This window comes from Halomonas gemina, from assembly GCF_023554995.1.
Classification (GTDB): Bacteria; Pseudomonadota; Gammaproteobacteria; order Pseudomonadales; family Halomonadaceae; genus Halomonas; species Halomonas gemina.
The window spans coordinates 1-55,587 of the sequence record NZ_JAMJPK010000008.1 but is presented as its reverse complement, the minus strand read 5'-3'; the positions used below and the strand labels follow the sequence as shown (position 1 = coordinate 55,587).

General features: G+C 66.7%; 52 protein-coding genes and 1 pseudogene (1 of these 53 only partly in view). 27 read left to right on the top strand and 26 right to left on the bottom strand.

Going from position 1 to position 55,587, the window contains the following annotated elements:
- A protein-coding gene (locus M8009_RS16440; protein WP_250063200.1) for an acyl-CoA dehydrogenase family protein crosses the window boundary here: on the bottom strand, positions 1 to 1,055 show its 5' portion. It extends 598 nt beyond the left edge of the window; only the first 1,055 of its 1,653 coding nucleotides appear in the window; the start codon lies at positions 1,053 to 1,055; its stop codon lies beyond the left edge, outside the window.
- A gap of 121 nt (positions 1,056 to 1,176) precedes the next feature.
- Between M8009_RS16440 and M8009_RS16435 the strand changes: the two genes are divergently transcribed.
- The 5 genes from M8009_RS16435 to M8009_RS16415 are packed head-to-tail and all read left to right on the top strand — an operon-like array spanning position 1,177 to position 6,258.
- Positions 1,177 to 1,710, top strand: a complete 534-nt coding sequence (locus M8009_RS16435; protein ID WP_250063198.1) for an NUDIX hydrolase — start codon at positions 1,177 to 1,179, stop codon at positions 1,708 to 1,710.
- The gene (locus M8009_RS16430; protein ID WP_250063197.1) at positions 1,710 to 2,636 is read left to right on the top strand and encodes an AAA family ATPase; all 927 of its coding nucleotides are present in this window, start codon (positions 1,710 to 1,712) and stop codon (positions 2,634 to 2,636) included. The genes M8009_RS16435 and M8009_RS16430 overlap by 1 nt, the downstream gene beginning before the upstream one ends.
- Complete coding sequence (locus M8009_RS16425; RefSeq protein WP_250063195.1) at positions 2,633 to 3,595, top strand: DUF58 domain-containing protein; 963 nt, start codon at positions 2,633 to 2,635, stop codon at positions 3,593 to 3,595. The genes M8009_RS16430 and M8009_RS16425 overlap by 4 nt, the downstream gene beginning before the upstream one ends.
- Entirely contained in the window at positions 3,592 to 5,724 is a 2,133-nt protein-coding gene (locus M8009_RS16420) for a transglutaminase TgpA family protein (RefSeq protein ID WP_250063193.1), read from the top strand. Before M8009_RS16425 ends, M8009_RS16420 begins: the two co-directional genes overlap by 4 nt.
- A gap of 48 nt (positions 5,725 to 5,772) precedes the next feature.
- Entirely contained in the window at positions 5,773 to 6,258 is a 486-nt protein-coding gene (locus M8009_RS16415; RefSeq protein WP_250063192.1) for a glutathione peroxidase, read from the top strand.
- Positions 6,259 to 6,316: 58 nt separating this feature from the next.
- On the opposite strand, the gene M8009_RS16410 is transcribed toward M8009_RS16415, so the two are convergent.
- A complete protein-coding gene (locus M8009_RS16410; RefSeq protein ID WP_250063190.1) occupies positions 6,317 to 6,703 on the bottom strand; it encodes a DUF7079 family protein in 387 nt (128 codons plus the stop codon).
- A 195-nt stretch (positions 6,704 to 6,898) separates the two neighbouring features.
- On the opposite strand from M8009_RS16410, the gene fabV reads away from it, so the two are divergent.
- From fabV to M8009_RS16390, 4 genes are all read left to right on the top strand, one after another.
- Entirely contained in the window at positions 6,899 to 8,125 is a 1,227-nt protein-coding gene (fabV, locus tag M8009_RS16405) for an enoyl-ACP reductase FabV (protein ID WP_250063188.1), read from the top strand.
- Between the two features lie 64 nt (positions 8,126 to 8,189).
- A complete protein-coding gene (locus M8009_RS16400) occupies positions 8,190 to 8,402 on the top strand; it encodes a hypothetical protein (RefSeq protein WP_250063186.1) in 213 nt (70 codons plus the stop codon).
- Positions 8,403 to 8,512: 110 nt separating this feature from the next.
- Positions 8,513 to 9,490 carry a GlxA family transcriptional regulator gene (locus M8009_RS16395; RefSeq protein ID WP_250063185.1) on the top strand — a complete coding sequence of 326 codons (978 nt, stop codon included), beginning with the start codon at positions 8,513 to 8,515 and terminating at the stop codon, positions 9,488 to 9,490.
- A 23-nt stretch (positions 9,491 to 9,513) separates the two neighbouring features.
- A complete protein-coding gene (locus tag M8009_RS16390) occupies positions 9,514 to 10,416 on the top strand; it encodes a DMT family transporter (RefSeq protein ID WP_250063183.1) in 903 nt (300 codons plus the stop codon).
- Here the strand turns inward: M8009_RS16390 and M8009_RS16385 are convergent, their stop codons facing one another.
- The gene (locus M8009_RS16385; protein ID WP_250063182.1) at positions 10,417 to 11,034 is read right to left on the bottom strand and encodes a class I SAM-dependent methyltransferase; all 618 of its coding nucleotides are present in this window, start codon (positions 11,032 to 11,034) and stop codon (positions 10,417 to 10,419) included.
- Between the two features lie 187 nt (positions 11,035 to 11,221).
- Between M8009_RS16385 and M8009_RS16380 the strand changes: the two genes are divergently transcribed.
- The 8 genes from M8009_RS16380 to M8009_RS16345 all read left to right on the top strand — a co-directional run bounded on the left by M8009_RS16380 (position 11,222) and on the right by M8009_RS16345 (position 19,919).
- Positions 11,222 to 12,436, top strand: a complete 1,215-nt coding sequence (locus M8009_RS16380) for an aspartate aminotransferase family protein (RefSeq protein ID WP_250063180.1) — start codon at positions 11,222 to 11,224, stop codon at positions 12,434 to 12,436.
- A gap of 50 nt (positions 12,437 to 12,486) precedes the next feature.
- On the top strand, positions 12,487 to 13,575 hold the full coding sequence (locus tag M8009_RS16375; RefSeq protein WP_250063178.1) for an arginine N-succinyltransferase: 1,089 nt from the start codon (positions 12,487 to 12,489) through the stop codon (positions 13,573 to 13,575).
- On the top strand, positions 13,575 to 14,621 hold the full coding sequence (gene astA / locus M8009_RS16370; RefSeq protein WP_250063176.1) for an arginine N-succinyltransferase: 1,047 nt from the start codon (positions 13,575 to 13,577) through the stop codon (positions 14,619 to 14,621). Before M8009_RS16375 ends, astA begins: the two co-directional genes overlap by 1 nt.
- Entirely contained in the window at positions 14,621 to 16,090 is a 1,470-nt protein-coding gene (gene astD / locus M8009_RS16365) for a succinylglutamate-semialdehyde dehydrogenase (RefSeq protein ID WP_250063174.1), read from the top strand. Before astA ends, astD begins: the two co-directional genes overlap by 1 nt.
- Entirely contained in the window at positions 16,087 to 17,451 is a 1,365-nt protein-coding gene (gene astB / locus M8009_RS16360; protein WP_250063172.1) for an N-succinylarginine dihydrolase, read from the top strand. Before astD ends, astB begins: the two co-directional genes overlap by 4 nt.
- Complete coding sequence (locus M8009_RS16355; protein WP_250063170.1) at positions 17,448 to 17,930, top strand: GNAT family N-acetyltransferase; 483 nt, start codon at positions 17,448 to 17,450, stop codon at positions 17,928 to 17,930. Before astB ends, M8009_RS16355 begins: the two co-directional genes overlap by 4 nt.
- A 73-nt stretch (positions 17,931 to 18,003) precedes the next feature.
- Complete coding sequence (locus M8009_RS16350; protein WP_250063169.1) at positions 18,004 to 18,750, top strand: trimeric intracellular cation channel family protein; 747 nt, start codon at positions 18,004 to 18,006, stop codon at positions 18,748 to 18,750.
- Positions 18,747 to 19,919: a DUF3541 domain-containing protein gene (locus M8009_RS16345; RefSeq protein ID WP_250063167.1), complete on the top strand. Its 1,173-nt coding sequence runs from the start codon at positions 18,747 to 18,749 to the stop codon at positions 19,917 to 19,919. The genes M8009_RS16350 and M8009_RS16345 overlap by 4 nt, the downstream gene beginning before the upstream one ends.
- On the opposite strand, the gene M8009_RS16340 is transcribed toward M8009_RS16345, so the two are convergent.
- The 6 genes from M8009_RS16340 to M8009_RS16315 form a co-directional block, all read right to left on the bottom strand.
- Positions 19,841 to 20,653 (bottom strand): PEP-CTERM/exosortase system-associated acyltransferase, encoded by an 813-nt coding sequence (locus M8009_RS16340; RefSeq protein ID WP_250063165.1) that lies wholly within the window; start codon positions 20,651 to 20,653, stop codon positions 19,841 to 19,843. The two genes, M8009_RS16345 and M8009_RS16340, sit on opposite strands and share 79 nt — an antisense overlap.
- Before the next feature lie 86 nt (positions 20,654 to 20,739).
- A complete protein-coding gene (locus M8009_RS16335) occupies positions 20,740 to 23,565 on the bottom strand; it encodes a bifunctional diguanylate cyclase/phosphodiesterase (protein ID WP_250063163.1) in 2,826 nt (941 codons plus the stop codon).
- A 33-nt stretch (positions 23,566 to 23,598) separates the two neighbouring features.
- A complete protein-coding gene (locus M8009_RS16330) occupies positions 23,599 to 24,822 on the bottom strand; it encodes a hypothetical protein (protein ID WP_250063161.1) in 1,224 nt (407 codons plus the stop codon).
- A complete protein-coding gene (locus M8009_RS16325) occupies positions 24,791 to 25,237 on the bottom strand; it encodes a hypothetical protein (RefSeq protein WP_250063159.1) in 447 nt (148 codons plus the stop codon). Before M8009_RS16325 ends, M8009_RS16330 begins: the two co-directional genes overlap by 32 nt.
- A 370-nt stretch (positions 25,238 to 25,607) precedes the next feature.
- The gene (gene nhaD, locus M8009_RS16320) at positions 25,608 to 27,092 is read right to left on the bottom strand and encodes a sodium:proton antiporter NhaD (protein ID WP_430886922.1); all 1,485 of its coding nucleotides are present in this window, start codon (positions 27,090 to 27,092) and stop codon (positions 25,608 to 25,610) included.
- A gap of 125 nt (positions 27,093 to 27,217) precedes the next feature.
- The gene (locus M8009_RS16315; RefSeq protein ID WP_250063155.1) at positions 27,218 to 30,682 is read right to left on the bottom strand and encodes a translocation/assembly module TamB domain-containing protein; all 3,465 of its coding nucleotides are present in this window, start codon (positions 30,680 to 30,682) and stop codon (positions 27,218 to 27,220) included.
- A 141-nt stretch (positions 30,683 to 30,823) separates the two neighbouring features.
- On the opposite strand from M8009_RS16315, the gene M8009_RS16310 reads away from it, so the two are divergent.
- Positions 30,824 to 31,537 carry a DUF3581 domain-containing protein gene (locus tag M8009_RS16310; protein ID WP_250063153.1) on the top strand — a complete coding sequence of 238 codons (714 nt, stop codon included), beginning with the start codon at positions 30,824 to 30,826 and terminating at the stop codon, positions 31,535 to 31,537.
- Positions 31,538 to 31,558: 21 nt separating this feature from the next.
- On the opposite strand, the gene M8009_RS16305 is transcribed toward M8009_RS16310, so the two are convergent.
- Both M8009_RS16305 and M8009_RS16300 read right to left on the bottom strand, forming a co-directional pair.
- Positions 31,559 to 32,446, bottom strand: coding sequence for a universal stress protein (locus tag M8009_RS16305; RefSeq protein ID WP_250063151.1), 888 nt, complete (start codon positions 32,444 to 32,446; stop codon positions 31,559 to 31,561).
- A 99-nt stretch (positions 32,447 to 32,545) separates the two neighbouring features.
- On the bottom strand, positions 32,546 to 33,562 hold the full coding sequence (locus M8009_RS16300) for an acyltransferase family protein (RefSeq protein WP_250063149.1): 1,017 nt from the start codon (positions 33,560 to 33,562) through the stop codon (positions 32,546 to 32,548).
- A 129-nt stretch (positions 33,563 to 33,691) separates the two neighbouring features.
- Here M8009_RS16300 and M8009_RS16295 point away from each other — a divergent pair, with 129 nt between their 5' ends.
- From M8009_RS16295 to M8009_RS16280, 4 genes are all read left to right on the top strand, one after another.
- Positions 33,692 to 34,615, top strand: coding sequence for an alpha/beta hydrolase (locus tag M8009_RS16295; RefSeq protein WP_250063147.1), 924 nt, complete (start codon positions 33,692 to 33,694; stop codon positions 34,613 to 34,615).
- 109 nt (positions 34,616 to 34,724) lie between these two features.
- Positions 34,725 to 35,693, top strand: coding sequence for a magnesium transporter CorA family protein (locus M8009_RS16290; protein ID WP_250063145.1), 969 nt, complete (start codon positions 34,725 to 34,727; stop codon positions 35,691 to 35,693).
- Positions 35,694 to 35,788: 95 nt separating this feature from the next.
- Positions 35,789 to 37,021: a DUF3422 domain-containing protein gene (locus M8009_RS16285; RefSeq protein ID WP_250063143.1), complete on the top strand. Its 1,233-nt coding sequence runs from the start codon at positions 35,789 to 35,791 to the stop codon at positions 37,019 to 37,021.
- 101 nt (positions 37,022 to 37,122) lie between these two features.
- Positions 37,123 to 37,707 (top strand): GNAT family N-acetyltransferase, encoded by a 585-nt coding sequence (locus M8009_RS16280; protein ID WP_250063141.1) that lies wholly within the window; start codon positions 37,123 to 37,125, stop codon positions 37,705 to 37,707.
- Here the strand turns inward: M8009_RS16280 and M8009_RS16275 are convergent.
- From M8009_RS16275 to M8009_RS16235, 9 genes are all read right to left on the bottom strand, one after another.
- The gene (locus tag M8009_RS16275) at positions 37,704 to 38,054 is read right to left on the bottom strand and encodes an MFS transporter (RefSeq protein WP_250063139.1); all 351 of its coding nucleotides are present in this window, start codon (positions 38,052 to 38,054) and stop codon (positions 37,704 to 37,706) included. The genes M8009_RS16280 and M8009_RS16275 overlap by 4 nt on opposite strands.
- 106 nt (positions 38,055 to 38,160) lie before the next feature.
- Positions 38,161 to 38,346 carry a DUF1289 domain-containing protein gene (locus tag M8009_RS16270; protein ID WP_250063137.1) on the bottom strand — a complete coding sequence of 62 codons (186 nt, stop codon included), beginning with the start codon at positions 38,344 to 38,346 and terminating at the stop codon, positions 38,161 to 38,163.
- Positions 38,339 to 39,328, bottom strand: a complete 990-nt coding sequence (locus M8009_RS16265; RefSeq protein WP_250063135.1) for an ion transporter — start codon at positions 39,326 to 39,328, stop codon at positions 38,339 to 38,341. Before M8009_RS16265 ends, M8009_RS16270 begins: the two co-directional genes overlap by 8 nt.
- On the bottom strand, positions 39,325 to 39,549 hold the full coding sequence (locus tag M8009_RS16260) for a DUF3820 family protein (RefSeq protein ID WP_250063133.1): 225 nt from the start codon (positions 39,547 to 39,549) through the stop codon (positions 39,325 to 39,327). Before M8009_RS16260 ends, M8009_RS16265 begins: the two co-directional genes overlap by 4 nt.
- Positions 39,550 to 39,656: 107 nt before the next feature.
- A complete protein-coding gene (locus M8009_RS16255; protein WP_250063131.1) occupies positions 39,657 to 40,424 on the bottom strand; it encodes a DUF1499 domain-containing protein in 768 nt (255 codons plus the stop codon).
- An 18-nt stretch (positions 40,425 to 40,442) separates the two neighbouring features.
- On the bottom strand, positions 40,443 to 41,060 hold the full coding sequence (locus tag M8009_RS16250; RefSeq protein WP_250063129.1) for a TPM domain-containing protein: 618 nt from the start codon (positions 41,058 to 41,060) through the stop codon (positions 40,443 to 40,445).
- Positions 41,061 to 41,122: 62 nt separating this feature from the next.
- Positions 41,123 to 41,878 (bottom strand): TPM domain-containing protein, encoded by a 756-nt coding sequence (locus tag M8009_RS16245; RefSeq protein WP_250063127.1) that lies wholly within the window; start codon positions 41,876 to 41,878, stop codon positions 41,123 to 41,125.
- Positions 41,875 to 42,495 (bottom strand): LemA family protein, encoded by a 621-nt coding sequence (locus M8009_RS16240; protein WP_250063125.1) that lies wholly within the window; start codon positions 42,493 to 42,495, stop codon positions 41,875 to 41,877. Before M8009_RS16240 ends, M8009_RS16245 begins: the two co-directional genes overlap by 4 nt.
- 308 nt (positions 42,496 to 42,803) lie before the next feature.
- Positions 42,804 to 43,946 carry an endonuclease/exonuclease/phosphatase family protein gene (locus M8009_RS16235; RefSeq protein ID WP_250063123.1) on the bottom strand — a complete coding sequence of 381 codons (1,143 nt, stop codon included), beginning with the start codon at positions 43,944 to 43,946 and terminating at the stop codon, positions 42,804 to 42,806.
- 410 nt (positions 43,947 to 44,356) lie between these two features.
- Here M8009_RS16235 and nfsA point away from each other — a divergent pair, with 410 nt between their 5' ends.
- Positions 44,357 to 45,088 carry an oxygen-insensitive NADPH nitroreductase gene (gene nfsA, locus M8009_RS16230; RefSeq protein ID WP_250063121.1) on the top strand — a complete coding sequence of 244 codons (732 nt, stop codon included), beginning with the start codon at positions 44,357 to 44,359 and terminating at the stop codon, positions 45,086 to 45,088.
- 8 nt (positions 45,089 to 45,096) lie between these two features.
- Here the strand turns inward: nfsA and M8009_RS16225 are convergent, their stop codons facing one another.
- Positions 45,097 to 45,624 carry a YgjV family protein gene (locus M8009_RS16225; RefSeq protein ID WP_250063120.1) on the bottom strand — a complete coding sequence of 176 codons (528 nt, stop codon included), beginning with the start codon at positions 45,622 to 45,624 and terminating at the stop codon, positions 45,097 to 45,099.
- A gap of 408 nt (positions 45,625 to 46,032) precedes the next feature.
- On the opposite strand from M8009_RS16225, the gene M8009_RS16220 reads away from it, so the two are divergent.
- The 3 genes from M8009_RS16220 to M8009_RS16210 all read left to right on the top strand — a co-directional run bounded on the left by M8009_RS16220 (position 46,033) and on the right by M8009_RS16210 (position 49,109).
- Positions 46,033 to 48,102, top strand: a complete 2,070-nt coding sequence (locus M8009_RS16220) for an OmpA family protein (RefSeq protein ID WP_250063118.1) — start codon at positions 46,033 to 46,035, stop codon at positions 48,100 to 48,102.
- 127 nt (positions 48,103 to 48,229) lie between these two features.
- Positions 48,230 to 48,712: a metallophosphoesterase family protein gene (locus M8009_RS16215; protein WP_250063116.1), complete on the top strand. Its 483-nt coding sequence runs from the start codon at positions 48,230 to 48,232 to the stop codon at positions 48,710 to 48,712.
- Between the two features lie 37 nt (positions 48,713 to 48,749).
- Complete coding sequence (locus tag M8009_RS16210; RefSeq protein WP_250063114.1) at positions 48,750 to 49,109, top strand: hypothetical protein; 360 nt, start codon at positions 48,750 to 48,752, stop codon at positions 49,107 to 49,109.
- A gap of 162 nt (positions 49,110 to 49,271) precedes the next feature.
- On the opposite strand, the gene M8009_RS16205 is transcribed toward M8009_RS16210, so the two are convergent.
- The 5 genes from M8009_RS16205 to M8009_RS16185 form a co-directional block, all read right to left on the bottom strand.
- Positions 49,272 to 50,846 carry a BCCT family transporter gene (locus M8009_RS16205; RefSeq protein ID WP_250063112.1) on the bottom strand — a complete coding sequence of 525 codons (1,575 nt, stop codon included), beginning with the start codon at positions 50,844 to 50,846 and terminating at the stop codon, positions 49,272 to 49,274.
- A gap of 79 nt (positions 50,847 to 50,925) precedes the next feature.
- On the bottom strand, positions 50,926 to 51,786 hold the full coding sequence (gene folD / locus M8009_RS16200; protein WP_250063375.1) for a bifunctional methylenetetrahydrofolate dehydrogenase/methenyltetrahydrofolate cyclohydrolase FolD: 861 nt from the start codon (positions 51,784 to 51,786) through the stop codon (positions 50,926 to 50,928).
- 14 nt (positions 51,787 to 51,800) lie between these two features.
- Positions 51,801 to 52,676 (bottom strand): formyltetrahydrofolate deformylase, encoded by an 876-nt coding sequence (gene purU / locus M8009_RS16195; RefSeq protein ID WP_250063110.1) that lies wholly within the window; start codon positions 52,674 to 52,676, stop codon positions 51,801 to 51,803.
- Positions 52,677 to 52,813: 137 nt separating this feature from the next.
- Positions 52,814 to 53,290 (bottom strand): methylenetetrahydrofolate reductase C-terminal domain-containing protein, encoded by a 477-nt coding sequence (locus tag M8009_RS16190; RefSeq protein ID WP_250063108.1) that lies wholly within the window; start codon positions 53,288 to 53,290, stop codon positions 52,814 to 52,816.
- A gap of 299 nt (positions 53,291 to 53,589) precedes the next feature.
- A complete protein-coding gene (locus tag M8009_RS16185; protein ID WP_250063106.1) occupies positions 53,590 to 54,759 on the bottom strand; it encodes a glycine cleavage T C-terminal barrel domain-containing protein in 1,170 nt (389 codons plus the stop codon).
- Positions 54,760 to 55,293: 534 nt separating this feature from the next.
- Here M8009_RS16185 and M8009_RS16180 point away from each other — a divergent pair.
- Positions 55,294 to 55,587 (top strand): annotated as a pseudogene (locus M8009_RS16180) (MFS transporter); the annotation flags it as partial.

Below are 55,587 nucleotides of genomic sequence, written 5' to 3'. Positions count from 1 at the left end.
ACCTCCAGCGCCATGTCGGCCAGCAGCACCCGCATCAGGGGCTGCTCGGCCAGCGCCCGGCCGAAGGCGTGGCGCTCACGGACATGCCGCCAGGCCTCCACCAGGGCCTGGCGCATCATGCCCACCGGGGCGGTGGCGGCATCCAGCCGGGTCTGCTGGACCATCTCGAGGATGGTGGCGATGCCGCGACCGGCCTCGCCCACCGGCTCGGCCCGGGCGCCACGATACTCGATCTCCGCCGAGGCATTGGCGCGGTTGCCGCACTTCTCCTTGAGGCGCTGCAGTTCGATGGCGTTGCGCTCGCCCTCCGCGGTGACGCGCGGCACCAGGAAGCAGGAGAGCCCCTCGTCGCTGCGGGCCAGGGTCAGGAAGGCATCGGACATGGGGGCGCTGCAGAACCACTTGTGGCCGGTCAGCCGCCAGCCGTCCGCCGAGGACTCGGCGCGAGTGGTATTGGCGCGCACGTCGCTGCCGCCCTGCTTCTCGGTCATCGCCATGCCGAAGGTCAGCCCGGTCTTCTCGCCCGCGGGCAGCACCCGCGGGTCGTAGTCCCAGGCCAGCAGCCCCGGGGCCCAGTGGGCCTCGACGGCGGGCGTCTGGCGCAGCACCGGCAGCGCGGCATGGGTCATGGTGACGGGGCAGCAGACGCCGGGCTCGGCCTGGGTCAGCAGGTAGAGGGCGGCGACGTGGGCCTGGTGGCCGCCGCTTCCCTCCTCCTGCCAGGCCACCGCGTGCCAGCCATGGTCGATGGCCAGCTGCATCAGCTCGTGGTAGGCGGGGTGGTAGACCACCTCGTCCAGCCGTCGGCCGTGGCGGTCGAAGAGGCGCAGTTCGGGGGGGTGGCGGTTGGCCGTCTCCCCGAGAGCCTGGACGCGTTCACTGCCCGCCTCGCGCCCCAGCGGGGCGAGGCGCCTGGCGACCCACTCCGGGGCGTCCCGGGCCAGGGCCTCATGCAGCGGGGTATCCTCGCCGAGCAGGTCGCGGTCGGTCGGTGGCGCCGGCTGGTTGGTCACCTCGTGGGTGGCCAGCCGGGTGCGGGGAGCGGTGTCGGGCATGGTCGGGCTCCGCGGGTGAGGCCTCTGTTGAGCATGGCCGTCGCCCCGGGAGCGGTCAACGCGCGGCGTGACGATGCCGCCGTGACTGGGTAGGCTGAAGGCATTTCCCCGGGAGTCCCCCATGAGCGCCGACGCTTCCCTGCCCGAACCGCATATCGCCGATGAGCAGATCCAGCTGGTGGACGCCCGTAATCGCCCCTGCGGCAGCGCCCCCCGGGCCGCCATGCGTCGCTTCCGGTTCTGGCACCGGGCCACCTATGTGGTGGTGCGCAACCGCCGCGGCGAGCTCTGCGTGCAGCGCCGCACCCTGACCAAGGAGGTCTTCCCGGGCGGGCTGGACCTCGCCGCCGGCGGCGTGGTGGGGGCCGGCGAGGCGGTCCACGTGGCGGCCCGCCGCGAGCTCGCCGAGGAGCTCGGTATCCAGGGCGTGCCGCTGCGCCACCTGGGCGAGTTTGTCCATGACGCGGGCGGCAACCACATCTTCGGCAGCCTCTTCCTGGTCGATCACGACGGCCCGCTGACGCTGCAGGCCGAGGAGGTGGCCGAGGCCTTCTGGTTGCCGCCCGCCGAGGCCCTGGCCCTGGAGGGCGTCACCCCGGATACCCGCCAGGCGGTGCAGGCCCTGCTGGCCTGTGGCGAGCTGGAGGCGGGGTGATGAACCGGCCGGAGCGACTCCTCGACCTGGACGCGGTGCTTGCCGCCCTGGAGGGGGTGGTGCTCGGCAAGTCGCGGGAGGTGCGCCTGGCGCTCTGCTGCCTGCTGGCCCGCGGCCACCTGCTGATCGAGGACCTGCCGGGGCTCGGCAAGACCACCCTGGCCCAGGCGCTGGCGCGGGTCGCCGGCCTGGACATGCAGCGCCTGCAGTTCACCAGCGACCTGCTGCCCGCCGACGTGCTGGGGGTCTCGGTCTTCGACCCGCGGGAGGCGCGCTTCAGCTTCCATCCCGGGCCGGTCTTCCATGGGCTGGTGCTGGCCGACGAGATCAACCGGGCCACCCCCAAGACCCAGAGCGCACTGCTCGAGGCGATGGAGGAGGGGCGGGTGACCGTGGAGGGCGAGACCCGGGCGCTGCCTGACCCCTTCTTCGTGATCGCCACCCAGAATCCCCAGGAGCAGGCGGGGACCTTTCCGCTGCCGGAGTCGCAGCTCGACCGCTTCCTGATGCGCCTCTCGCTGGGCTATCCGGACCCCCGGGCCGAGCGCGCGATCCTGCGCGGCCAGGCCGGACGAGTGAAGCTCGATGCGTTGCTGCCGCTGCTGGATGCCGAGCGCCTGCGCGGCTGGCAGGCGCGGCTGGACGGGGTCCATGTGGCCGACGCCCTGCTCGACTACGTCCAGGCCCTGGCCGCGGCCAGCCGCGAGCATCCGGAGCTCGCCTGGGGGCTCTCCACCCGGGGCGTGCTGGCCCTGCTCCAGGCGGCCCGGGGCTGGGCGCTGCTCGAGGGGCGCGACCACGTGCTGCCCGAGGACGTCCAGGCGGTCTGGGTCCCGGTGACGGGCCATCGGCTGAGCAGCGGTCCCCGGGAGGAGGGCGAGGCGCTGGCCCGCCAGCTGCTGACCCGCGTGGCGGTGATGGGGTGAGCGTGGCCGCCGCGGCGAGCTCCGGCTCCGGCCCCCGCCTTCGCGGGCGGTTGCGCCACTGGTGGCTGCGTCGGCTGGCCGCGCCAATGGGGCACTCGCTTCCCCAGCGCCGGCTGTTCCTGATCCCCACCCGCTTCGGCCTGGGCTGGGCGGTGCTGGTGGTAGTGCTGCTGCTGTTCGGAATCAACTACCAGAACAGCCTGGCCTACGGGCTGGCCTTCTGGCTGTTCAGCGTCGGCGTGGTGGTGCTGCTGCGCGGCTGGCTCAACCTGCTTGGCGTCGTCCCGGAGCTGCGCATGCCCCGCGAGGCCTTCGCCGGCGGCGAGGCTCGGCTGAAGGTGCTGCTGAGGGCGCGCCGCGACCGCACGGCACTCGAGCTCCATTGCGCTGGCGTCCGGGGGCGGGGGGACATCCTCGACGGCCGCGGCGAGACCGAGCTGGCCCTGCCGGTGCCCCGGCGTGGTGTGCAGGCGCTGCCCTGGCTGAGGATCGAGAGCCGCTGGCCGCTGGGCCTGGTCCGGGTGGTGGCCTGGGTCCACCATGATGCCGAGCTGCTGGTCTGGCCACATCCGCTGGAGGAGGATGAACCGGCCGTGCACCGCGGCGGGGCGGACCTGGAAGCCAGCGACTTCGAGGGGCTGCGCCGCTTCCAGCCCGGCGACAGCCCCGGGCGGGTGGCCTGGAAGCAGTGGAGCCGCACCGGCGTGCTCGCCACCAAGGCGTTCAGCGTGCCGCCGCATCGGCAGCTGTGGCTGGACTACGCTGCCTGTCGCGGCGACCCGGAGCGGCGCCTCTCGGTGCTCTGCGCCCGGGTGCTGGCCCACCACCGTGCCGGCGACCGCTATGGCCTCAGGCTGCCGGGCCTCACCCTGGCCCAGGGCGAGGGCGAGATCCAGCGTCGCCGGGTGCTGGATGCCCTGGCGCGCTTCCGACCGACCCGCCCGGAGGGCGGAGCATGAGCGTCCGGCGCCCCGTCAGGCTGGCGGCGCCGGCCGTGCTGGCGGATGGCCGGGGGCTGAGCGGGGGCATGCTGCGCCAGCTGTTCATCGGCCAGTGCCTGGTGCTGGCCCTGCACCTGGCCTGGATGCCGGCCTGGCTGGTGGCGCTGGCCCTGGCGGTGGCCGGCTACCGGCTCGTGCAGCTGCGCCGCGGCCTGCCGCGGGCCGGCATCCTGCTGCGGCTGGCCGCGGTAGGCGGCCTGGTGCTGGCGCTCTGGCTGCAGTTCGGCACCCTGGGCAGCATGGACGGGCTGGTCGGCCTGCTGCTCGGCGTCTACCTGCTCAAGCTGCTCGAGACCCATGACCGTCGCGATGCCCGGGTGGTGGTGGTGATCGGCCTGGTCACCACGGCCGTGGCCTTCCTGCATGACCAGGGGATTCCCATGGCCGCGGGCGCCCTGCTGGCGGTGGCCTGGCTGCTGCAGTCGCTGGTCTGGCTCTCCGGTGCCACCGGCCTTCGCCAGGCCTGGCGGGAGACGGCCTGGCTGCTGGTGCTCTCGGCGCCGCTGATGGCGCTGCTGTTCGTCACCTTCCCGCGGCTGGGGCCGCTGTGGAGCATGCCGCAGATGGACCGGGCCTCCACCGGCCTGACCGACGAGATCGCCCCGGGCGACATCGCCCAGCTGTCGCGCAGCGATGCGCGGGCCTTCCGGGCCCGCTTCGAGGGGCGCGAGCCGGCCCCCGACGAGCGCTACTGGCGGGTCTACACCCTGTCGCACTTCGATGGCATCCGCTGGTCGCGGGCCACGCCCGACCAGCTGGCCGTCACCCTGGAGCGCCCGGTCGATGCCTTCGTCCGCGAGGCGGCGCGCTCCCCCTGGCAGTCGCAGGAGGGCGCACGGTTCAGCGCGGAGCTGCTGCTCGAGCCCGACAGCCGCCCCTGGCGCCCCTCTCTGGGCACGCCGCTGGAAAGCGACAGCCGCCAGCGCTTCCTGGCCGACGGCACCCTGGAGGGGCTGGCCCCGCTGAGCTCGCGCAGCCTGCTGAGGCTCTCCAGCAGCGGGGCGCCACCGGCCAATCCGGACCCCGCCGGCGCGCGCTGGCACCGCCTGCTGCCCGACGACGCCAACCCGCGCACCCGGGCCCTGGCCAAGCGGCTGTGGCGCGAGGCGGGCGGTGACCCGGATGCCTATCTCGCGGCGATGATGGCGCGCTTCGGCGAGGCCCCCTATCGCTATACGCTCTCGCCACCGCGTCTCGTCGGCGAGCACCGCGTCGATGACTTCCTGTTCGACAGCCAGGCCGGCTACTGTACCTACTACGCCTCGGCGGCCGCCGTGATGGCGCGCATGGCAGGTATTCCGGCGCGGGTGGTGGCGGGTTTCCTGGGCGGCGAGCGACACCCGGATGGCCACTTCACGGTCCGTGACTACGATGCCCACGCCTGGGTGGAGGTGTGGCGCGACGGTGCCTGGCGGCGCCTGGATCCCACCGCGGTCATCGCCCCGGAGCGCATCGAGCAGGGCGCCCAGGCGGTCGATGAGGGCGGCGAGGCCTTCCTGGCGGATGCCCGCTTCTCCCCGCTGCGCATGCGCGAGGTGGGCTGGGTGAACCGCCTGCGCCTGGAGTGGGAGCGGCTGGAGTACCGCTGGCAGCGCGGGGTGGTCGGCTACCAGCGCGAGTCGCGCCGTTCGCTGATGGCGCAGCTGGTCGGCTGGTGGCGCGAGGCCTGGGCCCGGCTGGATGCGCGGCTCCCCGGCCGGGGAGCCATGGCCACCGCGCTGGGCCTGATGGCAGTGCTGGTCGCGGCGGCGGGCCTGGTGCTGCTGGTTCAGCGGGGCTGGCAGCACCGCCGGCGTCGGCGCGACGAGCGCTGGCTGGTGGGCGACTTGCAGGCCTGGCTGGCCCGGCACGGCCTGGCGGGCCGCGCGGGGGAGTCGCCCGCCGCCCACCTGCGGCGCATCGCCCCCCGGGCCGGGCCGGCAGGGTGGGCGCTCGAGGAGTGTGCCCGAGACCTCGAGCGGCTGGCCTATGCGCCCCTGGAGGAGGCCGAGCGGCGCCAGCGGCGACACCGCCTGGCGAATCGGGTGGCCGAGGTGCGACGCCGGCTGCCGAGGCGGCGGCCTGGCCCGGGCGGGGCTGGCGCGTGAGGGGCCGGCGTGTCATCGTAGAGGGTCAGAGAGCGAGCCCGATGATCCATGTCCATTCATGACCACGAATGCCGCACCCAGAGCGGCGAGCCCTTCAACCTCCGCGCCCTGCGCGGTCAGGTGCTGCTGATCGTCAATGTGGCCAGCCAGTGCGGTTTTACTTCCCAGCTGCGTGACCTCGAGCACCTCTATGTTCGCTATCGCGACCGGGGCTTCACCGTGCTGGGCTTTCCCTGCAACCAGTTCGCCCGCCAGTCGCCGGAGTCGGCGCTGGATTTCTGTCGCTTCGCCGAGCACGAGTACGGGGTCTCCTTCCCGCTGCTGGAGAAGGTCAAGGTCAACGGCCGTGGCGCCCATCCGCTGTTCGTCGAGCTCAAGCGCCAGGCGCCGGGCGTGCTGGGAACCGGCATGATCAAGTGGAACTTCACCAAGTTCCTGGTCGGCCGGGATGGCCGCGTCATTCGCCGCTTCTCGCCCCGCGATGGCGAGGTGGAGCTGCGCGAGGCGCTGGAGAGGGCCCTGGACGAGCCCTGAGGGTCAGGGGAGCGTGTTGGCTCCCAGCCGGGTGGTCGAGCCGGGTCATCCTGCGCGGTCACGGCACCTCGCCGCGTTCGACCAGCACCCGTCCCATCAGCTCGTTCCAGCGATGGCGGGTCATCATGGTAGTCAGCCCCGAGAAAAGCGCCCAGCTCTTGCGCCGCCAGCCTTTGAGTCGCAGGTTGTGGGCCACCAGCTGCTTCATCAGCTTGTAGTCGTCGAACGAGCGCCATTCGCCGGCCACCGACATCTGGTGGCGCGCCAGTACCGGGGCAAGCTCCAGGCGGAAGACCCACTCCAGCTCGCGCACGGTCAGGTCGTGGCGCTGGATGACGGCGACCATGCGCGCGTAATCGGTCTCGCGGGGCTCGCGTTCCAGCCATAGCGGGGCCAGTGCCAGCCACAGCTCGCCGCGTTCGTCGACCAGTGTCTGTGCATCCATCGCTACCCTCCTGCCACACTCGTTGCCCGGGACGAGCATCCTGCACCAGCCATGCGACGGCCTCAAGGGCGGACAGCCGCCGCCGGGGCCGCTAGAATGTCGCCCACTGCCCTTCGATCCAGCCATCCGGCGCATTCATTCCCCCATGCGGACGGGCGCGGTTGTCCCGTCCGCCGGACAACAACGAGGTCTGACGTGATCATCAAGCCCAAGGTACGCGGTTTCATCTGCACCACCACCCACCCCGTCGGGTGCGAGAAGAACGTGCTCGAGCAGATCGAGGCGACCCGCGCCCGCGGCCTGGACCAGGCGCCGGGTGACGAGGCCCAGCGGCCGAAGAAGGTGCTGGTGATCGGCGCTTCGAGCGGCTACGGCCTGGCGGCGCGCATCACCGCCGCCTTCGGCTACGGCGCCGACACCCTGGGCGTGTTCTTCGAGAAACCCGGCAGCGAGAAGAAGCCGGGCACCGCCGGCTGGTACAACAGCGCCGCCTTCGACCGGTTTGCCAAGGCCGAGGGGCTCTACAGCAAGTCGATCAACGGCGACGCCTTCTCCCACGAGGCCCGCGACAAGGCCATCGAGCTGATCCAGCAGGACCTGGGCCAGGTCGACCTAGTGGTCTACTCGCTGGCCTCGCCGGTGCGTAAGCTGCCCGACAGCGGCGAGCTAAAGCGCTCCAGCTTGAAGCCGATCGGTGAGACCTATCGCGCCACCGCCATCGACACCAACAAGGACGCCATCATCGAGGCCGAGGTCGAGCCCGCCACCGAGCAGGAGATCGAGGACACCAAGGCGGTGATGGGCGGCGAGGACTGGGAGCTGTGGATCGAGGCCCTGGACCGCGCCGGCGTGCTGGCCCCCGGCGCCCGCAGCGTGGCCTTCAGCTACATCGGCACCGAGATCACCTGGCCGATCTACTGGCACGGCGCCCTGGGCAAGGCCAAGGAGGACCTGGACCGCGCCGCCGGCGAGATCGACAAGCGCCTCTCGGCCAGCGGCGGCGGCGCCAACGTGGCGGTGCTCAAGTCGGTGGTGACCCAGGCCAGCGCGGCCATCCCGGTCATGCCGCTCTACATCGCCATGGTCTACAAGGTGATGAAGGAGAAGGGCCTCCACGAGGGCACCATCGACCAGCTCAACCGCCTGTTCGGCGAATGTCTCTATACTCGTGAAGGACAGGGCAGCGATTGCAACACCGACGAGGTCGGCCGGCTGCGCCTCGATGACCGGGAGCTGCGCGATGACGTCCAGCAGGCCTGCAAGGCGCTGTGGCCCCAGGTGACCACCGAGAACCTCTTCGAGATCACCGACTATGCCGGCTACAAGCATGACTTCCTCAAGCTGTTCGGCTTCGAGCGTGACGACGTGGACTACGACGCCGATGTGAACCCGGTGGCGGACTTCGATGTCGTGAACCTGTAGGAGCCCGCGTTTCCGGGAGTTGCCCGGGGTGCGGGACGCTGATTCCAGCCAGTGGAGGTGTGCCATGGTTACCCGGGACAGCAAGACGCCGGAAGAGGAACTGCAGCATCTCAAGGAAGTCAGCCAGCCCGAGGACTTCGAGCATCCCGAGCCGGATGAAGACCAGCCCGAGGCAAAAGAGTCTCCGCACGGGCTGCACCGGGTGCTGCCCATCGTCATCGTGGTGCTCGGGATCCTGGCGGCGGCCATGTTGCTGCTGAGCGGCAACGCCCAATAGGCGGGCGGTCGCCGCTGGCCTCTCCTCGCGGTGGGGCTGTGGATCTTTCCGGCCTTGGGTAAGATGGGGGCTTTCCGGCGCCCCCGGCACCCACCCAAGGCCAGATTTGCATGCCCGAGCCCCTCACTCCCCTTCGTCCGACGTCTCCGACGCGGCATGTCGGTGTCGTGGTGCTGCCCGGCTTCTCCCTGCTGGCCCAGGCCTGTGCCACCGAGCCCCTGGCGGTGGCCAACCGCCTCGAGGGGCGACCCCTGTATCGGCTCACCACCTTCGCCTGTGTTGCCGGCCCGGTGGCCAGCGCCTCCCAGCAGGCGCTGATGCCCCAGGCCGGGATCAATGAGGTGGACGAGCCGCTGGACCTGCTGCTGGTGTGCGCGCCGGGCCCGCTCTCCGGCAGCGTCCCCGGGCCCCTGATCGAGTGGCTGCACCGGCTGGCCGGCGCGGGCGTGCTGCTGGGCGGCATCGGCGGTGGCACCGAGGTGCTGGCCCGGGCCGGGGTGCTGGACGGCTACCGGGCGACACTGCCCTGGCAGCGCTTCGATGCCTTCTCCGAGGCCTTCCCCCGCGTGCGCCTCTCCCGCCAGCTCTTCGAGATCGACCGCGACCGCCTGACCTGCGGCGGCGGTACCGCCGCCATGGACATGATGATGACCCTGGTGGGCAGCCAGCACGGCCCCCGGCTGGCGGAGCGCATCTCCGAGCACTTCGTGCTGGAACGCATCCGCATGGGCGACGAGCCCCAGCAGGTCCCGCTGCGCTCGCGGCTCGGCCATGCCCCCGAGAGCCTGGCCGAGGCGGTGGCCCTGATGGAGGCCAACATCGAGGAGCCCCTGACCACCCACGAGCTGGCCGAGCATCTGGGCATCTCCCGTCGCCAGCTCGAGCGCCTGTTCAAGAAGTACCTGCAGGCGGTGCCCAGCCGCTACTACCTGGACCTGCGGCTGCAGCAGGCGCGTCGCCTGCTGCGCGAGAGCGACCGCCCCGCCGGCGAGATCGCCCTGCAGACCGGCTTCTCCTCGGCGGCGCACTTCTCCACCGCCTACCGCAACCACTTCGGCATCACGCCCCGCGAGGAGCGGCTGGCCTGACCCTCTCACGCCCTGGAGTCCCGATGAGCGCGCTGCGGCCCCACCTCTTCCTGCTGCTGGTGGTGACGATCTTTTCCGGCAACATCCTGGTCGGCAAGGCCCTGGCGGGCCTGCCGCCCTTCACCATCTCGCTGGGCCGGGTGGCCATCGCCCTGGTGGTCATGCTGCCGCTCGGCTGGCACCAGGCCCGACACGGCTGGCCGGTCTTCCGGCGCCACTGGCGGCCGCTGCTGGGGCTGGCGCTCTCCGGGGTGGCCTTCTTCAACGCGCTGATCTATGCGGCGCTGAAGTTCACCTCGGCGACCAACGTCGCCATCCTCGAGAGCCTGATCCCGGTGGCGACCCTGCTGCTCAGCGTGCTGCTGTTCGGCGAGCGCTTCCGGCCCCTGCAGTGGGTCGGCGTGGTGGTCTCGCTGGGCGGGGCCGTGGTGGTCATCACCGCCGGGGAGGTCGCCGAGCTGGTACCCGGCGGGATGAACCCGGGCGATCTGATCATGCTGCTGGCGGTGCTGGTCTGGGTGGGCTACTCGCTTCTGGTCAAGGAGCACATGGCGCGCTTCCCGCGCTATGGCGGGCTGCTGGTCATGCTGGTCATCGCCAACCTGGCGTTGGCGCCCATCGCCCTGCTGGAGGGGGCCTGGCGGGTGGTGCCGAACCTCTCCACCGCCGAGCTCGCCGGGCTTGGCTATCTCGGTATCTTCCCCTCGGTGGTGGCGCTGCTGCTCTACAACAGCGCCCTGGCCGACATCGGGCCGACACGGGCGGCGGTCTACCTCAACTTGCTGCCCGTGTTCACCATGCTGGGGGCCTGGTGGTGGCTGGGGGACCGCATCCTCCCGGTGCAGGTGGTCGGCAGCCTGGTGGTGATCACCGGGGTCTGGTGCACCATCTCGCCGCCCCGGCAACGGGCCGCCCGCCCCGGCTGATCAGGCGGGGTGGGCCAGCAGGGCGCGAAACAGCGAGCCCATCATCACCGGCGTGTCCTGCTCGATGACGAAGTCGGCCGCCTCCAGCAGCGGGCGGGCCTGGCGGGTGATGTCGGTGGCGATGGCCGAGGTGAGGGCGTTGAGGCTACGCCGGGCCAGGCCGGCCGGGCGCTCGTCGGCCTGGAACTTGTCCATCACGCAGAGCTGGCCATCCGCCTTCAGCACTCGCCGGGCCTCGGCCAGCCCCCGCGCGGGGGCTGGCATCACCGCCAGGATCAGGTGCATCACCACCACGTCGAAGTGGTCGTCGGGATAGGCGAGGCGTTCGGCGTCCATGACCTCTGCCTGGACGTCGCGGCCCAGTGCATCGGCGCGCTGCCGAAGGCGCTTGACCATGCTCCGGGAGAGGTCGGTGGCGTGCAGTTCGATGTCCCGCGGCAGCCAGGGCAGGTCGAGCCCGGTGCCGGCGCCGACCAGCAGCACCCGCATGCCGGGCTGCCAGGTCACCTGGCCGAGGGCCATGCGGCGGGGCCCGCGGAAGGCGCGATCGGCCACCAGGTCGTAGACCGGGGCATAGAGCCCGTAGCGGATCCGGTTCCAGGCCGTGGTGTTGAACATGGTGGACTCCTCGTCGGCGAGTCTCTTCAGCCTACCCCATCCCGCCTCGACCATCCCGTGGCGCAGGTGGGAGGACACGGCGGCTGCCTTTTACACAACTCGCCGTCCCATTGCTGAAAGCCTCCTGCGGCAGCGCTCCCTATACTCGAGTGACCAATGATCCGTGATGCCAGGAATGGAGAGCGACATGAGCCAGACCCCGACCCGCGCCGACTTCGACCACTACATGGTGCCCAACTACGCCCCCCAGAAGGCGGTCCCGGTGCGCGGCGAGGGGAGTCGCCTGTGGGACCAGCAGGGCCGCGAGTACATCGACTTCGCCGGCGGCATCGCCGTGAACGGCCTGGGGCACTGCCACCCGGTGCTGGTCGAGGCCCTCACCGCCCAGGCGAACAAGCTCTGGCACCTGTCGAACGTCTATACCAACGAGCCGGCGCTGGCCCTGGCGCGCAGCCTGGTCGAGCGTACCTTCGCCGACAAGGTCTACCTCTGCTCCTCCGGTGGCGAGGCCAACGAGGCGGCTCTCAAGCTGGCGCGGCGCTGGGCCCATGACCACCATGGCGAGCACAAGCACCGCATCGTCTCCTTCTCGCAGTCCTTCCATGGCCGCACCTTCTTCACCGTCAGCGTCGGCGGGCAGCCCAAGTACTCCCAGGGCTTCGGCCCGGTGCCGGGGGGCATCGTGCATGGCCAGTACAACGACCTCGACAGCGTGCGCAACCTGATCGACGACGATACCTGCGCGGTGATGGTCGAGCCGATGCAGGGGGAGGGCGGCATCATCCCCGCCGACCCGGCGTTCCTGCAGGGGCTGCGCGACCTGTGCGATGCCTTCGATGCGCTGCTGATCTTCGACGAGGTGCAGACCGGGGCGGGACGCACCGGCTCGCTCTATGCCTACCAGCAGTACGGCGTGACCCCGGACATCCTGACCAGCGCCAAGTCGCTGGGCGGGGGCTTCCCGGTGGGCGCCATGCTGACCACCGACCGGGTGGCCCCGGCCATGGCCATCGGCACCCACGGCTCCACCTACGGCGGCAACCCTCTGGCCTCGGCCGTGGCCCTGGCCGCCGTGGAATATATCGACACCCCGGAGGTGCTCGAGGGCGTCAGGCACCGCCATGACCTCTTCCGCGAGCACCTCGAGGCGATCAACCGCCAGCATGGCGTGTTCCGGGAGATCCGCGGCATGGGCCTGCTGATCGGCGCCGAGATGGCGCCGGAGTACGAGGGGCGGGCCAAGGACATCCTGCCGCTGGCCCTCGAGGAGGGGCTGATGGCGCTGATCGCCGGTCCCAACGTGCTGCGCATGGCGCCCTCGCTGGTGATCCCCGAGGCCGATATCGCCGAGGGCATGGCGCGGCTCGAACGCGCGGTGGCGCGGCTGGTGGCGGAGCAGTGAGCCCCGGTCCCGCGATGCGTGACGACTCATTCCCTTCCGGAGACCCTGCCATGCTGGTCATACGCCCCGTCCGCCCGGCGGACCTGCCGGCCCTGGAACGGCTGGCCGGCAGTGCGACGCCGCGGCTGACCAACCTGCCGGCCCACCGCGACCGCCTGGAGGAGCGCATCGCCCGCTCCCAGCGCGCCTTCGCCGCCGAGGTCGAGGTGCCCGGTGACGAGCACTACACCTTCGTGCTCGAGGACCTGGAGCGCGGCGAGGTGGCGGGTACCGCCACCATCCGTGCCCAGGCCGGTGCCCGCGAGGCCTACTACACCTATCGCCAGGAGACGCTGATCCACGCCTCCCAGCAGCTCGACGTGCGTCGTGAGGTACCGACCCTTTCGCTCTCCCACGAGGTCTCCGAGGCGACCCTGCTCTGCGCCCTGTCGATGGATGCCCGCTACAAGGGCACCAGCGCCGAGAGCCTGCTGCGCCGCGCGCGGCTGATGTTCATCGCCCAGTACCCGGAGCGCTTCGCCGGGATCCTGGCCATGGCCTTTCCCGGCTACCTGGATGAGCAGGGCGAATCGCCGTTCTGGAACAGCGTGGGTCGCCACTTCTTCGTGCGCGACTACCAGGAGATCAACTACCTGGCCGGGGTGCGTTCGAAGAGCTTCATCGCCGAGGTCATGCCGCAGTTCCCGCTCTACCTGGCGCTGCTCACGCCCCAGGCCCGGGCCGCCATCGGCCGCGAGCATCCCGACCACGAGCCGGCCCTGACCGAGATGCTGGCCGAGGGCTTCCTGCGCTCGCGCCACGTGGACATCTTCGATGCCGGCCCGGTGATCAAGGGCGAACGGGAGCGCCTGCAAAGCTTTTGCCGCGCCGCCTGGCATCCGGTGCGCATCCGCCCCGCCCACGCGCTGCCCGATGCCGAGCCGGCCATGGTCGCCAACCAGCGCCTCGGCGACTTCCGCTGTGTGGTGGCGCGCTATGCCCTGTCGCCCACCGGCCAGCTGATGCTCTCCCCGGAGCATGCCGAGCGGCTGGGCGTGGAGGAGGGGCGCGCCGTGCTGGCCGCCCCCCTGGCGCTGCCGGGGATGGGAGACGGGAGTCTCGACGCGCACGATCCGGGCTATGACGAGGGAGAGCTGTGATGCGTATTCGACCGATCGCCGAGGGCGACCTGGACGAGCTGCAGGCCCTGGCCCGGGAGACCGGGGTGGGCTTCACCTCGTTGCCCGACAACCGCGACTTCCTGGCGTCCAGGATCGCCTCGACGGTGGCCGCCTTCGAGGAGCGCACGCCCAAGGAGCAGCGGCTCTACTTCTTCGTGCTGGAGGACGAGGCGAGCGGCCGGCTGGCCGGCTGCTGCGCCATCGAGGGCCAGGTGGGGCGCGAGATCCCCTTCTATCATTACCGCCTGGGGACCCTGGCCCACTCCTCGGTGCAGCTCGACCTGCACCGCACCATCGACACCCTCTTCCTGAGCTCCGACCACACCGGCGACGCCGAGGTGGCCTCGCTGTTCCTGCGTCCCGAGTATCGCGGCGCCGACCATCGTCACGATCGCAACGGCGCGCTGCTGTCGATGATGCGCTGGCTGTTCCTGGCCGAGTTCCGCGACCGCTTCCCCGACAAGGTGCTCGCCGAGATGCGCGGCGTCTTCGACGAGAACGGGCGCAGCCCCTTCTGGGAGTGCCTGGGCAGCCACTTCTTCCCGCTCGCCTTCGACGAGGCCGACAGGCTCACGGGGCTGGGCCAGAAGAGCTTCATCGGCGAGCTGATGCCCAAGTTCCCGATCTACACGCCCTTCCTCAGCGAGGCGGCGCGGGCCTGCATCGGCCAGGTGCACGAGCATACCCGTCCGGCGTTGGCCATGCTCAAGAAGCAGGGCCTGCGCTGGGAGGGTTTCATCGATATCTTCGACGGCGGCCCCACCGTGGAGGCCTATATCGACGACGTGCGCGGCGTGCGGCTGTCGCGGCGCTGCCGGGTCGAGGTCAAGGCCGGCACGCCCGAGCGTTCGCCGCGGCCGCGCTGGCTGGCGGCCACCACCGGGATGGCGGGCTTCCGTGCCGCCTGGCTGGGACGCGGGCCCGACGCCGAGGGCGTGGTGACGCTCGACGAGGACGAGGCGCGTCGGCTGGAGGTCGCTTCCGGCGACACCCTGCGCATTCTGGATACCGAGGAGGAGGCGTGATGAAGGCAAGACAACAGCTGCTGGTCGGCGGCACCTGGCAGGCGGGTGAGGGCGAGGCCTTCACCAAGCACGACCCGGTCTCCGATGAACGCCTCTGGGAGGGTGGCGCCGCCACCGCGGCCCAGGTGGACGCCGCGGTGGCGGCCGCCCGGGGCGCCTTCCCGGCCTGGGCGCGGACTCCTTTTGGCGAGCGCCAGGCGCTGGTGGAGCGCTTCCGCGAGGTGCTGGAGCGTCACCGCGAGGACCTGGCCACGGCCATCGCCCAGGAGACCGGCAAGCCGCTCTGGGAGGCCCGCACCGAGGTGGGGGCGATGATCGGCAAGGTGGCGCTCTCGATCCGCGCCTACCAGGAGCGCACCGGCGAGCGCAGCCGCGACCTGGGGGATGCCACCGCCGTGCTGCGCCATCGCCCGCACGGGGTGATGGCGGTCTATGGCCCCTACAACTTCCCCGGCCACCTGCCCAACGGCCATGTCGTACCGGCGCTGCTGGCCGGCAACACCGTGGTCTTCAAGCCCAGCGAGCAGACCCCGCTGACCGCCGACCTCACCCTGCAGTGCTGGCAGGAGGCGGGGCTGCCCGACGGCGTGATCAACCTGGTGCAGGGCGCCGCCGGGACCGGCCAGGCGCTCTCGGCAAACCCCGGCCTCGATGGCCTGCTGTTCACCGGCAGCGCCCGGGTGGGGGGCCTCCTGCATCGCCAGTTCGCCGACCAGCTCGACAAGATCCTGGCCCTGGAGCTCGGCGGCAACAACCCGCTGGTGGTGAAGGACGTCCCCGACCAGGAGGCGGCCGTGCTGACCATCCTGCAGTCGGCCTTCCTCTCCGGCGGCCAGCGCTGCACCTGCGCCCGGCGGCTGATCGTGCCCGAGGGCCAGGTAGGGGACCACCTGCTGGATGCTCTCAGTGACGCCATCTCGCGGCTGCGGGTGGCCGGCCAGTTCAGCGACCCCGCGCCCTTCTATGCCGGCCTGGTGAGCGTGGCGGCCGCCGATGGCATGCTCCAGGCCCAGGACGACCTGGAGGCGCTGGGGGGGACGGTGCTCGCCCGCATGGCCCGCGTCGAGCCCGGCACCAGCCTGCTCAGCCCGGCGCTGATCGACGTCACCGGCCTGGCGGTGCCTGACGAGGAGCACTTCGGCCCGCTGCTCAAGGTGCATCGCTACCGCGACTGGGACGAGGCGCTGCGCCTGGCCAACGACACCCGCTACGGCCTCTCCGCCGGGCTGCTCGGCGGTGAGCGACACGACTGGGACGATTTCCTGCTGCGCATCCGCGCCGGCATCGTCAACTGGAACCGCCAGACCACCGGCGCTTCCGGCGACGCGCCCTTCGGTGGGGTCGGCGAGAGCGGCAACCATCGCCCGAGTGCCTATTACGCCGCCGACTACTGTGCCTATCCGGTCGCCTCCATGGAGAGCGAGGCGCTGGTCCTGCCCGAGACGCTGCCGCCGGGGGTGACCCTATGAGTCAACCGACCCCGGACGTGCGCGAGGTCAACTTCGATGGCCTGGTCGGCCCGACCCACAACTACGCCGGCCTGGCCCTGGGCAACGTCGCCTCCATGACCCACGGCGGACTGGAGGCCAATCCCCGGGAGGCCGCCCTTCAGGGCCTGGGCAAGATGAAGGCGCTGATGGAGGCCGGCTACGCCCAGGGCGTGCTGCCGCCCCAGCAGCGCCCCGACCTGGGGGCGCTGCGCCAGCTCGGCTTCACCGGCAGCGATGCTAAGGTGCTGGCCCGGGCGGCGGGCGAGGCCCCGCAGATCCTGCGCGCGGTCTGCTCGGCCTCGAGCATGTGGACCGCCAATGCCGCCACGGTGACGCCCTCCATGGATGCGCCGGACGGCCGGGTGCACTTCACCCCGGCCAACCTGCAGTCGAGCTTCCACCGCTTCCTGGAGCCGGCCACCACCGCCCGGGTGCTGGCGGCGATCTTCCGCGAAGAGCAACGCTTCGCCCACCATCCGGTGCTGCCGGCGACCCCGGCCTTCTCCGACGAGGGCGCGGCCAACCATACCCGCCTCGCCGCGGACCATGGCGAGCCCGGGGTGCACCTCTTCGTCTATGGGCGGGCGGCCTTCGGCTGGGGGGCCGAGGAGGGCGTGGCGCCGCGGCGCTTCCCGGCGCGCCAGACCCTGGAGGCGAGCCAGGCGATTGCCCGCCAGCATGGCCTCACGGAGTCCCGGGTGGTGTTTGCCCAGCAGCACCCCGAGGCCATCGATGCCGGGGTCTTCCACAACGACGTGATCAGCGTGGGTAACGGTCCGGTGCTGCTCTACCACGAGCAGGCCTTCCTGGACGAGCAGGCCACCCTGGACGCGCTGAGGGCGAAGATGGCCACGCCGCTGGTCCCGATCCGGGTCCCCGAGGCGGCGGTCAGCCTCGAGGACGCCGTGGCCTCCTACCTCTTCAACTCCCAGCTGCTCTCCAACCTGGATGGCACCATGACGCTGGTGGTGCCCGGGGAGTGCCAGGAGCGCGAGAGCGTCTGGCGCACCATCCAGGACCTCCTGCTGGCCGGCCATAACCCGATATCCGAGGTGGTGGTCAAGGACGTCAAGCAGAGCATGCGCAACGGCGGGGGCCCTGCCTGCCTGCGGCTGCGGGTGGTGCTCTCGGCGGCGGAACGCGCGGCCCTCTCGGGGCGGGTGCTGCTGAATGATGCCCTGCATGGCGAGCTCACCGCCTGGGTCGAGCGTCACTACCGCGACCGCCTGGCCCCCAAGGACCTGGCCGACCCGCAGCTGGCCGAGGAGACCCTGGCGGCGCTGGACGAGCTGACGGAGATCCTGGCCATCGGCGCCGTCTATCCCTTCCAGCGCGGATGAGGCATCTGGAGATCCTGCGACTGGGCCCCGACTCGCCGCACCTGGCGCGGGTCGCGGCCTGGCAGCACGCCGAGTGGTCGCATCTGAGCCCCGGCGAGACGCTGGCCTCGCGCCTTGCCGCCCTGCGCGGGGAGTGCGGCAGGGCGGGCGTGCCCTCGGTATTCGTGGCGCTTGCGACAGGCAGGCCGGTGGGCACCGCCAGCCTGGTGGCCCAGGACCTGGATCCTCGGCCCGACCTCACGCCCTGGCTGGCCTCGGTCTATGTGCTGCCCGAATGGCGCGGGCGGGGCATTGCCTCGTCGCTAGTCCGGCGGGTCGAGGTGGAGGCCTCGGGGAACGGCATCGAGCGGCTCTATCTCTTCACCCCGGATCGGCAGGCGCTCTATCGCCGCCTCGGCTGGACGGATCACGAGACCCTGCGTCACCACGGCGAGACCGTGACCGTCATGACCCGACGGCCGATCCCCACGCCCGCCTGAACCGCCGGTCCGCTGCAGCGGACCGGCGCCCGGATGCGCTATGCTGCCGCCCAGCGGACAAGGGAGAGACGATGTGACGGGCGTGGTCTACTGGCTGGACATGGCGGGGGTGATCGTCTTCGCCCTCTCGGGCGTGATACTGGCCTGCCGTTCGCGGATGGACCCCTTCGGCATGCTGGTGCTGGCGGCGGTGACCGGGATCGGTGGTGGCACCCTGCGAGACCTGGTGCTGGGCGTACGCCCGGTGTTCTGGGTGACGGATCCGACCTACCTCTGGGTGATCCTCGCCACCGTTAGCCTGTCGATCCTCGGCTTCCATTACATCCATCGCCTCTCGCGGGGCTTCCTGCCGGTGGCGGACGCCTTCGGCCTGGCGCTGTTCACGGTAATCGGCGCCCACAAGGCCCTGATGCTGGAGGCGCCGGGCGTGGTGGCGGTGCTGATGGGTCTGCTGACCGGGGTGGCCGGCGGCATGGTCCGCGACGTGCTGGCGCGGCGGGTACCCATGGTGCTCCGGCAGGAGGTCTATGCCACCGCCTCGATTGCCGGTGGCGTGGTCTTCGTCGGCCTGGAGGCCCTTGCCGTGCCGCTGGCGGTCTCCATCGCCACGGGGCTGGTGGTGACCCTGGGCTTGCGGCTCTCGGCGATCCACTGGCACCTCTCCCTGCCGGTGTTCGCCTGGGTGGTGGTGCAGCGGCCAGCGACCTCCCGGGGCCCTGAGCGCGACGAGCAGGAGCAGGCGATGCCTCCCGGGCGACCCAAGGCCAGGGTCAAGCTGATTCCGCCAGGGCGCGTCAGACGAGGGAGGAAAGCAAAATGAGCATGACCCCGACCCCGATGGGAAGGCCCCGCACGCCTGCCGTGATCGTCACCTGGCTGATGGTGGCGCTCCTCTCTCTGGCCGGCTGTGCCATCCAGCAGCGGGACCTCGAGCAACGGGAGCAGGGGCTGGATTATGCGGCAGTGGCCGCGGCGATCCGCGAGCGCTACGAGGCGGCACTGCCCGACCTCCCCCACAGCAAGCAGCGCCACTATGCCCAGCGGCTCTACCGGATCACCGGAGACGCCCGTTACCTGCCCCTCAACCGGGACTACGGCCAGCGTCTGGTGGGCCGGATTCGCGAGGAGATCGAGGCGCTGGACACGCCGGACCACGCCGAACGCCGGGCCCGGGAGAAGGTGGCGGCCTACCCGACGGGCAGCGAGAAGCAGCGTCGCCGCAAGCGGATGCTCGCCGAGTGGGGCGAGATCGCCTATGCCAAGAGCCTGGCCTTCGAGCTGACCCAGGCGCAATACCATGGCCTGCTGAACGAGGCCGACCTTCCCGGCTATCGCCGGGCGCTGGACTACCTGGCAAGCGTTGACTTTCGTCCCTTCCTGCTCGATTCCGACGTGATGGCGATCTACGCCGCCCAGGTGGCCAACCTGGTGTATTACCTCGAGGACCTGGGCGTCACCGACCTGCGCGAGGAGGTCATCACGGCCTTCCGCCAGCAGTACCCGCCGCGGCGTGACCCGAGGCTCTCCACGGCCGAATACCGCAACAAGATATACGGCATGACCCACTTCGTGATCGCCGCCAGTGACTACTACCAGCAGCCGGTGTCGGCCGAGGAGTTCCGCTGGGTGCTGGACGAGTTCGCCGCCAGCCTGGAGCGCATCCTCGCGGATACCAAGGAGGACATCTATACGGAGGTGGGCATAAGTTTCCTGCTGGCCGGGGAGGAGGAGCATCCGGCCGTGGGGCGTCTTCAGGATGCGCTGGTCGGAGCCTATGACCCCGAGGCGAGGATGGTGCCGTCTGAGCAGGGGGGCACCGACCTGGCCAACGGGGAGCACCGCAACGTGCTGGCCATCATGCTGCTGGACTGGCCGGAGAGGCTCTATCCTGGGCCTAAGATTTCTCCGCTTCAGGAACATGAAACCCTGGCTTCATGCACCGGCACTTCTTTTAACTGGAAGGACAGCTCCTTACGGATATGCAAGTAGAGTGGTATTAGGTCCTCATGCATCTCTTTTTCGGCTTTTGAATGGTCTATATAGTAAGCGTTTCGTAAACCATGGTGCTCAATTTCATCGCTCACTTTGGTGAAGTGGAAGCCAGATAGCGCGAGTAGTCTAGGTAGGCGAGATTCCATCATTGCAAACACGTGGCGACGGCCAGTCAGCCCTACCAGAGAGTAGGTGCAGAGAAAGAGTCCTATGGCAATCAGAGGGAATGTTCTCACTTCCATGCTCGAGAAGTCTTGTCCATCAAAGATAATAGAGGTATGATTTTCTCCGGTCTGGCGAGACCGAAAGTTTCGAGAAATTGCCAGTCGGGAAACTTCGCAAAGCTGATGCCTTGGCATGTTTCCTGGTTTTAGCATGGAGTGATTTAGCTTTCCACTGCCTTGTATTTCTACTGGAAGCTTGTGAAATGGCGATTCCGGATCACTTGATGGTATGACTAGGCGCATGCACCCAGCAGGCAGGCCGCTGCGCTTGTGTTCAATTAGGCAGTGAATCGAAGAATCATCGTACTCATCTGTTTCCAGGTGGTGAGCTTGGTCCTCATGCATCTTGTAACGCAGCTCTTGAAGAAAAACTTCATGGCGCAAGGAGAGAGCCTTTTTTTTAACATCAGGGCTCATGGCCAGTACAAAGCGATACTCTTCAATGAATTGGCCGAAGAGTTCTTGATTGCGAGACCGCTTTACCTCATTGGTTTTTAGCGATGTCATTCTTGACTTCCTTTGTACTGTGAGTTGCCAATTATCCGAAAGATCAAAATTCAAGCTATAGTCTTATAATAGGGCTTAAGGCCTTTTCATGTGTCCTTTAAGATATTCTTTATCAGACTAGGGCGGCCCAAGTGAAAGCCTTGGCCATAGGTGATGCCATAGGACTTCAACATCGGCAGCAGCGCTTCCTGATCGACGAACTCGGCGATCGCCTGCTTGCCGAAGCCGGCGGCAATATCGGCGATGGCCTGGACGATGACGCGGCTCTCGGGGCTGATCGGCAGGCTGCGGATGAAGGAGCCGTCGATCTTGATGTAATCCACCGGCAATTGCCCCAGGTAATGGAAGCTGCTGAAGCCCACGCCGAAATCGTCCAGGGCGGTGCGGCATCCGAGGTCGCGGACCGACTGCAGCACGCCGCGTGCAGTCGAGAAGTCAGTGACGGCGGCGGTCTCGGTGACTTCGAGGATAAGATGGTGGGGATCGGCACCACTCGCGGCCAACTCGTCGGCCAGGTACTGCTTCAGGCCTTCATCATGCAGGGACTGCCCCGAGAGGTTGACCGCCAGGCTGATACCTCGCTCCTGCAGTTGACTGAGTAGCCGCAGGCTGTGGCGCAGCACCCAGCGGTCGACCTGCACGATCTGACCGCTGCGCTCCGCTACCGGGATGAAACAGGCGGGCGATACTAGGCTGCCATCGGCATCGCGCATGCGCAGCAGTACCTCGTAGTGCTTCACGTCGCGATCCTCCAGCCGCATGATCGGTTGCACCATCAGCTCGAAACTGTCTTCTTCCAGAGCGCTGCGCACGCGCTCGACCCAGTAGACCCGCTCCTGCAGCTCGTCCTTGGCGTTCTCGATCCTCGATAGCAGGTGCCAGTGCTGGAGGCCACTCTCCTTGGCCTTGTACATGGCCACGTCGGCACTGGCCATCAGGTCGGCCGGCGTCGCGCCGTGGACCGGGAACAAGGCTATGCCGATACTCGCGGTGACCCGGTGGCGGCGCCCTGCAGCCGTGAACCCCAGGCTGTCGAGCAGCTGGTCGATGTACTGGGCAACCTGGACCGCCTGGTCCTCGTCGGCATGTTCCAGCAACAGCGAGAACTCGTCGCCACCCAGGCGGGCGATGACACCGCGATGGCCCAGGTTCAGCAGGAGGGTCTCCGCCACCTCACGCAGCAGGCGGTCACCGACATGGTGGCCGCTGAGCTCGTTGACCTCCTTGAACTGGTCCAGGTCCAGCAGTAGCACGGCGCCGCATGATTCCCGCCACAGGGCCTTCTGCAGGGCATCCTGGAAGTAGCGCCGGTTGTAGAGCTCGGTCAGGGGATCACATTCGGCCAGCCAGGTCAGGCGGGCCTCCGCGGCCTTGCGCTCAGTGATGTCGAGCCCTACCGAGATGCGCGACATGCTGCCGTCGGTGCCGGACGGCAGCGGGGCATGGTACCAGGCGATGGTATGGATGCGCTGGTCCGGAGTCTGCAGGGTCCGCTCCTCCTGCTGTGGTGTGTCGAAGGCGCCGACCAGGGAAGGGCTGCCCGCCTCGAACACGTCCACGAAGTGGCGACCCAGCAGGGAGGGTTCATCCAGGTCCAGCATCGCGCGGGTATAGTCGTTGACCAGGCTGATCCGTCCCCGGTTGTCCTGGGCAATGATGAAGACCCGGGCGGTATCGAGCAGGCTGTTGACGAAGTCCCGTTCCTTGGCCAGCTCCTCGACGCGCTCCGCCAACTGGTCTCCGCGTTCCTGAACCTCCTTTTCCAGCATCTCGAGCTGTCGGGAGAGCTCCAGGGTGGTGCCTTCCAGCACGTCGATCTCGTCCGGCAGGCGGTGGCGGACGGCGGGGATCGCGGCGCGAACATCGTCGAATCCCCCGCTGGCCAGCGTCGGCAGCAAGCCGGCGATCCGCCGCAGGCGTGCCATGGGGCGCAGCAGGATCAGCAGCAGCACCAGCTCCGCGGCGATCCAGCCCGCCAGGCCAACGCCCAGCAGGATGCGAGTGTCCTCGTTGATGGCCCTGATCTGGGTCGAGATGTCGGAGACCAGCAGGAAGTAGCCGGTGCTGCGTCGGTCCGCGTCCTCGTCCATGCGGACCGCGCTGAGCTCCAGGTGCTGGCCCCGATACTGAAGCTGCAGGGGTGCTTGCAGCAGGGCGCTGATCGGTCCGAGTTCGGCTGCCCGTTGCAGGACGGGCAGGCTGACTTCCTGGCGCGTCAGGGCCAGAAGATAGCCATTCCAGGGGGCGAGATGGCGCGCTTCGGGAAGGTCGCGGCCCTCCAGCGGGCCGGTCACCAGCAGGGCCACTTCGGCGTTGGAGACCTCCCGGGCCTGTCGGGTCACATCGGCCAGTGAGCGGGAGAGAACGACCAGGCCGACGCTCTCGCCATCCACCAGCACCGGAACGGCGGCATACTGCTGGCAGTCCGCCGCACAGCGCAGTGCCGTGATGGGCATCTCGGTATCCATGATCCGTTGCGCCCAGGCCTGGATCGGCAGACTACTCTCGGACTGGCCGGCCCCCCAGCGGCCCAGGATCCCCCCCTGGGTGTCCACCACCAGTATCTCGTCGATGCCGGCCTCGAGCTGCAGGGTCGGCCACTGAGACGCCAGCGCTTCCTCGACTTCTTCCGCGTTGCGCGCCTCGAGGGGGGGGCCCAGGCGTGGCGAGGCCGCCGCCAGGCCCGCCAGCTGGCGAAGGTTCTCCGCCGAACGCTGCAGGGCCAGGCGGATCTCCCGCTGTTGCCGCTCGTGGTGCTGGTTGCGGCTCTCCTGGAACTGGCGGGTCAGGTTGTCGTGGCCCAGCCAGGTAAACAGCGCCACAAGTCCGACCAGCAGCAGGCTGCTCAGGGCGATGACACGCCATGTCAGGCTGAGTCGGTGGCGAGTCCGGAGGGACGCGGGGAGGGTCATCTCGGCGGGTTCCTGGCCAGGAGCATGGAGACGTCAGAAGCGCAACGAGAGCTGGAACAGCAGCATGTTCCAGCGACGACTGGTCTCCGATGGGTCCGGGTTGTCCTGGGTAGGCAGCCAGCCGGTGCCATCGACATGATGATATTCGCCGGCCAGCATCACGCGAGGGTGGGGGGTCCACTGCAGGCCCAGGGTGATATCGTCGGCAAACTGTGTGTGGGCAGGAATCGAACCCCCTGTGCTGGCTTCAAACTCCTTGCCTGAGCGGTCACCTCGGTCATTTACCAGGCTGTCGTAGCGAACGAGCCATTGCCAGTCATTGTTGAAGCGGCGCGTGTACTGGATGTACCAGCTTTCTCCATTCCGCTCTGAGTCCGCGAAGGCGTTGAACCCTTCGAGTTCAAGCTTCCGGATGGCGTATTCGGCAGTGAGGCTCCATAGTTCCTGATTGTATTGAAAGGAGAGAACCCAAGGTTCGAAATGAAACTTGCCATTTCCTGGCATACCGGGAGGGGAGTCATATTCCGCATTGGCACTGGCGGTACTGAGCGCCGTTACAATTCGGCCTCCATCATGCTCATATCGTATTTGCCCGATCGCAGATGTGTCGGGCTCAAGGGAGCCTGGAAACCTCTCTAGCCCCAGGGTTCGGTCTACGTCATCCTCAATGCGTACTTGCCCAAAGCCTGCCTGCAGTCTTAGAGCCCCTGTCTCGAGCCTCTCCTCATGGTAGAGGCTGACGCCGTCACCGGCTAGGCCCAGCGACCGGGTACGGTCGAAGTAGATGGATTGTGGCAAGAGGATACTAGGCCGGGTAAAGGCCACATCGCGGGTCTGGTTGTAGAAGCCGAAGGGGTTCTTGAAGCGGCCGAGCTGGATGCCGAAGGTACGTTGCTGGTCGGAGAGCATCTGGTAATCGATGAGCCCATAGTCAAGCTTCGGAGTGGCATCGCTGCCATCTCCGCCGGACCGCCGGCTCAGTACCTGGGCGGCCAGCAACACATCCTCGTGGGGTCGCAGCGAGGCATTGGCACCGATCTCGGTGAACTTGAAACTGCCCTCGTCCTCGCTGCTGGGACCGAAGAAGTTGTTGTCGTCGGTGATGATCATCGCCTGGCTCAGGAAGCCATGCACCTGAAGGGTATCCAGCACGCCTTCGTCGCTTCGGGCCTGGGCAGAGAGGCCCAGGGCCAGCGCGGCGGCCATGGCGATCATGGAGCGGGAATCACTCCATCGAAATGACTTGGACACGATCATCCAGGTACTCCCTTTCAAGATATCCCACGGCACCGGGCGTGGTGGCGACACGCTCACGCATCTCTGCCTGGTCGCGAACACGGTCGGGCGCCTGCCCGGTGCCCGAGAACACCATGCGGTCCCAGGCCAGCTGCAGCTGGTGCGGATAGACGGCCAGCTGCTCCTTGGCAAAGCGCGCATGCACGGGGTGGTTGTTGTCGAGCACGAAGACCCGCACGGCCTGGCCGTCGGGCCAGGTGCGCTGCCTCATGGCGAAGATGGCGCGGGTGGTATCGCGCTTCAGCTGGCGGGTATTCACATCGGGGTGGGCCACCAGCAGGATCGGTGTTTCTTGAGCAACGGCCGTCGTGCCGGCCAGCGGCAGGCCGGCCAGCAGCAGCACGCTGGCCAGGGCCAGCAGGCTCAGGCGCAGCATGCAGTGTACCTCCCCGGCTGGCTGGCATAGGCAACGGCGCCCGCCGCCGGGGAGCGGGTCAGGACGAATGATGGCATCGGGGGTTGTGTTCCCGTTGTCTGACGAGCACCAGTCTCATGCACCATGCAGGCGCGGCTTGCACGTTACGTGTGTACGAGGCCATGACGCCCTCTCCCTGCTGCCCCTGGGGGCATTGTCATTTTTAATGCCTGATGCGTATCAGTTATTCCCCACGACAGGCATCAGGAGGACCATCATGTCGTTCCGACACGGGTCATCCTTATACGCTACATCACTTTAAGGAAATTTACAGGCCGGCGTATCAACGCGGTGGGAGACCCCGGCGGCGGATGGCCGCCGGGGGAGGAGGTCAGTTGAAGACGTGGAAGCTCTCGGCATTGAGCCACAGGTGGGCCATCACGCTGGCGATGTAGCCCAGGGCGATCACCGGGGTCCAGCGCAGGTGGCCCATGAAGGTGTAGTTGCCGCGGGCCTGGCCCATCAGGGCGACGCCGGCCGCCGAGCCGATCGACAGCAGGCTGCCGCCCACGCCGGCGGTGAGGGTGATCAGCAGCCAGTGGCCATGGGACATGTCCGGCTCCATGGTCAGCACCGCGAACATCACCGGGATGTTGTCGACCACCGCCGAGATTACCCCCAGGGCAATGTTGGCCCCGGTGGCGTTCCAGCCGGTGTAGAGGGCCTCGGAGAGCATGCCCAGGTAGCCCATGAAGCCAAGGCCTCCCACGCACATCACCACGCCATAGAAGAACAGCAGGGTATCCCACTCGGCCCGTGCCACACGGTTGAAGACGTCGAAGGGCACCACGCTGCCCAGGCTCTCGAGCTTCTTCCAGTCGCCGCGCTGGCTGTAGCGGGTCCGCTTGCGTTCCAGGGAGCGCGGCAGGGTGCGGCGCAGGTAGTAGCCGAAGAACTGCAGGTAGCCAAGGCCCGTCATCATGCCCAGCACCGGCGGCAGGTGCAGGAAGACGTGGCAGGCCACGGCGGTGGCCACGGTGAGCAGGAAGAGGGCGATGATGCGGCGGGCACCTCGCTTGAGCCAGACGTCCTCCTCCATGCTGGCAGGCTTGCGGTTCTTGATGAAGGCGCTCATCACCACGGCCGGGATCAGGAAGTTGATCAGCGACGGGATCAGCAGCTCGAAGAACTCTTGGAACTGCACGATGCCCGCCTGCCAGACCATCAGGGTGGTGATGTCACCGAAGGGACTGAAGGCGCCACCGGCATTGGCCGCCACCACGATGTTGACGCAGCAAAGGTTGATGAAGCGCTTGTCGCCCTCGGCGACCTTGGTCACCACCGCACACATCAGCAGTGCGGTGGTCAGGTTGTCGGCGATCGGTGAGATCACGAAGGCCAGTACGCCGGTGATCCAGAATAGCTGCCGATAATCGAAGCCCTTGCGGACCATCCAGGAGCGCAATGCATCGAACACCCGGCGCTCGTCCATGGCGTTGATGTAGGTCATCGCCACCAGCAGGAACAGCATCAGCTCGGTGAACTCAAGCAGGGTCACGCGGAAGGCGTGCTCCGACTCGGCGGGCATGCCCGCCTTGACATAGACCCAGCCGATCAGCGCCCAGATGATGCCGGCCGCGACCAGCACCGGCTTCGACTTGCGCATGTGGATCTTCTCTTCGGCCATGACCAGGGCGTAGGCCAGCACGAAGACGGCGACGGCGAGCATGCCCACGAAGGAGCCGGTCAGGTCGAGTTCGCCGGTGGCGGCGAGCACGGGGCCGCTGGCCAGCAGCGAGAACACGGCGAGCACGAGCATGCCCGGCCAACGGACGGTTTGCCGTGGCCTGGGGGGTATACGACAGGTTGTCAGCATGGCTGCGATCATCCTGAGGCAGGAGGTGGGGGAAGGGTTAAAAAGCGGGCGAATCTTATCACAGTGTGTTGCGATGCAATACGCCACTTATTTATTACTCGCGATTCTTTGGTAGGAAGGAGAGGTCACTCCGTGTTCCCGGAAGGGCGAGCCTGGGTATCCAGGGCCTGCTGCCACTGGTGCACCGTGACCTCCTCCAGGTCCTCTTCCGGCGAGGGGCGGTGGCGTTCATACCAGCGGCGCGGACGCAGCAGGCGAACCTCGGGCCGGCCCTGCTCGAGGGACACCCCGACGGCGAGGATGCCCAGGCGGGCATAGAGGGAGCCCTCCAGCGCCTTGTCGCGAATGACCAGGTCGGCGAGCATCTCCAGGGGGCCGCCCGTCAGGCGAGCCTCGCGCAGCTGCAGGGTATCGTCGTCCAGGTGCAGCAGGGCGTTGCCACGGATGTCGTTCACCGTCAGGCGCCGACCCAGCCATTCCCACTCCCGGGCCCGGGACAGGAACAGGCGCGCCAGCAGGCCGCTGTCGCGCATCGCCATGGCGATGCGCGCATCCAGTTGCAGGGGGCGGGTCCAGTCAAGACGACCCTCGGTGATGTCGAGGCGCGCCCACCAGCCGGCCTCGCCGCGTGTCTGCTCATCCCGGCGCTGGATGTTGTCCAGTCGAAGTTGTGAGCCGGAGGCATCGAAGCGGCGGGTGACCAGGTTGCCATCACGCAGGCGCGCCTCGAGTCGCAGGTCACCCTCCAGGTGCTGCTCGCCGAGCCGGATGGCCGTGTCGAAGGCCTGGAGGGTAAGGTCGCCGCGGGCCTGGAGCCCCTCAAGGTGAAGGTCCACTTCCAGGCCGGCACGGCCACCCAGCAGCGCCAGGCCAGCGTCCTCGGGAAGGTAGGCGTTGTAGCGAGAGAGGTCGTCCACCTCGGCGATGGGCAGGCGAATGCGGGTGGTGAAGTTCTGCAGCGAATGTTCTTCAGGGTCGAGGCCGAAGCGCGGCGTCTCGGTCACGAGGCTGAAGTGGCGGCCCTCGACGTGGGCCTTGGCCTCACCGATCCGGTTCAGGCTGAAGCGCGGCAGCGTCAGGCTCATGCGGGCGCCCGGCGCATCGTGGTCGCCGACGATCTCGGCCTCCAGGCGGCCCTTGCCAGTGGCCGCGAAGTCGAGGAAGCCGACCGCCAGGTCGTCCGCCTCGACCCGGAACCGGCTGCGCGGACGCAGGTGATCATTCGCCAGTTTCAGGTCAGCGTGGAAGCGGCCGCTCCCCTCCAGGGTCAGGCCGTGGGCGGACGGAAGGAAGTCGTCGAGGAAGCCCAGGTTGGCGACCAGCCCATCGAGCACGAGCTGGCCGTCCATTCCCGGTGCTTTCCCTTCCCGGCCCGGAACAGGCAGCGGACCGAGGCGCGCCTCGCGTGCCACGATCCGGGTGCGCATGCGCGGGCCCGATGCCGTCGCAGCCGCCTGCATTGCCAGCCGCGACCCGGAGAGGTCCAGGCGGCCGTTGCCCAGGTCGGCCTTCTGTACCTGGAGGTCCAGGGTCAGCTCCCCTTCCACTTCCCGGCCGAGCAGGCGGCCGGTGATGCGCTGTCCGGTCAGGTCGATCTGGCCGCGGGCCCGTCCGCCCTCGACCTCGATCCTGCCCCGGGTGGCGGCCCGTCCGGACTTCAGCGTCACCGGGGCGGCCGCAGGCAGGTAGGGCTGCAGCACCGCGACATCGGGCATCTCGGCGTCCTGCCAGGAGAGCGACAGGCGCGGGCCCGCCAGCGAGGCGTCGAGCCCGGTAGCGTCGCTCTCGGCGGTCAGGACCAGCCGACCCTCCTGCATCAGCAGCTGACGGTCGGACAATCTCGCCACGCGGGTCCCCTCCAGGCTGGCATCCAGCCTGGCCGCGGGCCGACCCAGGGCCTCCTGCCAGCTGGCGGTGACGCTGCCCCGCCCCGAGGCCTCCAGGTCGAACAGGCGAGCCCGCAGCGACTCGGTGGTCACGGCCAGGCGGCTGCCCGAGGCCACCCGACCCTGCTCCAGCTGCAGGCTGGCCGCCAGGTTACCGCCGCCTTCCAGCGTCAGGCCGCCGTCGACGGCGTGGATCAGGAAGTCATCGAGGACATCGAGCCGGGCCACGCGTCCCCTGAGCACCACCCGGCCCTCCAGCGGCGGTGGGCCCTGTCCCCCGATGAGCCTGGCCAGGGGCACCATCGAGGTCAGGCGGGCCTCCTCCAGGGTGACCTCGGTGGTCAACGGCAGCGCATCCTCCTCGCCACTCGCGGAGACCTCGAGGTGGGTGCCGGTCAGGTCCAGCCGTCGCTGGCGTGGGTCGACCTCGGGCAGTGCCAGGTCCAGGGTTATGCTGCCTTCCAGCGGCCGTCCGGCCAGGGTCAGGGCCACCCGGTCACCGGCGAGGTGGAAGTTGCCCTCGAGCAGGCCATCCCGGTATGCCAGGTACCCCTCCAGTCGTGCACTGCCGCTCTGCAGCGTCAGCGGGCCACCCTCGGGCAGGTAGACTGCCAGGTCGCCCACGTTGGGCAGGCGCGCATCTTCCCACTCGAGGCGGGCGGAGGCCAGTTGCCGCGGGGCATCGGCGAGGTCGGCGCCGGGCAGCCGTGCGGACAGCCGGAATCGCCGGCTGGTCATGAAGGGCTCGGCCAGCCCCGCTCGCTGCATCAGCATCTCGTCGAGGGTCACCCCGAGCTCCATCACCGGCCCCTCGTCGCCTGCCACGACGCGGCCGGTGACGCGGCCGGCCCCACTGAGCCGGTGGTGGTCGGGCGTGCCCACGGCCCGTTCCCGGCCTGGTCTGGCCTCCTCCGTGGGCTCCTCGGAAGCGGACAGCAGCAAGCGCTCGTCCAGTTCCACCAGCAGCGATGGGGAGTCCAGCCTGAGGTCGCTTCCCGGGGCGAGTTCGCCGCGCTCGAGTGACAGCTCGCCGGTCAGCCTGCCGTGGCCGGCCAGGTCGAGCCAGTCCAGCTGGCGCAGGTAGGGGGTGAAGACATCCCAGGCATCGGCCGTGGCGTCCAGGGAGAGCGTTCCCGAGACGAAGCGCGCCGCTGCCAGGTCGGGGTGTTCTCGCAACCGGAACGGCGCCACCTGCAGGTTGATCGTCAGGCGAATGTTGTTGGCCAGCACCGTGCTGCCACGCCTGACCCGGGCCTCCTCCAGGCCCAGCTCGAGGCCCTGGATCGACACCCGGCCATCGTCCAGGCGCAGGCCCGAGAGCGCGACCTCGCCATGCCCCTCCAGACGGTTGTGTCCCAGGCTGAAGCGGCGCAGTCCCTGTGCCGTGAAGCGGGAGACTTCCAGCCGGCGCTCGAGCAGCGCCGGCAGCGAGATCCGCAGGCGGGCCCGGTCCACCGCCAGCCCGAGGGCCGGATCCTCACTCTCGATGTAGAGGTCCTCGAGGACGAAATGGCCGGGAAAGGCGCTCCACCCCGACGCCCAGCGGACGGAGATGCCGGTCTTCTCGGCCAGCCACGCCTGGGTGTACGGGGCATTGATCAGCCCGTTGGCCACGATCAGGTAGAGGGCGAGGGCCAGCAGGGGAGCGGCCATCAGCCAGCTCAGGCGTCGGCGTCTGGAGGTATCGGCATCCGGGCGTTGCATGGGGCGTCCTCGACATGCGGTGTCCCGGGTCATGTTACACGGCCTCGTCGGCCTGCGTTGTCGTGGGGTTTTGTGGCATCATCTGCCTTTCCGGCAACCGCCGGCAGGGTCCAGACCGCCAACGACGCAGGCATACAGTGCATGTTTCTCGATGATTTCCATACGCTTACGGATGGGCGTATCCGCATTTCCGCACGCCAGGCCAGCCAGTTCGCCAAGCGCATTGCCGGCGACTACAACCCCATCCACAACCCGGATGCACGCCGCTTCTGTGTGCCCGGTGACCTGCTCTTTGCCCTGGTGCTGGCGCGTTTTGGCCTCTCCCAGCGTATGACCTTCCGCTTCCTGAGCATGGTCGGGGACGGCACGCCGCTGTGCTTCAGCGAGCAGGACGATGGCCGGATCCGCGTCTGCGACGAGAGTGGCAAGTGCTATCTGGAAGTCGAGCGCAGCGGCGAGACGACCCGCGACGCCTCGGTGGTCGAGGCCTTCACCCGCAGCTACGTGGCCTTCTCGGGCAAGAACTTCCCCCATTACCTTAAGCCGCTGATGGAGGAGCAGGGGGTGATGTTCAACCCGCGCCGCCCGCTGGTGATCTACGACAGCATGGGGTTCTGCCTGGACCACCTGGATGCGCCCGCGCCGGGTCTGGAGTTCGTCGATTCCTCGCTGGAGGTGACCGGCAAGCGCGGCGATGCACTGCTCGAGTTCCGCATCCTGGCGGGCGGCCAGGCGATCGGTACCGGCTCCAAGAAGCTGGTGGTCAGCGGGCTCTGCGACTACGACGCCGAGGCCATGAACGAGGTGGTCGCCGAGTTCTATCGCCTCAAGGCTGCCCACGAGGCCGAGGCCTGAGGAGAGACCGCTCCCCGGGGCTCAGGCCACCACGGTGACCGGGCAGGGCGCCAGGTCGATGACCCGGTGACTGACGCTGCCCAGCAGGGATGATTGCCACTTGCCGAGGCCACGGCGGCCCATGACGATCATCGGCATCGCCTCGGCGTGATGTCGGGCTCGGGCGACGATGGCATCGGGGACGCGTTTCCCCTCGCTCATCACCTCCTCGATGCCGTGCGGTACCTCGCCCAAGGCCTCCCTGGCCCGTCGAAAGGCTGCGTCGGACGGACTGCCTTCCGTGCTATCGGCGCCCCCGTCCGGCCGGCAGAAGACCAGCTCCACCGGCACCTCGGCACGGCGGGCCAGCTCGCCTGCCAGGGCGGTCGCCTTCAGGCAGTGGGCGGAGCCATCCACCGGCACCAGCACCTGTCCCAGGCGCGCCGCATCGGACAGGCCGGCCCGGGCATGCACGATGGTCACCGGGCAGCGGGCCCGATGGACCACCTCGGTACTGATGCTGCCCTGCATGAACTTGCCGACATCACTCAGCTGGCGGGCCCCCAGTACCAGCAGGCATCCGGCATGCCGGGCCGCATGCTCGAGGATGGCGCGGTCGGGGTGGCGGATGAAGTTGGTATCCTCGAGCAGCACCTCGGTGGGCGGCTGCGCCAGGCCCGGGTCCAGCGCCTGGTGCGCCAGGGCCAGGGCCTCGGTGGCTAGCTCCTGGCGGCGCGCCCTGTCGTGGTCGGCCTCCGCCTGGCGGTTGGCGGGGATATCGCTGAGCTCCGCCGGGTTGAGCGGCATCACGTGCAGCAGCTGCAGTGGTGTCTCGAGCAGCCTTGCCAGCAGGCTGGCGTGGCGCACCGCTGCCTGCGCCGAGGGTGACCCATCCACGGGCACGATCACCAGCGAGATCTGCTCTTCCATCGATATCTCCTCCCCGTTTCGCGAACCGCGGACATGCAGGCACTGTAATCCAGCGTCGCTATCCAGCGGTAGGCCTGCAGTGTCCCTGAGCCTGGCGACTCAGGCCACCCGCAGCCGCTTGCCCAGCAGCAGGCCGCTCCAGTCGGCGCGATTGGCCAGCCGATTGAGCAGGATCGAGCCGCTCATGCCGACCACGGCGAGGGCGATTGCGTAGAGCCACAGCGGGATGGGGACCTGCCAGCCCACGAAGTCCACCACCGAGAAGAACAGCGGATGGGCCAGGTAGATGCCGAAGGAGTACTCGTTGACCTTTTTCACCAGCGGCGTGGCCTTGAGGCCCACCAGCCAGCGCATGGCCCACAGCAGCGAGAAGATGAACAGCGGCACCACCCAGGTCTCCTTGGAGGAGTACTCCAGCTCGCCGCGCAGCGTGAAGGTGATGATGCCGGCCAGCAGGGCAACCAGCCAGAACGGGTGCGAGAAGCATCGGAACCAGGCTTGCGGCTGGAGATTCGGGTAGTGCTTGACGATCAGCAGGGCCAGGAAGAAGAGGTAGATCCAGCCCAGTGGCGCGATCCAGTGCAGGTAGCCGGGGGGCTCCAGGTCGAACCAGCGGAAGACCCCCCACCAGCCGATGCTGATGATGGAGCCGACGACCAGCCAGGGGCCTGAGGGCAGCCAGCGCTGGAGGTCGAAGCGGTTGTAGAGCCAGAACAGCACGTAGAACTGCATGGCGATGATCAGGAAGTAGCCGTGCCAGCCGGCAAACACCAGATACTCGGTCATGTGGTATCCGAAACTCACGCGCTCCTCGCTGGCCAGCAGCCGCAGGTACTCCGCCACCGAGTAGACCAGGCCGTAGGCAAAGTAGGGCACCATCACGTACTTGAAGCGATTGGCCAGGAAGTTGTGTGGTACCTCGGTGCCGTAGCGGGCCGAGAACAGGAAGATCGAGATGAAGATGAAGATCGGCGTACCCAGCACGGTGGGGATCTGCGCCAGGTCGAGGGCGACATGCTCGAGGTAGTTGCGCTCGATGCGGTCGATCAGGTGAAAGACGAAGACCGCCAGGCAGCCGTAGCAGCGTAGCCAGTAGATTTCCTCGATGCGTTTCATGGGCTTGCCGTGGCCTGCTGGATCGTGATGGAACGCGTCGCGTCGACCTGAGGTCAGACCGCGGGTAGCGAATCGAATTCCCTGCATGAGCAAATTCCCTTTCGCTTCTGCGTACATGGAGGACCGCGCATGATCCGCACGATCGGAGTGACGACCCTGTTGCTGCTGGGCCTGCTGTCGGCCACCACGGCCTCGGCCGCCGGCCAGGTCAGCGAGCAGCGCTTCTACTCCGAGCAACTCGGGCGCGACTACCCCTACACCCTCTATCTGCCCGCGGGCTACGCGGTCAGCAACCAGGCCTATCCGGTGGTCTACCTGCTGCACGGCTCCTTCGGCAGCGAGAGTGACTGGGCACAGAAGGGGCGCCTGCGCCGCACGGCCGATCGACTGATCCGGCTCGGGGTCATCCCGCCGGCCGTCATCGTCATGCCCGGCAGTCAGAGCTGGTGGATCGATGGCCATAACGAGCCGGCGCGCTCGGCCTTTCTCCAGGAACTGGTGCCCCATATCGAGGAGAACTGGCACGTGGTGCCCAAGCGCGAGTGGCGCGGCGTGGCCGGCCTGTCGGCGGGCGGCTTTGGCGCGGTGAACTTCGCCCTCTCCTACCCCGGCCTCTTCGGTGCTGCCGCCGCCTTCAGTCCGGCCAGCTACCATCCGCTGCCCCCGGATAACTCCTCCGCCTGGCGCCATCCCGCCTTCGTCAGGGATGGCGAGTTCGACACCGCCCTCTGGGAGCGGACCAACTATACCGCCCACCTTGACGGCTACCTCTCCCAGGAGCTCGTCGTGCCGCTCTACCTGACGGCCGGGGGGCGCGACCGGCTGAACGCCGTGCATTACGCCCGTCTGCTCGAGCGGGCACTGGAACCGCACCAGCTCGGCCAGGTGCACATGGACGTGCTGCCCGGTGGCCACACCTGGCGGGTATGGCGCGCCAGCCTGCCGCGCGGGCTCGACTTCATGTTCCGCCATCTCCAGGGGCCGGTGCCGATCGAGACAGAGGATGCCCGGGTCGAGGATCCCGAGCCGACCCCGCCGGCCGTGTCGGGCTGAAGCCCGCCAGGGCTCTGCCGTAAGGGCGGCATGATCTCGTCGCTGCTGGGCAAGGACGGAGGCGGTGACGTAAGGTTCTCGCTTTGTCTCGCCAAAGGATGACGATTCGATGATGCGTACGCTGCTGCTGGAGGCCGACGGCCGGGTGACGAGGGGCGGGGAGGAGCTGATCGCGCGCTGGCGCGACGAGGCCGGAGGCCGTATCTGGATCGACCTGCAGGGTGAGGGACAGACGCGCGAGCGGGAACTGCTCGAGGCCTTCGACTGCCATCCCCTGGCCATCGATGACGCCCATCGCGAGCGCCACCCGCCGAAGATCGAGGAGTTCGAGACCCATACCCTGGTCCTCTATCGCGGCATCTCCTCCTTCGATGCCGAGCTCAACTTCGCGCCCCAGCAGATCGCCTTCTTCCTCGGCGAGCGCTTTTTGATCAGCCTGCACCCCGGCCTGGCGCTGAGCGTCGACCGCCTGCTGGCCCACGAGGGCGAGACGCTGCTGCGCCGCTCCCCCGAGCACGTGGCGCTCAAGGTCATGTACGTCTCCGCCGGCTACTACCTGGACAGCCTGCTGGAGTTCGAGAATGCTCTCAGCGACCTGGAGGACGAACTGATGGAGGACGGCAGCGATGCCCTGATGCGCCGGGTCATCGCCTACCGCTCGCGGCTGGTGAAGATGCGCCGGGTGTTCCGCTATCACGTCGGCATCACCCAGGAGCTCACCGCCTACGACTATGAGCACCTGCCCCGCGACAACGAGGACACCCTGCATGCCATCAACGACGTCCACGAGCGCTTCGAGCGCCTGCACAGCCTGACCCAGATGTACTACGACATCTGCGGTGACCTGATCGACGGCTATATCTCGCTCTCCTCTCATCAGCTCAACATCACCATGCGTATCCTCACGGTGATCACCGCCATCTTCGTGCCGCTCACCTTCATCGCCGGCGTCTACGGCATGAACTTCGCGCACATGCCGGAGCTCGCCCATCGCTGGGGCTACTTCGTGGTGCTGGGAGTGATGCTTGCCATCGGCCTCGGCCTGCTGTGGCTTTTCCGGCGCCGGAAGTGGCTGTGAGCCTGGCCGCCGGGGCGGCACGTTGACGCGCAGCACTTGGCCCGGGCGAGGCCAGCCTCTAGTCTCGGGAGACTTTCCCCTGTCCTGGCCCCGACATGCACCCACAGCGCGCCCGACTGCACAACGAGCTCCACGCCCGGCCCTCGATCTACTTCGAGGAGCCGGCGCATCTCCACCACTACGCCTTCCTCGACGATGACGGTATCGCCGCGGACATCCTCGGCCGGATCGCCGAGGTGGCCGGCAGGACACCCGACATCGAGGCGGCCCAGGAGATCCTCGACCTCGGCGACCAGACCCTGAAGTGGGAGCGCCACACCGAGTTCTTCACCCTGACCCTGCTGGTGCCCAGGCCCGCCCGAGGCGAGCCCTGGCCCTCGCCCCCGCCGCTGCTGGCGGAGGTCGCCGCCGAACACAGCCGGGCGCTGATCAACGCCACCCTGATCCTGGTGGAGGCCGAGGCCGCCTGGGACGGCGACGCCGAGGCCTACGGCTTTCGTGACCCCGCCGGCTCCAGCGTGGGCGATGGCGACGCCACCGTATGGAGCGACTTCCGGCTCACGGCGGCCGGTGTCAACCGCCTGCTGCTGGTCAACCGCGGCCTCAACGCCTTTCGCCTGGGGCGCATGACCCGGCGGCTGCTGGAGATCGAGACCTACCGCATGATGGCCTCGCTGGCCCTGCCGGTGGCCAAGGAGATGAGCCTCGCGCTGCGCGACCACGAGCTCGAGCTCGGCGAGCTCTCGGAGCGCAATACCGAGGATGAGGAGGAGAGCTCCCGGCCCCTGCTGGCGGCCATCTCCGCGCTCTCGGCGCGGCTCGAGCGCTCCGGGGCCCGCTCGCGCCAGCGCTTCAGCGCCACCGAGGCCTATGCGCGGATCGTCTTCAACCGCATCGAGGAGCTGCGCGAGGAGCGCCTCGGTGACCGCCCCCGGCTGGGAACCTTCATCCTGCGCCGCTTCCGGCCGACGGTGCACTACTGCGCCGCGATCAACCAGCGCCAGGAGAGCCTGGCGGGGAGCGTGGCGCGGCTCAACGACCTGCTGCGGACCCGTGCGCAGGTGGAGATCGAGGCGCAGAACTCCGAGATCCTGCAGAGCCTCAACGAGCGCACCAGCAGTCAGCTGAAGATCCAGAAGGCCGTCGAGGGGCTGTCGATCATCGTCATCAGCTACTACCTCTTCAGCCTGTTCAAGCTGGGGCTGCAGAGCCTCGATGCTCTGGGCGTGGCGATCGAGCCGAGCGTTGCCGCCGCCGTGCTGGGGCCACTGGGGGTGGGGATCATCGGGCTGCTGGCCTGGCGGATCCAGCGCGTCAAGAACCACTGACCACCGGACACTCACCGCCGGCAGGGGCAGGGGGTTGGCACTATGCTGGGAACAGGCCCTTCAAGGCCTGCCGTTCACCTTGACCCGTTCGGGAGGTGACCATGCGACTACGCGATGCAGTGCGGGCCGATGCCCGGGACTTGGCCTACCTGATCAACCTGGCGGGGGAGGGGCTGCCCGAGTACCTCTGGGGGCTGATGGCCGAGGGTGGCGAATCCCCGCTGGCGGTCGGCATGCAGCGCGCCGCGCGGCAGGAGGGCGGCTTCAGCTACCGCTATGCCAGGGTGTGCATCGACCGGGGGCGGTTGGTAGGGATGATCCTCGCCTATCGGCTGCCGGATGCCGGCGCACCCGAGGAGCCGGACGATGGCCCCGCGGTGGTCGAGCCGCTAACGCACCTCGAGGCCCGGGTCCCGGGCAGCTGGTACATCAACGCCATCGCCACCCTGCCGGCGGCACGCCGCAAGGGTATCGGCCGACTGCTGATGGCCCAGGCCGAGGCCTCGGCGATCGCCGCCGGCTGCGACGAGATGAGCCTGATCGTGGCCTCGGAGAACGCCACCGCCCGGACGTTCTATCGTCGGCTGGGCTTCCGCGAGGTGGCCTCCCTGCCGGTGGTTCCCTGGCCAGGCTGTGCACATGGCGGCGACTGGGTGCTGATGGCCCGGCGCCTGGAGGGCGGCTAGGCGCCTTCGGGAGTCGATGCCGAACTACCGCCCGAGGTGCGCGCCACCCTGGCCCGCAGGACGAACAGCGCCAGGGCCAGCAGCCCCACCAGCGCCATCAGCAGCATGGCGGCCACTACCCGGTGGCCCGGGAAGCGGTCAACCAGTCGCCCCGAAAGCAGCGAGCCGAGCATGTTGCCCAGCGCCCGGGCGGTGAACAGCACCGAGATCTGGCCCATGGTCGAGCCGGTCATCGCCGCCAGGTGGGGCAGCGCCGGCCCCAGCAGGCCGCTGCCCATGCCGACGGCCAGCATGACCAGGAAGTAGCGGTGGGTGGCCCGGCGGGCGTGGGGCGTCGAGGCCGGCATGTCCTCTCCTTGGCAGGCGGCAAAGGGCGCGATTGTGCCATTTTTCCCGCCCCGGTGATTCCTCCCTCCCGGTGCCCCTCGCTCGCGGGGCACGCCCCACTCCCGATCAGGCCTGAGTCGGCTCGGCCTTGCCTTCGCGCTCCAGCCGCTGCCAGACAGCCTCCCGCTCGGCCTCGCCCATGCGCGCCCAGCGGCCGATCTCGTCAAGGGTGCGCCCACACCCCTCGCACTGCGTGCCTTCCGGCGTGAGGCGGCAGAGCTTCACGCAGGGGGAGGGGACATCATTATTCATAGCGTTCCCGCCACTGCTGGACGGCGACCTGCTCCTTGAGCATCTCGAGCATGTCGATTAGCACCTGCTCGGTCACCCGGTCGGTGTGCTTGTCGACCTGCAGCCAGGCATCGAAGCCGCTCTCCGTCATGTGCTCGACCAGGTGACCGAACTCCGGCGAGCGCATCCCCCTCACGGCCTCGTCCAGCAGCCGGCAGGCCAGATCGCGGAGCGTCTCGTCCAGCCCCCTGGCCACCTGGCCGCCCATGGGCAGGCGCTTCAGGCGCCGAATCTCCGGGCTCTCGGCCAGGGTGCGGCCGACCAGCGCGCCGATATAGCGCATCAGCTCGTCGCGGTTCGCGACATAGGCCGTGTCGGCCATCTCCTCCAGGCGGCGCGACACCTCGGCGATCAGCTGGTGCTTGCGCGGCTGTATCACGTCCCCGACCACGCGCCGGGAGAGCGAGTCGCTGGCGCGGACCTGCTGCTGCACGTTGTCGAGCAGGCGGATGGCGATGCGGTCGGAGAGCTCCTCCAGAAGGATGTCGTAGTACTTGGCATAGACGCCATAGAGGCGCCAGCGGCGGATATCGATCATGCCCACCCGCTGCAGGCGATGCAGCAGCGAGATGACGCGCAGCACCCGCAGCAGGCGAAAGCCGCCCAGGGGGATGCAGCCCAGCACGTCATACCAGTGCACGAACGGATAGAAGAACCAGCGATGGTAGCGCCGCTCGGCGATGGCCACCGCCCAGCCCAGCAGCACATCGAGCAGGAAGAGGCTGACGAAGGCCAGGTCGATGGCGATGAAGTTGGCGTGGATGTGCCGGTCGTAGGCGGCATGCCAGCCTGGGGCCACGCTCTCGAAGGCCGCGTTGAGCGGCGACAGCAGGAAGAGGGAGTCGAACAGCAGCAGCGTCAGGTTGGCCACCACCAGGACCAGGATCAGCAGGTCCCAGGCGATGTGCAGGCGCTCCAGGGCCAGGCCGACAGGCCGCTTCACCGTTGCCTCCCATCGCGGCGCAGCGGGTCGAGCAGCTCGCTCAGGCCGTTGTGGTCGATCTCGTGCATCAGGTTCAGCAGTCGGCCGATCTGGCCCTCGGGAAAGCCCTCGCGGGCGAACCAGTTGAGGTAGGGGCCGGGCAGGTCGGCGATCAGGCAGCCCGCGTGCTTGCCGAAGGGCATGCGCAGGGTGACCAGTTTCTCGAGGTCTTCGGGATTCACTATGCTGGCTCCATGACGGACTGAGGCGACCTAACCATGGCGGATGTGACGCTCGAAGGGCCCAGCGGGGTGATTGCCGACCCGGAGGTCGCTTCCGCCCCGCCACCCTACTCCAGCCGCTGGGCGAGCTCCTCGAGGAAGGCCCGGATGCGCGCCGCGTTGGTACCCACGTCGCTGGCGCCGAGCCGCGAGGCGGAGCGCATGTCGATCCGCACGCCGTCCGGCGTCTCGGTCAGGCGGATCACCACGTCGTCCTTGAAGCCGAACCAGGTGGTGGTGGCGGTGGCCTCCAGCCGGGCGTCGCTCGCCGCGGCGATCTCCCAGCCGGCGTCTCGCGCCGCGGCCTCGGCGGCGGCGCGGACCTCGTCGAGGGGCGCGTCGAGCACCAGCGGGCGGATGTCCGGATAGGCCTCGCGCTGCTGGCGGGCGGTCGCCTCGCCGGGGTAGTCCACGGCATTGGGGGCGGCCTCCCGGGCCTCGACCAGCGCCGCGAAGGCGGGCGGGTCCTGCGTGTCGGTGGTGATGTCGTGGATGGGCGGCACCGTCCGGGCCTGCTGCAGCTGCATCCAGGGCACCGCGACCAGCACCAGGCCGGCCAGGATCACCAGGCCGCCGAGCAGCGCCGGCAGGACGCGGCGGGTGAAGGCGGCGATGACCAGCGCCACCAGGCCAAGCCCGGCGGCGCCGAGGGCGATGAAGGCGCCGTAGCGCAGCATGCTGAAGGCATCCCCCAACGCGAGCAGCCCGGCGCGATAGGCCGGCCCGGCCCCGGCCATGGAGAGCGCCGCCAGCAGGGCCAGGATGCCCCCGGCCAGCGCCACCTTGAAGGCCAGTCCCGCGCCTCGCTGTCCCGATGTCATGCGGTCTTGTGTCATGCCGGTTCCTCGCGTCGGTCAGTCCAGCACGATCAGGTGATTGGGCAACTCGTTGCGCTCGTGGGTGGCCGGCACCTGCTCCTTGAGATGCTCGCCGCAGGCGGCGATGCACTCCAGGAATCCCTGCAGGGTCTCGCCTTCCTTCACCCGTTGGGTGAAGGCCGCCACGATGGATTGCCAGGTCTCGTCGCTGATCCGCGCCGAGATGCCCCGGTCGACCAGGATCTCCACATAGCGCTCGGCCTCGGAGACGAAGATCAGCATCCCCGTCCCTCCCTCGGTGTGGTGCAGCTCCTGTTCCAGGAACTGTCGCCGGGCGAGGTTGGCCGCCCGCCAGTGGCGAACCGATCGCGGGATCAGCCGGGTGATGATGGTGGGGATGCGAAACACCAGGCCCAGCACGATGAAGGTCGCCCATTGCACCAGCGTCAGCTCCCAGGCCGTCAACCAGCCGGGAAAGTAGTTGATCGCACCGGGCACCACCAGGGCCAGCAGGCCGGCCCAGAGCAGCGGGATATAGGCGTAGTTGTCCGCGCGTGGCGCCAGCACGGTGACCAGCTCGGCATCGGTATCGCGTTCGACCCGATGAATCGCCTCGGCTACCTGGCGTTGCTCGTTCTCACTCAATAAGGCCATGGGGCTCGTGATCTCCGAATCCTGATTGTCATGTCGGTGTCGCCACCGGAGGTCATGCCGGGTTACCAGCCGCCGGACGCGCCGCCGCCACCGAAGCCGCCGCCGCCACCGCCGAAACCACCTCCGCCGCCGCCGAAGCCACCGCGGGACCTGCCGCCGACGGCACCGCCCAGCAACATGCCGGCCAGCAGGCCGCCGCGACCGCCGCGTACCAGGGTCATGACGATGACGAACATCACGAAGAAGAGGATCGAGGCCGGTCCCTCAGGCCCCTGCTCCCCGGTCGGGGTGCTGGCGGTGGCGCTGGTGTCCAGGGGCTCGCCGCCCAGCACCCGGATCATCGCCTCCACCCCCTCGGTGATGCCGCGGGCATAGTCGCCCTCGCGGAAGGCCGGCGTCAGGGTCTGGTTGATAATCACCGAGGACTGGGCGTCGGTCAGTCGACCCTCGAGGCCATAGCCGACCTCGATGCGCACCTTGCGCTCATTGGGCGCGACGATCAGCAGGGCGCCGTTGTCCTCCTCGGCCTGGCCGATGCCCCAGTGGCGCCCCAGCTGATAGCCATACTCCTCGATGGTGACGCCCTGCAGGTCCGGCAGGGTGGCCACCACCAGCTGCTCGGTGGTGGCCTCCTCGTGGGCCGCGAGTCGCTCGCTCAGCCGTGATTCGGTGGCCGGGTCCAGCAGCTCAGCCCGGTCCACCACACGACCGCTCAGTTCGGGAAAGTCGAGCTGCTGGGCTTGAAGGTCCTGGGCCTGGAGGCCGACGGCCGCCGTCAGCAGCAACGCCAATAGCGGAATGCGTAGAAGATGGCTCATTCAAACTCCACCTGGGGGGCCTGGTCCGCGTTCTCGGTCGTGGCCTCGAAGGTCTCGCGCAGAGGCATGTCGCTGTAGAGGATGCTGTGCCAGAGGCGGCCGGGAAAGGTGCGGATCTCGGTGTTGTAGCGCTCGACCGCGGTGATGAAGTCGCGCCGCGCCACGGCGATGCGGTTCTCGGTGCCCTCCAGCTGCGACTGCAGGGCCAGGAAGTTCTGGTTCGACTTCAGCTCGGGATAGCGCTCGGAGACCGCCATCAGGCGGCTCAGCGCCCCGGTGAGCTGCTGCTGGGCCTGCTCGAACTGGCGCAGCTTCTCCGGGTCGTTCAGCGACTCGGCGTCGATCTGGATGGAGGTGGCCTTAGCCCGCGCCTCCACCACGGCGGTCAGGGTCTCCTGCTCCTGGCGGGCAAACCCCTTGACCGTCTCGACCAGGTTGGGCACCAGGTCCGCGCGCCGCTGGTACTGGTTCTCCACCTGCGCCCAGGCCGATTTCACCTGCTCGTCATAGGTGGGGATGTTGTTGACGCCGCACCCCGTCAGCAGCAGCGCCATGATCAGCACAAGGGCGAACCGCCAGACGCGAGGGTCGGGAAGCGTGGGGGGTCTCGTCGACATGGGAGCGATCATCCTGTCATTGCGATTCGAAGACGTCCAAGGTACAGCTCAGGTTGGTGCGAAGGAAGCGATGCATGGAGACACTCTGTTCGATAGCGAACGAGGATGGTCCGTACCGCCCTTGGGGGCAACAAGGGGGCGAAGAACGGCGGCGTGCGAGTATCCAACGGTTCGTCCCAAGCGGTTCCTGACGTGTGTACCGTCGGCGTTGACCGTACGTAGCGGCACTTGTTCTCTGACCCGGTGTTTTCGGTCGACACTATTTTCGCTCGCAATCAGGGAGTCGTCCCCTTTGATTCTGGCCTTCTTTAATCAGCCTGCGACGAGCTAACATCGTGCTCGGCGGCATCTTCGGCACCTTCCTCGACCATCTCCTGGGCCTTCTGCTCCTCCCCCACAGAGGCCTCCGGCTTTGCGCGGTCCTTGTTCGCGACGGCCAGTGTCGTGGTGACGGCGAAATGGTCGGAGCCGGGGACCCTCACGCGGTCGAGGCTGATCAGGTGGAAACCATCTGAGACGAACAGGTGGTCGATCGGATATCGCAAAAATGGCCGCTCTGCGGGGAAGGAGCTCAGCAGCCGTCGGCCACGGCGAGGGTCCTTCAGGTCGCTCAGGTCAGCGAACAGCCGGGTGGTGTCGGACCATGCGACGTCATTGAAGTCGCCGGTGACGATCCAGCGATTGTCCGAGTCCTCTTGAACATGGCGGGCAACGAGCATCAGCTCAGCATCGCGGACCCGGCTGTCCCGACGCTCGCTCGTCTGGTCGTTGTGGCTGATCTGGTCCCGCAGCCCTGGCGGGACGGGGTGGGTGCCGATGTAGCGTACCGGCCCGATATCCGGCACATCCAGGGTCACGAAGATCGATGGCCGACGATCAGAGATCAGATGCTTGATGTCCTGCTCCAGCAAAGGAAACCGCGACCAGAGCATGATTCCCAGCCCCTCGTCACGAACCTCCCCGACCCGATGTGCATAATGCTCATCCAGCGGCGCCATCCCTTCGGCCCAGGCGCGATCGACCTCGATCAACAGCAGAAGGTCGGGATCCTCACGCTGGACCATTGCCACTAACTTGTCGTACTGGTCGTTGGTGTAGGTGACATTCGCCGTCAAGACTTTCAGGGCCGTCCGATCCCCGCCGGGTTGAGTCTCGGCGGTGGGGACCTCGGTCGGCCAGACAGGCGTGAACGGTAGGATATGCGACAGCTGCCATGCCCCCGTCGCGAGGATCACGGCCACCCACACGGCGTGCTCAGTGCGTGGCCGATTCCACCATGCGTGAACTGCCAGCAGCACCAGGGGCACGATCACCGCCAAACTCAACTGTAGCCGCGGGAATTCCCATAGCTGTATCCACCACTGACCGCTGGGGATCATCGGCAGCAAGCTTACCGCCAGCATCAGCAGTGTCAGCACTCGGATAGACCAGAGAAGAAGCTTTGCAGCCATGGCACCTCATCAATCAGGCGACAACCGCAACCGGAGCAGCCTCGGTCGTACTTGCCTCGACGCCGCAAGTATCCTTCGGATTCAAGCAGACCCGTACCCGGCCCCACTGCTTGCCCTTGCGCTTGCCGTCTCGATGACCATCGTGCCGCAGCCCCCCGACACGCCAAAGCAAACGCGTAATAACTATAAACCATCTTGTGTCGGGCAACAGTCGGCGGTCTCAATGACCCAGTGCAGCGCCAGACTCCTCAGGTATGGTGTTGCTATGCCCCCATTGCTCCCGCCATCTCACTGCTGACGCTATGGCCGCCGGCCGGTGCAAAGCGTCGTCGAGTGATGGAGAATGTGGCGTTATCTGATGTTCGCCGCGCGCCTTGGCGACGCTGACCGACACCATGCAACGAGGTCCCATGAATCCCACCATCGAACTGCTCAAGTCACACCGCTCCATCCGCAAGTTCACCGACCAGCCGGTCTCCCGCGAGCTGCTGGAGACGCTGATCGAGGCCGGCCAGGCCGCGGCCACCTCCAGCCATGTGCAGGCCTACAGCGTCATCCACGTGACGAACCCCACCAACCGCGAGGCGATCGCCGAGCTGGCCGGCGGCCAGACCTACGTGGCCAGCTGTGGCGCCTTCCTGCTGTTCTGCGCCGACATGAAGCGCCCCACCGAGGCGGCCGAGCGCACCGGCGCCCGGGTGGTGCGCGGCATGACCGAACAGCTGCTGGTGGCCAGCGTGGACACCGCGCTGATGGCCCAGAACGTGGCCATCGCCGCGGAATCGGAAGGGCTGGGCATCTGCTACATCGGCGGTATCCGCAACAACCCCCAGGAGATAAGCGACCTGGTGGGTATCCCGGACCACGTCTTCCCGGTGTTCGGCATGTGCCTCGGCTACCCGGCCCACGACCCGGACGTCAAGCCACGCCTGCCGGTGGAGGCGATCCTCAAGGAGGACACCTACAGCGACGACCGCGAGCTGGTGGACGCCTATGACGATGCCATGTGCGCCTACTACCAGTCGCGGAAGGGCGGCCCCAAGGACACCACCTGGTCGCAGAACCTGACCCCGCTGTTCGACACCAAGCTGCGCCCCCACATGCGCGACTTCCTGGTCAAGCGCGGCTTCGAGATGAAGTGAGCCGCGCCTCAGCCGTGGATGTAGCGCAGGCGGGCATCGCGGCGCAGGCGCAGCATGGTGACCACGTTGGTCAGGAAGATCAGGCTCTCGGCGATGGTGCCGCCGATCGAGCCGGCCAGCAGGTTGCTGATCACCCAGCACAGCGCGGCCACCGCCAGGGCGGCGCGCATGGCGATCCCGCTCAGCATGAACATGCCCCAGGTGCCCAGCAGCCCCGCCGCCAGGGCGGGGATGTCCCGCGGGCCGCTCCAGGTCAGCGCCGCCACCGCCAGGGTGGCGGCCAGCATCGCCAGCATGAGCAGTCGGTGGCGCGGGAAGCGGCGCACCAGGGCGATGCGCAGCACGATCAGCGCCGAGATGCCCGCCGCCACCCAGCTCTCGAACAGCGCGAACTGCGCGGCGAAGGCGACGTTGGCGAACAGCAGCAGCACGAAGAGCCTGTCGTCGCGCTTGCTGGCGAATGCCACGAGGCACAGCGCCAGGGCCACCAGGCTGACGCCCTGGCCAAGCAGCCATCTCAGACCGATCTCTTCCATGGGAACATCCGCTGTCAGGTGAACATGAGTGGGATTACGCCATGTTATCACGCCGCTATCGTGAACAATTTTCCAGCGCCAGGGTGGCCAGCAGATCCGGAATGGCGGTCTTCTCGTTCGATTTAGTGGCAGTCGCCGCCCCCTCACCAGCCATGCCGGGCTGTTGATCATCGGGCAGTGCCTCGAGACCGCCGGTGTCGATAGCATCGACGAACGCTTCCCCACCATGCTGGGCATGCGTACCAGCGACGTGGAGAAGGCCAGAACCATTCCCGTCACATCTAGTCCACTCACTACCCAGCCGGGAATGCTTCAGTCACCAACATCGTGAAGACAACTGAGCTGGACCCTGTTGATTTCAGACAATCGGCATCATGCCCGGGCAGTTCTGAATTCAGGAGAAACGATATGAAACAACGCATGCGTCTTTTCAGGAAGCCCGCCGTGATCCTGGCCTCATTGTCATTGATGAGCCCTGGCTTTGCCCAGATGACCCAGTCGTCGGCCACCAATACGGAAATCATCACACTCGCACAACTTGCTGAACCTGTTGATAAAACAGAGGAGGAGCTCCTGGCCGAGCAGGAAGCCACCGCTCAAGCCGAAGCAGACGCACAGGCCGAGCAGGAAGCCATCGCTCAGGCTGAAGCTGACGCCCAGGCAGAGCAGGAGGCTAGCGCCCAGGCTGAAGCAGACGCTCTCGCTGAGCAGGAAACCATTGAACAAGCCGAGGCTGACGCTCTCGCCGAACAGGAAGCAACCGAGCAGGCCGAAGCAGAGGCTCTCGCCGAACAGGAAGCCACCGAGCAAGCCGAGGCAGACGCCCAGGCCGAGCAGGAAGCCATCGCTAAAGCCGAGTCAGACGCCCAGGCCGAACAGGAAGCCATCGCCCAGGCCGAAGCTGACGCCCAGGCCGAGCAGGAAGCCATCGCTCAGGCTGAAGCTGACGTCCAGGCAGAACAGGAGGCTAGCGCCCAGGCTGAAGCAGACGCTCTCGCTGAGCAGGAAGCCATTGAACAAGCCGAGGCTGACGCTCTCGCCGAACAGGAAGCCATCGCTCAGGTCGAGGCGGACGCCCAAGCCGAGCAGGAAGCCGCTGATAAGGCCGAAGCAGACGCGGAAGCCCAGGCCGAAGCAGATGCTGCTCTCGCTGAACAGGAAGCTATCGAGCAAGCCGAAGAAGAGGCCCTCGCCGAGCAGGAGGCTATCGCTCAGGCAGAAGCAGATGCTCTGGCTGAGCAGGACGCGAAAGAAAAGGCCGAGGCAGACGCCCTCGCCGAGCAAGAAGCCATCAAGCAGGCCGAAGCCAATACCATCGCCCAGCAAGAAGCCATCGACAAGGCCGTGGCAGAGGCTCTGGCCGAGAAGGAGGCCAGCGACAAGGCTGACGCTGAGGCCCTTGCCGAAGCAGAGGCAGAGGCTCTGGCCGCTGTCGCCGACCTCGATGCCCAAGAGGTCAGCATGACCTCCGAAACGGTGGTAACCGCAGACACCACGCGCACCAGCGGCGAGGAAGTCAAAGTCTCTGCGGCGTCAGAAAAAGAGGATGACGACAACCAGATATGGAAATACCTGGGGGCAGCCGCAGCGGGCGCCGTCGTCGGTGCCTTGGTTCCGCAACTCGGAGGACGTGTCGTCGAGAATCAAGGCGACCGTATGATCGTTGAGCGCGACGGCGAGTTGCATGTACGCAAGGACGAGAATCTCCTGCTGCGTCGTCCTGGGGTAACGGAGACGACCGAATCCTTTGACAATGGCATCACCCGCTCCACCATCTCACGCGATGATGGCAGCCGAGTCGTGACTGTTCGTGATTCAGGTGGATTCGTGCTCAAGCGCACTCGCTACCTCCCCGATGGCACCGCTATCGTGTTGATCGACGAAACCAGCAAGGCCGACAAATGGATGTCTTCAGTTGATCTTGAGGAATCCCTGCCTCCCGTACGCTACGACCTACCGGAAGATCGCTACGTAGTCGATTACCGCCGTGCAGATGAAGATATCCTTCGCGAGGCACTGCTGGCACCACCGGTACAGGAGTTCGATCGAGTCTTCACGCTCCGCCAGGTACGCGAAAATGCTCGAGTTCGAGCCATGATGCCGCGTATCGATCTCAACGTTATCCAGTTTGCGACCGGCTCCTCGGCCATCCAGTCCTCCGAGGCTGAAGCGTTGGGTCTGATGGGCAACATCATGGCCGAGGTCATCGAGGACAATCCTGATGAAATTTTCCTGGTCGAAGGTCATTCCGATGCCGTTGGACCGGACTTGATGAACCTTGCGTTGTCCGATCGACGAGCAGAAGCCGTCGCCTTGGCGCTGACTGAATACTTCGCCATCCCGCCAGAAAACCTGATCGTACAGGGCTATGGTGAGCGCTATTTGAAAGTGGATACGCAGGGACCCAGCCAGGTTAATCGACGCGCCAGCGTCAGGCGGATCACCCCGCTGATCGATGCAAGCAGGACCCGTCTCTAATCCGCCAAACTTTCGCCAAGGCACCAAAAAGCCGACAGACACTGCGCTCTGTCGGCTTTTTTGATGAGGTAATCGCTGCCAACGGCTATCATCCGGTTGCCGAAGTGCTGACCTGAGGACCGTTGCCATGCAGGCCATCACGATAGAGCAGCCGGTCGGTGTCATCAGCGACACTCACGGGCTGCTGCGCCCCGAGGCGCTGAGGCTGCTGGAGGGGTGCGGCCTGATCCTGCACCTGGGCGATGTGGGCAGCCGCGACGAGGATGCCGCCATCCTCGAACGGCTGGGCGACCTGGCCCCGTTAGCGGCGGTGCGCGGCAACGTCGACACCGCCCCCTGGGCCGAGGCGCTGCCGATGGGGCGTGATCTCGTCGTCAACGGCTGGCGCCTGCACCTGGTGCATATCCTGGCCGAGTTCGATCCGGCCACGCCCTGCGACGCCGTGCTCCACGGTCACTCCCACAAGCCGCGCAACGCATGGCAGGAGGGCCGGCTGCTGTTCAATCCGGGCGCGGCCGGCAAGCGCCGCTTCCGACTGCCCATCACCCTGGGCAAGCTGTGGGTCGACGAGCGCGGCCTGCGCGGCGCCATCCTGCATCTGCCGCTGTGATTCCCGGCGGCGTCACTCCATCCGGGAGAGGATCATCGTGAACGAGGACACCGACCTGGCCCCGCAATTGCGCGAGCTGCTCGAGCAGTTGCCCGCCGAGCGGCTGCCGATCACCTACCAGCAGTCCGCCGAGGCGCTGGGCCTTGTGCCGCCGCGAACCATCCAGCGCGTCGCCCTGGGGCTGGAGGCGCTGATGCGCGAGGACGTCGCCGCCGGCCGGCCGATGATCGCCGCCCTGGTGGTCAGCCGCCGCGGCGACCTTCCCCGGCAGGGCTTCTTCGACCTGGCCGTGGCGCTCGGCCGCTTTCCCGCCGACCCGGCACGCCACGCGGCGGTCTATCGGCAGGAGCTCGGGCAGGTGCTGGCGGGGCGATCAGGACAAGGCGAAGAGAGGTGAGGTGAGTTCAGCGGACGCTGCGCTTGGCGGTCCAGTGTTTGACGTTGGATTCATGGTCCATTTCGTCCCGTTGATCGCTGCATTCATCGCCTGAATAGCGTTGGAGGGGGCACGGCAGACGCCCCCGGATGGGGGCGTCGTAGATTGAGGAAAAGCCGTGTGTCAGACCGCGCCCGCAAGCACCAGGGCGCGATGTTCCTGGCGCAGGCTCTTTACAAGGCCCACGCACATCACCACCAGGACCAGGGTGAAGGGCAGGCCGGTGGCCACCGCGCCGGCCTGCAGGGCCCCGAGGGCCTTGTCGCCGCCGCCGTAGAGCAGCACGCCGGCGATCACCCCCTCCAGGGTGGCCCAGAACACCCGCTGGGTGCGTGGCGCATCGACCTTGCCGCCGGCGGTGATGCTGTCGATCACCAGGGAGCCGGAATCCGAGGAGGTAATGAAGAAGATCAGCACCAGGACGATGGCCATGGTGGAGGTCAGGGTGGTCAGCGGTAGCTGCTCGAGCATCTGGAACATCGCCAGGGAGACGTCGCCGATGCCATTGGCGAGTTCGCCGACCCCGGCCGCGGACTGGGCCAGGGCGTTGCCGCCGAAGGCGCTCATCCAGACGATGGTGACCAGGGTCGGTACCAGCAGCACGGCGGTCAGGAACTCGCGTACGGTGCGACCGCGCGAGACCCGGGCGATGAACATGCCGACGAAGGGCGACCAGGAGATCCACCAGGCCCAGTAGAACACCGTCCAGCCGTGGTACCAGTTGGTGTCATCGCGGCCGATCCAGTTGGAGAGCGGCACGATATGGCTGGCATAGGCCAGGGTGGTACCCCACAGCCCATTGAGGAACAGCAGGGTGGAGCCGGTCAGCACCACGAATAGCAGTAGCAGCAGGGCGATCACCATGTTGATGTTGGAGAACAGCTTCACGCCGCCGTCGATGCCCCGCCACACCGAGAACAGCGCCACCGCGGTGACACCGACGATGATGGCGATCTGGGTACCGATGGTGTTGGGCACGTCGAACAGGTAGTTGAGGCCGCCGGCGGCCTGGGAGGCGCCAAAGCCCAGCGAGGTGGCCAGGCCGAAGATGGTCGCCAGCACCGCGGTAATGTCGATCAGGTGACCGATCCAGCCGCGTACCCGGTTACCCAGCAGCGGGGTGAAGGCGGAACGCAGGGTCAGCGGCAGTCCGCGATTGTAGGCGAAGAAGGCAAGCGACAGGCCCACTACGCCATAGATCGCCCAGGGGTGCAGGCCCCAGTGGAACATGGTGGCGCCCATGGCGGCGCTCGCCCCTTGTGGCGTTCCGGCGGCGGCGTTCAGCGGCGTGCCGTACCAGTCGGTGTAGTAGGCTACCGGCTCGGCCACGCTCCAGAACATCAGGCCGATGCCCATGCCGGCGGCGAACAGCATGCTGAACCAGGAGACCAGCGAGTGCTCCGGTCGGGCGTCCTGGCCGCCCAGGCGGATGCGACCCAGGGGCAGCACGATCAGCACCAGGCATAGCGCCACGAAGAGGTTGCCGGCGATCATGAACAGCCAGTCGAAGTGCTCGATGGACCAGCCCCGGGCGGCCGTCAACTGGGTGTTGGCAGCGTCGGGGTAGACCAGGGCATAGAGGATGAAGGCGATAATCGCCAGAGCAGAGAGGGGAAAGACGGGATTGTGGAAGTCCAGCCCCAGTATCTGGGTGTTGTCATGGCCCGGGGCCATGGTGGGATCGTCGTTGTGGTTCATGCGAGGTCCTCTGTTGTTATTGTCGCATCGCTCGGGGCGATGCTGGACATTGCTGGCGCGTGTGGGGGAGATATAAGGGTCAGGCCAACTGACTCCTTGCTGCACGTGTCGTATTCAAGAGCAGGCAGGCGATCGTCATGGGACCGACGCCACCGGGTACCGGCGTAATTGCGCCAGCGATACGGGCAACCGATTCAAAATCCACGTCACCCATGAGCTTTCTCTTGCCATCGACATCAATGGCGTTGATACCGACATCGATTACCGTTGCACCAGGCTTGATCCAGTCAGCGTTGATGAATTTCGCCCGGCCGACTGCCGCTACCACAATATCGGCATTGCGGCACAGTGATTCGATGTTCTTCGTTCGTGAATGTGCAATCGTGACAGTACAGTTTGCCTGTAACAGCAGCGCAGCCATCGGCTTTCCCACGATATTGGAGCGCCCCACCACCACGACATTCTTGCCACCAAGGTCCGGATGGACCTGGCGCAACATGATCATGCAGCCTTGTGGCGTGCACGGCACCAGCGATGGCCGCCCAGAAGCCAGTGCCCCGACGTTCAGTGGGTGAAAACCATCAACATCCTTGGCCGGATGGATGGAAGCTATCACCTCATCCTCATTGAGATGTGACGGAAGTGGCAGTTGCACCAGGATGCCGTGCACTTCAGGGTCATTGTTTAGATGATCGATCAGCTCATTCAGGGTGTTCTGGGAAGTTTCGGCATCAAGGCGGTGCTCAATAGACCCCATTCCCGCCTCTGTCGCCCGCTTCACCTTGTTTCTCACATACACCTGGCTAGCGGGATCCTCCCCCACAAGCACTACAGCCAGCGTCGGCACTATGTCATGTTCGCCCTTGAGTAGCTCGACTTCAGAGGCGACATCTTGCAAGACCTGGTCCGACAGCTGTTTTCCGTCTATTAATTGAGCCATCATGCCCTCTGCTTCTATTTGAAAATAATGGTTTTGTTGCCTGAAAGAAACACACGGTTCTCTGTATGCAGTTTAACAGCGCTTGCGAGTGCTTTCGTTTCGGTATCGCGGCCAAGGGCAACAAGTTCTTCCGGGTAGTAGGCATGATTAACTGGTAGAACGGACTGTTCGATAATCGGGCCTTCATCCAGATCGGCGGTCACGTAGTGCGCAGTAGCACCGATCAGCTTGACGCCACGCTCAAATGCCTGGTGATAAGGTTTGGCACCTTTAAAGCCGGGAAGAAAGGAGTGATGGATATTGATGGCCCGGCCGTGGAGCTGCTTGCATAGGCTATCAGACAAGACTTGCATATAACGCGCCAGTACCACCAGCTCGGTTCCTGTCTCGTTGATGATGTTGAGTAACTCAGCTTCCTTTTCCAGTTTGGTTTCTGCTGTCACTGGCAGGTGAACAAAGCGAAAGCCTTCACGCTCAACTAGCGGTTGGAGATCCAGGTGGTTGGATACTACCGCGGTAATATCGATGTTCAGTTCGCCCTTGTGATAACGGTAAAGAAGATCGACCAGGCAGTGGTCAAACTTGGATACCATGATCATGACTTTTGTCGGGTGGCTGACCTCATGCATCGCCCACTCTATGCCATGCTTGTCTGCCAAGGCATTAAATCCAGTACGGATGTCTTCGAAAGTGTAGCGGGAATCCGGGGTGATGTTGAACAAGGTCCGCAAGAAGAACTGGCCGCTGAGTTTGTCATCGAATTGAGACAGTTCCGCGATATAGCCGCCACGCTCTGTAATATAAGATGCGATACCGGCAACGATTCCAGGTGCAGTCTTGCAGCTGACAGTGAGGACATATTGGTTGGAGTAGTCCGTGACTTGTCTCATGGCAAAAACCTTTGTATATTGATGTTTATTGGTTCGCTGACAGAAACTTGATGTCTTTGATATTGTTTATTCAGCCATCAGGATGGATTTTCTGGCGTGTTGTTCACTATTGCAATTAAGGGCCACGCCGTTAAAAATCACTTTGAAGCCTCGTCATGGTCTTCTTTTAGATTCGACGCGTTTCGTGCCACACGCAGCCAGGACGAACTCCCCTTCTGACTGTGATCGACTGGCAGTTGCACCACATGGATCTTGTCACCGCCTTTCATCTTCTGACTTCCATCCCAGGCTTCGACCCAGACACATCGCATCTCCGGCTTGACCTCACAGTGGCCGTTGGCGCGCACTCCACCACAAGGACCGTTGCGCAAGGATTTAGGGCAGTTCATGGGACAGGACATTCCGGTAGAGCTGAGGATGCACTGACCACACATCTTGCAGTCGAAAAGCAATTCCTTGCTGAATTTTTCCAGCATACTCACCGGCTTTTCTGCGCGCTGGTAGCCTACCGAATTCCAAAGCGGCTGCAACTTGACGACTACCGGTTCGAATATTCGGTATACGCCCTCGAAGAATCTTGCGTGCCGCACGGCCCAAAGACGAATGGAATACATATGTCTCCCCTTTTACGGCAACGCCACTGTGGAGCGGATCATTGATCCGCGAGACACCTTCTTGGCCCTTTAAATCAACAAGAAACTTCTCGCCTTTCCAGATAAACACTTTCTTGGGCAGGAGGTTGATGTTGTAAGGTTCTGTGGGCACTCGCGGATGCAGATATTTTTTAATTCAACCACCAGATTTGGGTCATCGTGATCCTGTCTGGAGGCCCTCGAGTGCCGATCCCGGTCATCACTGGCGCCTCACCAGCACTCGATCTCAATCCCCGGATGCTCGCATGATGACCTGGTAGTCAAGCGGACATGGCGATTTTCTTCTTGGGGTCGAAGAAAGGCTTTTCGACGACAACAGCCTTCACGGGTCCGGATGCAGTTGGAATTTGCAGCTCAGTCCCGATCGTGGCATGTTCAGCGGCAACCATGGCCAGAGCAATATTCTGCTCAAGACGCGGGGAATAGACCGCAGACGTCACCTTTCCGACGGTCTCGCCATCCTTGCTGAGGGGCCAGAACCTGGTGTTAGGTCTCTTGAGGGGCTCCATGTCAATCCGCAGCCCGACGTGCTTGCGACTCACGCCATTTTTACGGATGCGCTGCAAAGCGGCCTTGCCGATAAACTCTGCCTCCATGTCCGGGTTCACCAGACGATCCATCCCAAGCTCGTAAGGGTTGGTGTTGATGTCCGCGTCAGCGTGATAGGAGAGCATCCCGCCCTCGATGCGGCGAATCGTCGAGGTATGACCAGGCTTCAGCCCGAAGGGCGCACCTGCAGCCATGATCTTTTCCCAGAGTTCGTCCCCTCGCGTGCCGTCACGCAGATAAAGCTCATAACCCAGTTCGCTCGACCAGCCGGTGCGCGAGACAATCAACGGGATGCCATCAAGCTCGATCTCGCGCAACCAGTAGTAGCGCAGATCCATGATGCTCTCGCCAAAGAGGGTCTTCATCACCTCGCCAGAGTTGGGGCCCTGTAATTGCAGAGGCGAAACATCGGGCTCGCGGATGCTGACATCCAGCCCGGCATGAACCGCAACACCTTGCGCCCACAAGAGGATGTCGCTGTCAGCCAGAGAAATCCAGAAGTGATTTTCTCCCAGCCGTAACAGGATCGGGTCGTTAAGGATGCCACCGTCCGCATTGGTGATGAGTATATACTTGCACTGTCCAACAGCCATTTCCGATAAATCACGCGGTGTCAGGCTCTGCATGAATTTCGCCGCATCTGGCCCCGTGATTTCTACTTGCCGCTCGCCGGCAACATCGCAAAGGATAGCCTCATTCACGAGATTCCAGAAATTCTGTTCCGGATCCCCGAAGTCACGCGGAATATACATGTGGTTGTATACTGAAAAGCCTTTTGCCCCCCAACGAACTGTTGCGTCAAAGTAGGGAGACTTTCGAATCTGTGTTCCGAAACCAAAGTCTTCTTCTTTTTCTATGTTAGCTGAAGTAACGTTTGTCATTGTAGTTACCTTTCGTGATGTGAAATTTAAGAGACTGCGCGAACTGGCAGATTCGGCACATCTCACTATAGGCTCACGTGGCACTGTGAAGCGGCCTAAAATCACTGTGAATTAAAACTGAACAGACCAGTTTTTTACGCAAGGCAGTCCATTTGGTCCGGTGTATCCGCACAAGGCCGCTTCGTCGCTGGGCGTGGGGTTGACCCTTCCCCCAGCGGCTGGGTGATCCGTCGTTGGCTCATGCCGAAGTCAAAGCAGGGGTGAGTCTGATACCGTTGGTGCCAGGGCAGCTGTCGGTATCGCATGCTCTGCGTCACTGTCGTTGCAGAGCCGAGGAGGGAAGGTACTGGTGCTCTCGCCTTTACCTGCTGCTCCAGGGGGCGGCGGTTGATCCATGAAACCAGGATGTGAGGGATGCATGGTGATCAAGGGAAGTCGTGATTTCGCGCATCAGCGGGTGGTCATCCCGCGGCAGGGGCAGTGTCTGGCAACGGCATGGGCCGGAATCGTTGATGCTTGCCTGGTGGAGGCACCATGAAGACGCTATCGAGCACAGGGTTTGCGATCTTTGGAGCAGGGCTGGTTGCGATCAGTTACGGGCTCGCGCGCTTCGCCTTCGGGCTTTTCGTCCCCCCGATCCGAGAGGAGCTGGAACTCACGCCCTACGTGATCGGCATCATCGGTGCGCTGCCGCTCATCAGCTTCCTGCTGGCCACGGCGATCGCACCGTACATCACCGACCATCTCGGAGCCCGCAATACGGCGGTGCTCTCAGGGGCGTTCGGCGTCGGCGGCCAGGGGCGGTTCAGCCCCGCCGCCCACCCGCGG

What these genes read in the sequence shown, in the direction of transcription:
- M8009_RS16275 (WP_250063139.1), bottom strand. Translation starts at nt 38,054, where the DNA reads ATGCCGGCCTCGACGCCCCACGCCCGCCGGGCCACCCACCGCTACTTC.
- M8009_RS16375 (WP_250063178.1), top strand. Translation starts at nt 12,487, where the DNA reads ATGCTGGTCATACGCCCCGTCCGCCCGGCGGACCTGCCGGCCCTGGAA.
- M8009_RS16285 (WP_250063143.1), top strand. Translation starts at nt 35,789, where the DNA reads ATGCACCCACAGCGCGCCCGACTGCACAACGAGCTCCACGCCCGGCCC.
- M8009_RS16270 (WP_250063137.1), bottom strand. Translation starts at nt 38,346, where the DNA reads ATGAATAATGATGTCCCCTCCCCCTGCGTGAAGCTCTGCCGCCTCACG.
- M8009_RS16185 (WP_250063106.1), bottom strand. Translation starts at nt 54,759, where the DNA reads ATGACAAACGTTACTTCAGCTAACATAGAAAAAGAAGAAGACTTTGGT.
- M8009_RS16325 (WP_250063159.1), bottom strand. Translation starts at nt 25,237, where the DNA reads ATGCTGCGCCTGAGCCTGCTGGCCCTGGCCAGCGTGCTGCTGCTGGCC.
- M8009_RS16290 (WP_250063145.1), top strand. Translation starts at nt 34,725, where the DNA reads ATGATGCGTACGCTGCTGCTGGAGGCCGACGGCCGGGTGACGAGGGGC.
- M8009_RS16240 (WP_250063125.1), bottom strand. Translation starts at nt 42,495, where the DNA reads ATGTCGACGAGACCCCCCACGCTTCCCGACCCTCGCGTCTGGCGGTTC.
- M8009_RS16390 (WP_250063183.1), top strand. Translation starts at nt 9,514, where the DNA reads ATGAGCGCGCTGCGGCCCCACCTCTTCCTGCTGCTGGTGGTGACGATC.
- M8009_RS16305 (WP_250063151.1), bottom strand. Translation starts at nt 32,446, where the DNA reads ATGGAAGAGCAGATCTCGCTGGTGATCGTGCCCGTGGATGGGTCACCC.
- M8009_RS16245 (WP_250063127.1), bottom strand. Translation starts at nt 41,878, where the DNA reads ATGAGCCATCTTCTACGCATTCCGCTATTGGCGTTGCTGCTGACGGCG.
- M8009_RS16235 (WP_250063123.1), bottom strand. Translation starts at nt 43,946, where the DNA reads ATGGCTGCAAAGCTTCTTCTCTGGTCTATCCGAGTGCTGACACTGCTG.
- M8009_RS16300 (WP_250063149.1), bottom strand. Translation starts at nt 33,562, where the DNA reads ATGAAACGCATCGAGGAAATCTACTGGCTACGCTGCTACGGCTGCCTG.
- nhaD (WP_430886922.1), bottom strand. Translation starts at nt 27,092, where the DNA reads ATGCTGACAACCTGTCGTATACCCCCCAGGCCACGGCAAACCGTCCGT.
- nfsA (WP_250063121.1), top strand. Translation starts at nt 44,357, where the DNA reads ATGAATCCCACCATCGAACTGCTCAAGTCACACCGCTCCATCCGCAAG.
- M8009_RS16345 (WP_250063167.1), top strand. Translation starts at nt 18,747, where the DNA reads ATGAGCATGACCCCGACCCCGATGGGAAGGCCCCGCACGCCTGCCGTG.
- M8009_RS16330 (WP_250063161.1), bottom strand. Translation starts at nt 24,822, where the DNA reads ATGATCGTGTCCAAGTCATTTCGATGGAGTGATTCCCGCTCCATGATC.
- M8009_RS16340 (WP_250063165.1), bottom strand. Translation starts at nt 20,653, where the DNA reads ATGACATCGCTAAAAACCAATGAGGTAAAGCGGTCTCGCAATCAAGAA.
- M8009_RS16415 (WP_250063192.1), top strand. Translation starts at nt 5,773, where the DNA reads ATGTCCATTCATGACCACGAATGCCGCACCCAGAGCGGCGAGCCCTTC.
- astD (WP_250063174.1), top strand. Translation starts at nt 14,621, where the DNA reads ATGAAGGCAAGACAACAGCTGCTGGTCGGCGGCACCTGGCAGGCGGGT.
- M8009_RS16225 (WP_250063120.1), bottom strand. Translation starts at nt 45,624, where the DNA reads ATGGAAGAGATCGGTCTGAGATGGCTGCTTGGCCAGGGCGTCAGCCTG.
- M8009_RS16400 (WP_250063186.1), top strand. Translation starts at nt 8,190, where the DNA reads ATGGTTACCCGGGACAGCAAGACGCCGGAAGAGGAACTGCAGCATCTC.
- M8009_RS16310 (WP_250063153.1), top strand. Translation starts at nt 30,824, where the DNA reads ATGTTTCTCGATGATTTCCATACGCTTACGGATGGGCGTATCCGCATT.
- M8009_RS16280 (WP_250063141.1), top strand. Translation starts at nt 37,123, where the DNA reads ATGCGACTACGCGATGCAGTGCGGGCCGATGCCCGGGACTTGGCCTAC.
- M8009_RS16255 (WP_250063131.1), bottom strand. Translation starts at nt 40,424, where the DNA reads ATGACACAAGACCGCATGACATCGGGACAGCGAGGCGCGGGACTGGCC.
- M8009_RS16295 (WP_250063147.1), top strand. Translation starts at nt 33,692, where the DNA reads ATGATCCGCACGATCGGAGTGACGACCCTGTTGCTGCTGGGCCTGCTG.
- M8009_RS16335 (WP_250063163.1), bottom strand. Translation starts at nt 23,565, where the DNA reads ATGACCCTCCCCGCGTCCCTCCGGACTCGCCACCGACTCAGCCTGACA.
- M8009_RS16355 (WP_250063170.1), top strand. Translation starts at nt 17,448, where the DNA reads ATGAGGCATCTGGAGATCCTGCGACTGGGCCCCGACTCGCCGCACCTG.
- M8009_RS16430 (WP_250063197.1), top strand. Translation starts at nt 1,710, where the DNA reads ATGAACCGGCCGGAGCGACTCCTCGACCTGGACGCGGTGCTTGCCGCC.
- astB (WP_250063172.1), top strand. Translation starts at nt 16,087, where the DNA reads ATGAGTCAACCGACCCCGGACGTGCGCGAGGTCAACTTCGATGGCCTG.
- M8009_RS16435 (WP_250063198.1), top strand. Translation starts at nt 1,177, where the DNA reads ATGAGCGCCGACGCTTCCCTGCCCGAACCGCATATCGCCGATGAGCAG.
- M8009_RS16315 (WP_250063155.1), bottom strand. Translation starts at nt 30,682, where the DNA reads ATGCAACGCCCGGATGCCGATACCTCCAGACGCCGACGCCTGAGCTGG.
- astA (WP_250063176.1), top strand. Translation starts at nt 13,575, where the DNA reads ATGCGTATTCGACCGATCGCCGAGGGCGACCTGGACGAGCTGCAGGCC.
- M8009_RS16250 (WP_250063129.1), bottom strand. Translation starts at nt 41,060, where the DNA reads ATGGCCTTATTGAGTGAGAACGAGCAACGCCAGGTAGCCGAGGCGATT.
- purU (WP_250063110.1), bottom strand. Translation starts at nt 52,676, where the DNA reads ATGAGACAAGTCACGGACTACTCCAACCAATATGTCCTCACTGTCAGC.
- M8009_RS16385 (WP_250063182.1), bottom strand. Translation starts at nt 11,034, where the DNA reads ATGTTCAACACCACGGCCTGGAACCGGATCCGCTACGGGCTCTATGCC.
- M8009_RS16220 (WP_250063118.1), top strand. Translation starts at nt 46,033, where the DNA reads ATGAAACAACGCATGCGTCTTTTCAGGAAGCCCGCCGTGATCCTGGCC.
- M8009_RS16215 (WP_250063116.1), top strand. Translation starts at nt 48,230, where the DNA reads ATGCAGGCCATCACGATAGAGCAGCCGGTCGGTGTCATCAGCGACACT.
- M8009_RS16190 (WP_250063108.1), bottom strand. Translation starts at nt 53,290, where the DNA reads ATGTATTCCATTCGTCTTTGGGCCGTGCGGCACGCAAGATTCTTCGAG.
- folD (WP_250063375.1), bottom strand. Translation starts at nt 51,786, where the DNA reads ATGGCTCAATTAATAGACGGAAAACAGCTGTCGGACCAGGTCTTGCAA.
- M8009_RS16205 (WP_250063112.1), bottom strand. Translation starts at nt 50,846, where the DNA reads ATGAACCACAACGACGATCCCACCATGGCCCCGGGCCATGACAACACC.
- M8009_RS16410 (WP_250063190.1), bottom strand. Translation starts at nt 6,703, where the DNA reads ATGGATGCACAGACACTGGTCGACGAACGCGGCGAGCTGTGGCTGGCA.
- M8009_RS16420 (WP_250063193.1), top strand. Translation starts at nt 3,592, where the DNA reads ATGAGCGTCCGGCGCCCCGTCAGGCTGGCGGCGCCGGCCGTGCTGGCG.
- M8009_RS16395 (WP_250063185.1), top strand. Translation starts at nt 8,513, where the DNA reads ATGCCCGAGCCCCTCACTCCCCTTCGTCCGACGTCTCCGACGCGGCAT.
- M8009_RS16380 (WP_250063180.1), top strand. Translation starts at nt 11,222, where the DNA reads ATGAGCCAGACCCCGACCCGCGCCGACTTCGACCACTACATGGTGCCC.